This window comes from Halomonas kalidii, from assembly GCF_030010475.1.
In the GTDB taxonomy this organism is placed as follows: Bacteria; Pseudomonadota; Gammaproteobacteria; order Pseudomonadales; family Halomonadaceae; genus Halomonas; species Halomonas heilongjiangensis.
Genome location: NZ_JASCQN010000040.1, coordinates 167239 through 222633 on the forward strand (window position 1 = coordinate 167239; position 55395 = coordinate 222633).

Consider the following 55395-nt stretch of genomic DNA (forward strand, 5'->3'; position numbering starts at 1 on the left):
CATCGCCCTGCCCTGGAACGCTTTCGAGCCGGTCTTTCGTGGCCGCCTGCTGGAGGATGCCCCACCACTGGCGCCGGGCGATATCCAGCAGATCGGTCTGCTGATTGCCGACCGACGCGATGGCCCCTTCCGTCTGGCGCTGTCCCGACTCGAGACGCTCGGCAAGGAATCGGCTACCGGCGCGAGCCAGGCAACAGCCTCTTCCCCTCGACTGCGCCTGGTTTACGACGGCGAATGCCCGATATGCCGACGCTACGTGCGCTGGCAGCGCATCCGCAAGGAGGTCGGTGAACTCGAGTTGATCGACGCCAGGCAGGACAGCGAAGCGCGCCAGGAACTCACTGCACTGGGCATCGACCTCGACCAGGGCTTCGCCCTGCAGATCGGCAAGCGCTGGTACCACGGTAGCGAAGCCCTGCATCGCCTCACCCTGCTCGGCACCCGCAGCGGTGTGTTCAACCGGCTAATGTATCGGCTATTTGCCAGCCCCGGTCGTACTGCACTGAGCTATCCGCTGCTCAGGGCGTGTCGAAATGGACTGTTGAGGGTGTTGGGGAAGCCACGCATCGGCAATACGAGGCATTGATAAAGGTAACGCCCTTTTGAATCAGTCCCCAGATGCTGAACGATTTTCCCGGCCGGCAGTTCGAGACGATGGCGGACATTCAGAAAGCGGTTGGAGAGGTGCGCTGATGGCACAGTTCGTTTGTGAAATCTGTTGCGCCACGTTCGAGCAGAAGAGCCGCTATGAGCAGCATATGCTCACGTCCCACCCGAAACAGGCCGCCTCTGTCGCCGATATCGAGAAGGCGCTGCTCTTGCGGGTGGAAACGAACCTACTGCTCGAGCGAGGGCTGGCGGTACTGGTTGGGCGTGGCGGCTACCAGGCGCTTGAAGGTGCGCTGGAAGTGCGGCTGGTCGGCAAAGCCGGCGTTCAGGGCCGCCTCGGCGATGGGTGTACCGCCCTTCAGCTCGCGTTGGCCCAGTTGGATGCGGCGGTTGATCAGGTAGGCATGGGGCGTGAAACCGAAGTGCTGCTTGAAGGCACGGATGAGGTGGCCGGGGCTGTAGCCGGTGCGCTGGCACAGGGCGTCCAGGGACAGGTCCTGCGCCGCGTGCTCGTCCAGGTAGGCGGCCAGCTCCTGCAGGGTGACCGGCGCCATCGGCAGTGGCTGCGTCGGCTGGTCGGCCAGCTCGTGCATCAAGGCGGAAAGGTATTCGACCACTAGCGTCTGCTTGTCCAGCAGGTCACGCCGGGGGTCCAGCAAGCAGGCCGCCATGTGGCAGTACCCCTCGTACCATTCGGGATCCGGGATCACCGCGGTGGCGATGTCCTGCCAACGTGGCGCCTCCAGTAGCCCGGCCTGGTAGCGAAGCTCGGTCAGCCAGTCGGCATCGACGTACAGCATCAGGTAGGCCCAGGGCCGGTTGTCGATGGGGTTGCAGGCGTGCGCCCAGTCGGGGTTCATCATGACCAGGGTGCCGGCGCTCACGTGGTAGCGGTCGTCCCGGTAGCGGAACGTGCTCTCCCCCGCGGTAATCGCCCCCAGCGACCATTGCGTATGGCTATGCAGGGCATAGCAGACCTTGCGGCCGTCCCCGACCTTGCGCAGCTCCACATGGGGCATCCGCGGGTCACGCCAGAACAGTGGGTGTCGTGGATCCGTCATGATCTGCCTGCTCCTACGCACCTACGGTCAGCAACACACTATCTCCCGCCCGTCACATCAAGCAGGGTGCCGGTCGAGTAGGAAGCGTCGTCCGATAACAGCCAGAGTACCGCCCGAGCGACCTCCTCGGCTTCTCCGCCGCGCTGCATGGGCACCGAAGCCTTGACGCGTTCGACTCGATCGGGCTCTCCGCCGCTGGCATGAATCTCGGTATAGATCACTCCCGGGCGCACGGCATTGACTCGAATGCCCTCCGCAGCGACTTCCTTGGCCAGGCCTATGGTGAAGGAATCGATGGCGCCCTTGGCCGCAGCATAATCGACGTACTCGTTGGGCGCGCCAAGCCGTGAGGCAATGGAGGAGACGTTGACGATCGCTCCCCCTTGCCCGCCGTGGTGCGTCGACATGCGCCGAATGGCCTCGCGTGCGCAAAGGAAGCTGCCGATCACGTTGGTGGCAAGCACCCGGCTCAAGCGCGCGGCATCCATTTGCTCGACGCGCATCTGCCCTTCCAGGATGCCGGCGTTATTGACCAGCGCCGTGACCGGCCCGAGTGTCCGATCGACCTGCTCGAAGAGCCTCAACACATCGGCCTCGGAACCGACATCGCCAGCCACGGCTATCGCCTCGCCGCCGGCATGGTTGATCTGCTCGACCACGGCAAGCGCGGCGGCTTCATTCTGCCGATAGTTGACACACACGGCGTAGCCGTCAGCGGCACCCAGGCACGCGGTGGCCGCGCCGATTCCTCGGCTCCCTCCGGTAACCACCAGGATCTTCTTCAACGTGATGCCTCCTGCTGCCGTCCGGGTCGGTGCGATAACACGCCCTATAGAGCCATATCGCCGCCGTCGATGGAATTCACGATCAACGCCCCTTCAGGCATAGGCTGACAACGCTCTCGGCTCAAGGCTCCGTCTCGGCACGAAGCCAGCCCTGTAGCCAATTCAGTACCACTCAACAAGCTGATGGCTCCGATACCACAGTATTAGGTCAAGTTAATGCTAGCCATCCCTGCCAGTGCTAGTCTACTGGAAAGATCGTTTCAAGCCGCTCATAACCCTAACGAATCGACGTCGTCTTGCCTGCCGTAGGCAGGCAAGACGATCCAAGCGGGCATGCTGAATATCAAAACTCTTTCAACTCGGGCACGGTTCCCTCTCAAGGCCCCCCACCGTCTCGCCCTGGCGACGCTGGCTCCACGCACCTTCGCCTTTTGCCATACTTTCGGGCTCACGGTATGGATCGCCTTGGCGGAAGGCAACGGCTGGTCGCTGATCCTGCCGGGGCTACTCCTGCTGTTATGGCCGGCGTTAGCGTACTTCCACGCCGCCATGGCCCAGGACTCGAAACACGCCGAGTTCAAGAACCTGCTGTGCGACAGCCTGCTATTCGGCGTCTGGTGCAGCGTGCTGGATTTCTACGTTCTGGCCACCCTATGCATCGGCCTTGCCTGCTTCATGAACAACATGGTGGTCGGTGGCCCACGCCGAATGGCCGCTTCAATGGCACTGTTCGCTGGCGGCGCCCTGGGCTGGGGCGCTTTGACGGAGTTCGATTTCCGGCCGTACGTCAGCACCGGGGTGGATATCTACCAGGGCGCTGGCGCGGTGGTCTATTTTCTGGCGATCGCCCAAGTGATGTACGGACAGAATCGCAAGATCGGTCGCAGCATGGGCGAGATCAAGTACCAGAACCGGGTCTTTCACGCCCTGCTCGACCTCGGTGTCGTCGCCAATCGCGCATCGAACATCCATACCCTGCTGGATGACGCCTTGAAGCATCTGCATGCCGATTTTCCCGAGTACGGGTTTGCCGTGTTCCTGCAGGAACGCAGCCGCCCCGAGGTGACTCGCTACGCAGCCGTCGCCGGCCTTCGGCTGTACCCTGAGGATGAGCGCCGCCTGGGCAGCCTGCTGGCGACACTGCACGAACCACATGCAGACGCAGGCACCCTCGAACTGGGCGAAACAGCCGTCGGCGAGCAGCTGTATGCCACTCCCATGGCCGGGCGCCTCAGCAGCTACGAAGGCTGGCTGATCGTGCGCGCGCCCAAGCTGGACGGCGCGCTGGAGCGAATGCTGACCCTGTGCGTCGATCAGCTGGCGGCAGCCACCGAGAACAAGTTGCTCCACCTGGCGCTGAAGGAGACGGCCGAGCGCGACGGCCTGACCGGGCTCTACAACCGGGGCTTCTTTGAATCGGTACTTCAATTGAGCATTCAGGGCAAGACCCAGCCACCGGGGCTGAATTTTGCCGTGCTGATGATGGATGTCGACGGGCTCAAGAAGGTGAACGACCACTATGGCCACGTGGCAGGCGACCAGTTCATCACCACCGTCGCCGAACGCCTGAAGATGCAGTGCCGGGAAACCGATATCCTCGCGCGCTATGGTGGTGACGAATTCGTCATCCTGTTTCCCTCCGCGGACCTGGCAGCACCCAATCGTGTCGCCGATCTGATCAGGACACACCTGGAAGGCCAGCGGTGCGTCATCACCTCCCAACACGGCAAGCCTGTGAAGGTGGAGCTTCGCTTGAGCCTGGGAAGTGCCAGCTCCACCGAAGTACCCGCCCAGGAGGTGCTTGCCCTGGCGGACCATCGGATGTACGAAGACAAGACCCAGCGCCGCAGGCAAAGAGCCCTCGGCTGAGCGAGGTCAGCATCAGAACGGCGCGGTGGTCGGCCTTCCGGATCTAGCCTCCGTCCGCGGCGCGCTCCAGGTCGGCGATGACGAGCCTGTGCATCTGCAGCATCGCCGCCATGGCCCGCTGAGCACGCGTCGGGTCGGGGTCGGCCAGCAGTTCGTGCAGGCGGCTGGGCACCACCTGCCAGGAGAGCCCCCAGCGGTCCTTGAGCCAGCCGCACTGCCCCTCGCTGCCACCCTCCGACAGCGACGCCCAGTAGCGGTCGACCTCCTCCTGGTCGGCGCAGTCGATGTGGAACGACACCGCCTCGGTGAAGGGGAACTGCGGGCCGCCATTCAGGCCGACGAAGCGTGAGCCGGAGAGAGTGAACTCTACGGTCAGCACCGAGCCGGCCGGCCCGCTGGGGGTGTCGCCCGGCGAGCGCATCACCCGGTCGATCCAAGAGTCGGGAAACAGGGAAACGTAGAACCGGGCCGCCTCCTCGGCCTGCCCGTCGAACCACAGGAAGGGGGTGATCTTCTGCATCTCGCTATCCTCCGTCTCGCCCGCCCAGGGGTGTCGCTTCATCCCTCCACGATGACCTCGAAGCCGCCGTAGATCAGCCGCTTGCCATCGAAGGGCATGGGATTCACGTCGGGCTGCAGGCGGGGGTCCTCCATGACCTTGGCCATGCCCTGGTCGCGCACCTCGCGGGAGGGCCAGATCAGCCAGGCGAAGACCACGGTCTCGTCCGGCTGGCACTTCACCGCCATGGGGAAGGAGGTGACCTGGCCCTCGGGCACGTCGTCTCCCCAGCACTCCACCATCTTGAGAGCGCCGTGCTCCTTGAAGACGACCGCGGCATCGCGGGCGTGCTGGATGTACTTGTCCCGGTTGGCCGTGGGAACGGCGGCAACGAATCCATCAACATAGGTCATGTCTGTACTCCTTCGTCTTTAGGGGGCAGTTCCCGCACCTGGCGCACCTCGATGGTGCCGAAGCGGGCGGGCGGAATCCGGCCGGCCAGCTGCAGGGCCTCGTCCAGGTCCCGGGCGTCGAGCAGGTAGAAGCCGGCCAGCTGCTCCTTGGTCTCGGCGAAGGGGCCGTCGGCGATCAGCACCTCGCCGTCGCGTACCCGCACGCTGGTGGCGGTGTCCACCGGCTGCAGGGCCTGGCCTGCCAGGTAGTGGCCCAGGCGGGTCAGACGCTCCACACCGGACACGCACTCCTGGTTGAGGTCGTGCCATTCCTGTTCGGTCATGGCGTTGATGATGCTCTCCTGGTAGTAGACCAGTGCGACGTACTTCATCCGGTTCTCTCCTCCTTGTGGATCGGGATGTCGGGGTGTCCTCTGCTGGGTCGAACGGCGGGCGGGGGAATCGACACCGGGCTCGGGACTTTTTCGCTCGGCCCGTTACTGCAGGCTCAAGCGCATGGCGCGGAAGCGCCGCCGGTACTGGCTCGGCGTCAGCCCCACCCGGCGGCCGAACAGGCGGCGGAAGAAACTCGGGTCGGCGTAGCCCACCTGCTCGGCCACCTCGTCGATGGGCGCGTCGCCGCTTTCCAGGATCTGCTTGGCCTCCTCCAGGCGCAGGGTGTGCACGTACTCCATGGGTGTCATGCCCGTGGCCGCCTTGAAGCGGCGCTTGAAGGAGCGCTCGGTGAGGCCGCTCTCGCGCACCATGCCGGCCACCGGCGAGGGGGTGTCGTAGTGCTGGGCGACCCATACCTGGCAGCGGGCGATGCAGGCGTCCGCCACCTGGCGCGAGCGGGTCAGGGCGGCATAGGGCTGCTGGCCGTCCTGATGCCAGTCGATCAGGTTGATCCGTGCCAGGTGCATGGCCTCGTCGACGCCCACCAGCCGGGCGACGAGGAAAAGTGCCAGATCGACCCAGGAAGTACCACCGCCGGCCATGATCAACCGCTGCCCTTCCCCGGCGACCACCAGGCTGCGGTGGGCGTGCACCCGTACCCGTGGGAAGCGACGCGCCAGGGCGTCGCAGTAGGCCCAATGGGTGGTGGCGTCCTCGCCGTCGAGCAGGCCCGCCTCGGCAAGCAACAGGGCGCCGGTGCATGCCGCGGCGAGCAGGGCCCCGTCCCGACGGCACGTCCGCAGCCAGGCGATCTCCTCCGCATACCCCTCCAGCCTGGCCTCGGGCGCGACGAACAGATCGGGAATACACACGACCGTTGGCGCCGGGCACTCACCCAGGGTGGCATCCGGCTCAATCCAGGCACCATTGGCGGCTCGGAAGCCGCAACCATCCCGGGAAACGATCACCGGCTTCAGCCGTGGCTCACCCATCCGGCCGTTCGTCAGCAGCTCCCAGTCTCGACCGGCCGAGCCCAACAGGTCATACATGCCATAGAGCGTAGAGGCGGTCGCATCCGATCCGGCCAGAAGCGCAATGGTAATCGCCGTGCTGGAAGGTCCGACAAGCTGAGTCATGGCAGAAAACCCCCGATTGCGTCGCAATCCGCCTGCGTGACGCCGCCACGCCAGGCGTATCGTGCTCCCGTGACCCATCGCCATCCACAACCACAGGAGGAGCATGATCATGTGCGATATCGCCGTCACGACGACATCCCAACAGGCCGAGGCCAGCGACTTCGAATCCCGGCTGGTCCGGGCACTCAACGAGAGCGGCCTGCTGCTGCTGACCTCCATCGGCCACCGCACCGGACTGCTCGAGGCCCTGGCTGGCCAGGCGCCGCTCACCAGCCCGGCCCTGGCCGAGCGTTCAGGCCTCCAGGAGCGCTACGTGCGCGAGTGGCTCGGTGGCATGGTGGCCGCCGAGGTGGTCGAGACCGACCCGGAGAGCGCCAGCTACTGGCTGCCGGACGAGCGCGCCGAGCTGCTCACCGACAGGGGGCCGGTAAACCTGGCCGTGTACGCCCAGTTTATCCCCTTGCTGGGCAGCGTGGAGGATGACGTCGTGCGCTGCTTCCACGAAGGCGGCGGCGTGCCCTACTCCCGCTATCCGCGCTTCCAGGAGGTGATGGCCAGCGACAGCGGCCAGACGGTGCTGCCGGCGCTGTTCGACGCCATCTTGCCGCTGGCCCCGGGGCTGATCGAACGCCTGGAGAGCGGCATCCGGGTACTCGACTGCGCCTGCGGTCGCGGCCGGGCCCTGCTCGCCATGGCCGAGCGCTTCCCGAGCAGCCGCTTCGTCGGCTACGACCTCTCCGAGGAGGCCATCGGCTGGGCCCGGGAGCGGGCCGAACGCACCGGGCTGACCAACCTGAGCTTCGAGGTGCGCGATCTGAGCGACTTCGATGTCACCGCCACGCCCGGCGCCTTCGAGCTGGTCACCACCTTCGACGGCATCCACGACCAGGCCCAGCCACGCCGGCTGCTCGCAGGCATCCACCGCACCCTGGTCGCGGACGGCGTCTACCTGGTGCAGGACATCCACGCCTCCAGCCATCATCACCTGGACCGCCAGCACCCGCTGGGGGCGATGCTCTACGCGGTATCGCTGAGTCACTGCATGACGGTGTCGCTGGCCCAGGGCGGAGAGGGGCTGGGCACCATGTGGGGCCGCGAGCGCGCCCTGGCCTACCTGGAGGAAGCCGGCTTCCACGACATCCGGGTCCACCAGCTCGAGCACGACATCCAGAACGACTACTTCGTCTGCCGGCCCTGAGCGTTACACTGGAGGGAGAGATCGGGCCGTCCGGCACCTGCCGGGCGGCCCTCCCACATGCCGGCGGAGGAGGCAGGATGATCGATCTGGCACGGCTTCAACAGGCACAGGCGCGCATCGCCGACACCCTCTCCCCCACGCCCCTGGTGCTCGACCACCCCCTCACCGAGCGGCTGGGGCGGCGGGTCTGGCTCAAGGGCGAGCTCTTCCAGCGCACCGGTTCCTTCAAGGCGCGCGGCGCCCTGAACTGGCTGCGCACCGCCGGCAGCGAGGAGCTCGCGGGCGGGCTCGGCGCCGTCTCCGCCGGCAACCACGCCCTGGGCCTGGCCTGGGCGGCGCGCCAGGCCGGGGTGCCGGTGACCATCGTGATGCCCGAGAACGCCAGCCCCTTCAAGGTGGAAGGCAGCCGTGAGCTCGGCGCCGAGGTGATCCTGCACGGCGACATCAACGACGCCTGGAACCTGATGCATCGGTTGGTCGAGGAGCGCGGCCTCACCCTGGTGCACCCCTACGACGACGAGCGCATCGTGGCCGGCCAGGGCACCGTGGGCCTGGAGATCCTCGAGCAGTGCCCGGAGGCCACCACCATCCTCTGCCCCGTCGGCGGAGGTGGGTTGATCGGCGGTATCGGCGTGGCCACCGCCAGCTTGCGGCCATCGCTTTCACTGATCGGTGTGGAGCCCGCCGGAGCGGCCAGCATGGCCCACGCCTGGGCCCGGGGAGGCCCGGCGAAACTCGAGCGAATCAGCACCTGTGCCAAGAGCCTGGCCGCCGCCATCGTCGGCGAGCACACCTACCCGCTGAGCCGGCGGAACGTCCGCGAGCTCGTCGCCGTTGACGAGGCCGCCATCCATCGCGCCATGCGCCACCTGCTCTACCGGGCCAAGCTCGCCGCCGAGCCGGGTGCCGCCGTGGGCGTCGCCGCCCTGCTGGAAGCAGCCGTGGCGCTGCCGCCGGAAGGCGATGTCGTGGTGGTGATCACCGGCGGCAACCTGGGCGGCGAGGAGCTCGAGGAGTTCCTGTAGCACCGCTAGAACTCGCCCCACTCCTCCACGGCCACCTTGTCATGCGGCCGGCCGTCGCCAGGAGTCAGGGCCGCAGGTGCCCGATGGGAGAGCCGCGCGGGCACCGGATCCGCCTCTGGTGCCTCGCCACCGACCCGGAAGGTGGCGATCAGGTCGGCCAGGCGCTTGGCCTGTTCCTCCAGCGAGGCGGCGGCGGCACTGGTCTGCTGGACCAGGGAGGCGTTCTGCTGGGTCACCGAGTCCATTTCGGTCAGCGCGGTATTGATCTGTTCGATGCCACTGTTCTGCTCTCGCGTGGCGGTGGAGATCTCCCCCATCAGCGAGCTGACCCGGCGAATCGAATCGACGGTTTCGCGGATCGTCCCACCACTGCGCTCGGCCTGCTCGGCACCACTGGCGATCTGGCTTGTGGTCGCCTCGATCAGGGTGCGGATCTCCTTGGCCGACTCCGCGCTGCGGCTGGCCAGGGAGCGCACCTCGCTGGCCACCACGGCGAAGCCGCGGCCCTGCTCCCCCGCCCGGGCGGCCTCGACCGAGGCATTCAGCGCCAGGATGTTGGTCTGGAAGGCGATGGAGTCGATGACACCGATGATGTCGTCGATGCGGCGTGCGCTGTCGGCGATCTCGCGCATCAGCGTGACGGTCCGCTCGACCTCCTGCCCGCCGGCCTCGGCGGTCTGCGACGCCGACGCGGAAAGCCGGTCGGCCTCGACGGCCGTGTCGGTGTTCCGGCTGACGGTAGCGGCCATCTCCTCCATGCTGGAGGCGGTTTCCTGCAGGGCGGATGCCTGCTGTTCGGTACGCGACGAGAGATCCTGGCTGCCCGCGGCGATCTCACCGGCGCCGATGAACACACCGTCGCTACTGCTGCGCAGCGAGACCACCAGCGTCTTGAGCTTCTCCTGCATGCGTCCGAGCGCACGGTAGAGCTGGCCGATCTCGTTGCCGCCACGATCCTCGATACGCGCCGTGAGGTCGCCATCGGCGATGCGCTCGAAGTGCTCGATCGCCTCCCGCAGCGGAGAGACCACCACCCGCATCATCGCCAGGCGAATCGCGAACGCGGCCGCCAGGGCTACCACCAGCAGGCCAATGGCGATCGCCGCCACGCTGCGGTCCAGGGCGGTCACCCGCTCGATGGCGGCGTCCCCCCTGTGTTCGCTGTAGGTGATGAACGCCTCCATGGCGACGTCGAGTTCCGCCCCCAGTTCGGCCAGGTGGTCCTGGCTACGCTGCACCTGGAACGGCGCGGCATCGAGCAGCGGCACCAGGCCCTCCGTGACGAACGCCGCGTACGCCTCGCGTATGGCCTCGACATAGGGTGCCCGGGCATCCCCCGGGTCGATGGGCACCTGCTGGAACTCGGTGAAGCGCTGCTGCGCGGCTGCCACGGCCGCGACCGCCATCTGCTGGTTCTCACGCCCCTTGTCGGCGTTGCCCTGGGTGCTGTGGCTGGCGAAGCGATCCAGGAACGTCTGTGCCCGCAGCGCGTTCACCTGGGTACGATTGGCCAGGTTTGACAGCTTGACGTTGGTTTCGGCGATCTCGTGCAGGGCCGCTTCGCCGGCGGCACTGGAGTAGAACCCCAGCCCACTGATCAGGCCGATCATCACGACCAGCGTCGCCAGAGCCGCCGTCAGGCTCCACTTGATGGATAGATGTCTCATTGAACCGCCCCCATGGCTACTTTCCTGTACCCATCGGCACGTCGCCCAAGAAGTTGAGCGCAAGGCTCGGCATCGGGACCACCTGGGCACTCGATTCGTCGAGACACCTCGAACGACTATAGTGACGGGGAACCCTTCCAGACCAAGGGAGCCATATGCCGCAATACCGCAACGACCCGACGCTGCCCGAGCCGCTGTTTCCCGGCAGCCACATGGTGATCGATGACGACTATGTCTTCCTCTCCGGCCTGACCGCAGAGGACATCCAGGGCGGCGAGACGGTGCTCGGCGACATTCGCGAGGAGACGCGGCTGGTGATGCGGCGGATCCAGAGCATGCTCGAATCGGCCGGCTGCAGCCTGGCCGACGCGGTACGGGTCGACGTGCATATCACCGACCTCGACGAGATCCGCATGATGGATGCCGTCTATGCCGAGTTCTTCGAGGACCGCCGCTACCCGGCCCGCACCTGCACCCAGTCGCCGCGGCTCTTCGGTGGGGCCCATGTCGAGATCACCCTGATGGCCAGGCGACCCGGCGAGTCCGATGGCACCTCGTCCTGAGGCCCCTGCGCGCGGGCCCCTTCAGCCGAGGATGAAGATCACACAGGCGGCGGTGAGGGCGCCCATCACGCCGTTGAAGATCCGCCAGGCGCGCGGGCCGTCGAGCCAACGACCGATGGCGGTACCGAAGCCCGCCCACAAGGCGATACACGGCAGCCCCACCAGTTCGGCGAAGCCGGCCAGCAGCAGCGCATTCACCACGGAGTCGCCGCCCTCGGGCAGGAAGCCTGCCATCAACGCCAGCCCCATCACCCAGGCCTTGGGGTTGGCGAACTGGAAGGCCGCCGCCTGCCAGAAGCCGAGCGGTCGCCCCTCGCCCCGCTGCCGCAGGTCGGGTGGCGGCGCCGTAGCGATACGCCAGGCCAGGTAGAGCAGGTAGGCGCTGCCGACCAGGCGCAGCCCCGTCTGCACCAGCGGATAGCGCTCGAAGACCAGCCCCAGGCCCAGGGCGATGCCGGCGAAGAGCAGGAAGCAGCCCCCCAGGATGCCGAAGATATGCGGCAGGGTACGCAGGAACCCGTAGTTGGCGCCCGAGGCGGTGAGCATCACGTTGTTGGGGCCGGGGGTGATGGTCATCGAGATCATGTAGAGGGCCGCCGGCCCGAGGAATGGCAAGGCTTCCATGTCATTGCACCCATACAATATTGATTGAATCGATTGGAATTGCGGACTTTTCTCAGCATAATGGGTGCAATTTCGGCGTCAAAGGTTTTATTGTCACCATGACAATCTGGACACCCCACCTGACCGCTCGGGGGCCCCGCTACCGTGGCATCGCCGAGGCCATCGCGGCCGCCGTACTCGCCGGCGACCTCGCCCCCGGCGAGCGCCTGCCGCCCCAGCGGCGCCTCGCCGATGAGCTGGGAGTGACCGTCGGCACCGTGACCCGCGGCTACGCCGAGGCCGAGCGCCAGGGCTGGGTCGAGGCCCGGGTCGGCAGCGGCACCTATGTGCGGGATGACACGGCGCCCGGCAGGATCGCCTTCATGGCCGACCGTCGGGTCGAGGACGGCATGATCGACCTCAGCCTGAGCCTGCCGCCGCCCCACCCACTGCGGGCCGACGCCCTGGGCCGGGCGCTGCGCGGCATCGCCGCCGATGCCGAGCTGTTGCAGCGTGCGGTTGCGTACCAGTCCGAGCGCGGCGTGCCGGCCCATCGCGAGCAGCTGGCCGCCTGGTTGGCTCGCCTGGGCATGGCGGCGGATCCACGGGACCTGCTGGTGACCCAGGGCGGCCAGCATGGCATCAGCCTGGCGCTCCAGGCGCTGACCCGCCCAGGCGAGCGCATCGCCGCCGATGCCCTCACCTACCCCGGGCTCATCGGCGCGGCCCGCCAGGCGCACCTCAAGGTGCTGGGCGTGCCGCTCACCGAATCGGGGATGGATCTCGACGCCCTGGCCAGGCTTTGTGCCCAGCAGCCTCCACGCCTGGTCTACGTCACTCCCGACCAGAACAACCCCACCGGCACGGTGCTCGGCGAGGAGAAACGCGAACGCCTGGCGGCGCTGGCCCGACGGCACGACTTCTGGATCCTCGAGGACGGCGTCCAGTACCTGCCCGAGGCCGAACGGGGCACGCCACTCTATCGGCTGGCGCCGGAGCGCACCCTGTTCATCTTCAGCACCTCCAAGGTCCTCGCCGGCGGCCTGCGCATCGGTACCCTCACGGTGCCGGCCCCGCTGCAGGACCGGCTCTGCACCGCCCTGCGCGCCCAGAGCTGGATGGTGCCGCCGCTGATGGTGGAGGCGGTCTGTCGCTGGACGGCCAGCGACGAGGGCGAGCGGCTGCTGGCCTGGCAGACCGAGGAGCTCGGTGCGCGTCAGCGGCTCGCCCACCAGCGACTCGCGGCCTTCTCGCCCCGCGGGCGCGACCACGGCGCCAACCTCTGGCTGCCGTTGACCGGCGAGCTGCGCAGCGCCGCGCTGCTGGAGGTGCTCGAGCAGCGCGGGGTACGCCTGAACAGCGCCGAGCCCTTCTGCGTGGGCAGCGAACCGGCACCCCAGGCGCTGCGCCTCTGCCTCAGTGCCGCCGCCTCCCGCGAGGCCCTGGACAGGGCGCTGGGGATCGTCGCCGAGGCCCTGCACGAGCCGCCGCCGCGACCCTGGCGCACCCTGTGACCCCGAGGGATCCCCAGCAACACCCCGTCAGGGTGATGCCGCGACACCGGTGCGGTGCCGGTGCGGCCCCCACAGGCAGGCCAGCAGCAGGATCAGCCCCGCCAGGGTGGCGATGGTGCCGGCGGCGCTCACCGAGACATCGAAGCCCAGCCAGCCGAGGCCTTGCCCCGCCAGCAGGTAGCCAAGCACCGCCGAGACCACGGCGAAGAGCTGGCTCCAGGCGATCTGGGCGCGGAGCCGGTTGGTCATCAGGCGCGCCGCGGCGGCCGGGCAGATGAACATGGCGATGACGATGATCGAGCCCACCGCCTCGAAGGCGGCGATGGCCGCCACCGCCACCATGGTCACCAGCAGCAGGTCGACCAGGGCGGGCTGCGCCCGGACGCTGGCGGCGAAGTCCGGGTCGAAGCTGCCGAGTATCAAGTGACGGCGGAACACCGCCACGAAGACCACCACCACCAGCCCCACCCAGGCGACCCGGGCCAGCTGCGGCGGCAGGTCCGCCAGGGCCGCGGGATCGAACAGCGCGGCCGGCCCGGTGCCGTCGAACCAGATCAGGCTCTCCAGATTGCCGTAGAGGGCATGCTCCACGTCCAGGTGCACCCCACTGGCCTGGTGCCACTCCAGCAGCAGCACGCCCACGGCGAACAGACTGGTGAAGGTCACGCCCATGGCCGCGCTGATCTCCACCCGGCCGAGTCGCCGGATCAGCTCGATCATCGCCACCGTGACCAGTGCCGAGGCACCGGCCCCCAGCATCATCGCCGTGGAGGCGAGGGTGCCGGTGAGCAGGAAGCTGACCACGATGCCGGGCAACGCCACGTGGCTGATGGCATCACCGATCAGGCTCTGGCGGCGCAGCACCAGGAAATTGCCCAGCAGCGCACAGGTCATGCAGATGATCACCGCCACCGTCAGCGGCACCAGGCTGAACACCATGAAATCGCTCATCGCCCCCCCTCCGGCCGTAATGGAAGCTGGGCCTCCAGCGCCATGATCGCATCCGGCGAGAGCACCTGCGCGATGGGGGTGAGCCCGGAGTGCTCCTGCTGCAGGGCATCATCCGGATGGCGCTCGCGGTAGAGCGCCCAGAGACGCTCCTCGTGCTCGGCATCGCGGGCGGCGGCGCGCCCCGGGAGGGTCGCCACGCCGTCGCGGCGGATATACCCCTGGCGCCGCAGCAGCTTCAGGGTCAGGTTGTCGAAGATCGATTCCTCCCGGGCCAGCGCGAGCAGGCCCTGGCGCAGGTGGACCCGGCGACGGAAGCGCTGATAGGCCAGCAACGCGGCGAGCACCCCGCGCCACGGCGAGAACAGGAAGGAGACCATGAACAGCGCGAAGGCGGCCAGCACGATCAAGGGCCCGGTCGGCAAGCCTTCCTGGACGCTGGAGAGCGTCACGCCGAGATACCCGGCCGCCGCCCCCAGCAACGCGGCCAGCGCCACCATGCGCAGCGGACGGTCGGTCCAGAAGCGTGCGGTGACCGGCGGGATGATGGCCAGCGCCACGATCAGGATCAGCCCGGTGACCTTGAGCCCGATCACCACCACCGCCATCAGCAGCAGCAGCATCAGCAGGTCGACCCGCCCGGTGCTCACCCCCTGGGTACGGGCGAACTCCGCGTCGAAGCAGACCAGCAGGAAACTGCGGCGCATCACGAAGATCGCCAGCAGCAGGCCGAGGGCACAGAGCGCGATCAACTGCGCCTCCGCGGCGAGCATGCCGGCGGTAGCACCGACCAGGTAGCCGGTCAGGCCCGCCTGGCCGGTCACCTGCATCGACTGGATGACGGTGATCAGCACCACCCCGAAGGCGAAGAACGACGAGAGGATCGCGCCGATGGCGGCATCCTCGCCGAGCCGGGTCCGCGCGCTGATCGTCTGTACCGCCCAGAGCCCCACGGCGGCACTCAGGGCGGCACCGAGCAGCAGGCCCGGCAGCCAGCGGCCGTCGCCCTGCCACAGGCCGGCGAGGATGAAGGCCAGGGCGAGCCCCGGCAGGGTCGCGTGGCTGATCGCATCGCTGACCAGCGAGCGCTTGCGCAGCAGCACGAAGCTGCCGATCATGCCCCCGGCGGCACCGAGCAGCATGCTGCCGACGGTCACCAGGCTGGTGTTGTAGCCCAGGGTGAAGGTCAGGGCGCGCCACCAGATCTCCATCACTCGCTCCCCAGGGTCACGGGGACCTGATCGCCGACCAGCCGCGCCAGCTGGACGGCACTCAGGCGACCGCCGTAGGTCGCCTGGAGGTGGCGCTCGGTGAACACCTCCTCGACGGGCCCCGCGGCGATGCGGCGCACGTTGAGCAGCAACACATGGTCGAAGTAGTCGCGCACCGTGGCGAGGTCGTGGTGCACGCAGAGCAGGGTCCGGCCCTCCTCGCGCAGCCGCTTGAGCACCTCGACGATGGCCTTCTCGGTGGCCGCATCCACGCCGGCGAAAGGCTCGTCGAGGATGGTCAGCTCGGCCTGCTGGGTCAGCGCCCGGGCCAGGAACACACGCTGCTGCTGGCCGCCGGAGAGCTGACCGATCTGCCGCTCGGCGAAGGCCTCCATGCCGACCCGGGCCAGGCTCTCCATGGCCTGCTCGCGGTGATGCCGGCGGGTGAACTGCCACCAGCGCAGGTTGCGGAACAGCCCCATGGCGACCACGTCGATCACCGTGGCGGGGAAGTCCCAGTCGATGCTGTTGCGCTGCGGCACGTAGGCGACGTGCCGCGTCATCTCCTCGATGGGCCGGCCAAAGACGCGCACGTCGCCGGTCAGTCGGCGGGTGATGCCCAACGCCGCCTTGAGCAGGGTCGACTTGCCGGCGCCGTTGGGCCCGACGATGGCCGTCATGCTGCCCGGCGGCGTGACGAAATCCACCGAATAGACCACCGGGCGGTGGTCATAGCTGACGGTCAGGCCCTGGACCGCCAGGGGGCTCGCCGCGACCTCCTCGCTGACCCTGGTGGCACGGTTCATGGTGTCTCCCCGGTCCAGGCGAGACGGCTCACGCGGCCTCCCTCGGGCACCTCGCCCCCCAGCGCCTGAGCAATCAGGGTGACATTGTGGTCGATCATGCCGAGCCAGGTGCCCTCGTAGGTTCCCCTGGCGCCCATGGCGTCGGAGAAGAGCTCACCGCCGATGCGTACCTCGTGCCCCTTGGCGGCCGCCCCCTCGATCAGCGCCCGGATGTTGCGGTCCGACACCGATGACTCGATGAAGATGGCACCGATCCCCCGCTCCACCAGCACGTTCACCATCGACTCGATCCGCGCCAGGCCGGCCTCGCTCTCGGTGGAGAAGCCCTGGATCCCCAGCACCTCGAACCCGTAGGCCTCGCCGAAGTAGCCGAAGGCGTCGTGGGCCGTCACCAGCACGCGGGCTTCCTCCGGCACGCTGGCGAGCACCTCGCGGGCATAGGCGTCCTGCGCCTCGAGCTCCTCCAGGTAGGCGTCGGCCTGCCGCGCGAAGGCCTCGGCGTGCTCGGGGGCGAGCTCGCTCAGGGCGTCGCGGATGGCCAGCACCGCATACCGCCAACGGCCGGGGTCCATCCACACGTGGGGATCGGACTGGTCGGAGTACACCTCATCGGCCCGGCGTGCCTCCTCCGGCACCGCCTCGCCCACGGCGAACACCGGCTTGCGCTGGCCCAGGCGGTCGAGAAACTCCTCCAGCTGCGCCTCCAGGTAGAGCCCGTTCCAGAACACCGCATCGGCCCGTGTCATGGCGGTGACGTCGCGGCGCGTCTGGCGATAGAGGTGCGGATCGACGCCTTCGCCCATCAGGCCTTGCACCTCGACCTGCTCGCCGCCGACCTGGCGCAGGGCATCGGCGATCATGCCGGTCGTCGCCACCAGTTGCAGGCGGTCGGACTCCGCCGCCGCTGGCACGGAGAGCAACGCCGTCAGGACGAGCAGCGACATGAGGCGACGAGCAAACGACATATGGGTACTCCTTGTATGGGACGGGCAGCCCGACCGACCCATCTGGGAAGGGTCGCCACGGCGTATCCCCTATAGCCTACCGTGTTGGGCGCCACTTGCTAATGGCGACAGGCTAGCGGACTCATAGCCGGAACGCATAGCGACGGGAGACTAGATTGTATCGCCGATCTCGATGCGATACCCCAGGTCGATGACACGCTCCTCCGCTGCCCCACCGCGGATGCGGGCGAGCAGCTCGCGGGCGGCGCGCTCGCCGATCGCCTCGCGCGGGGTGACCACGCTGGCCAGCCGTTGCGACATCACCTGCCCCACGTCGTGGCCGTGGAAGCCGGCGATGGCCAGCCGGCCGGGCACCGAGACGCCCCGCCGCAGGCACTCGAAGTAGGCGCCCACGGCCACGTCATCGTTGGTGCAGAAGATGCCGTCGGTCTCGGGGTGCTCGGCGAGGATCTCCGCCATCAGCGCGGCCCCCACGCTGTAGGAGGAGCGCTGGGTCCGCCGCAGGGTAAGGGGCGTCAGGCCATGGGCCTCCATGGCCTGTCGATAGCCGAGTTCACGCTGGCGGGTGCGTTCGTCGAGGCGCACCGCCAGGTAGAGGATATGGCGGCGGCCGCGGCGGATCATCTCGGCGACCATGTCGCGGGCGGCGGCCACGTTGTCGAAGCCGACCGCCTGGTGGATCGGCGGCAGGTGGGTATCCATGATCTCCACGCAAGGAATGCCCGCCGTCTCCAGCATGCGGCAGCTGCGCGGCGTGTGGCGGCTGTCGGAAAGGATCATCCCATCGACGTTGTAGGAGAGCAGCGAGGCCAGGCTGCGCTCCTCCAGCTCCTCGCTGTAGCCATAGTGGGTGAGCATCAGGTGGTAGCCGGCCGGCTCGGTCACCGTCTCGATCCCGACGATGACGTCGGCGAACACCTGGTTGGTCAGGGACGGCACCAGCACGCCGATCGAGCGGCTGGTGGCCTTGGACAACAGGTCCGGCGCCCGGTTGGGGATGTAGCCGACCTGCTCGGCCACGGCGAAGATGCGCTCCCGCAGCCCCTCTGACACCGACTCGGGGTTGCGCAGGCAGCGGCTGACGGTCATCTTCGTCGCCCCCACCCGGTCGGCGATATCCTGGAGGGTCGGTCGTCTCTTCTTCACGGCATCCGGTGCCCCGCTCGATGGAGAGGTGTCTGGAAAGCCGACTACCATAGCCAACTTTCCGCGACGATTCATGTGCCGCCGTCAGCGCTCCTCCAGGTCCCCCAGGAAGGCGTCGACGATCTGCTCCGGCGGCTGGCCGATATCCACGATGACGGCCTCATCCCGGCCGGGAGGCTCGAGGTCGCCGAGCTGGCTGTCGAGCATGGCGTCGCCCCTGAAGAAGTGCTCTTTCCTGCTCCCGAGCCGCTGGCGAAGCCGTTCACGATCGCCCTCGAGAAACAGGATGGCGAGTCCGTCGTCGCCACCGCGCAGGGTGTCCCGGTAGCGACGCTTCAGGGCCGAGCAGGCGATCACCACCGACGCCTCGCGGCGCCGGTAGTCGGCGAAGAAGCCCGCCAGGGTCTCGAGCCACTCGCTGCGATCCGCGTCGTCCAGGGGGATGCCGTTGGCCATCTTGTCGACGCTGGCCGGTGAGTGGTGGTCGTCGCCATCGATGAAATCGATGCCCAGCCGCCCAGCCAGCAGGCGGCCGACGTGGGACTTGCCCGAGCCCGATACGCCCATCACCAGAATACGATAGGTGGCAGCCTTCACATGACCTCCAGTCGTCAGTTGCCGCACTCAGTTGCCACCGACTGCGGTGAGGTCGGGCAGCCAGGTGACGATGGCCGGGAAGGCGATCAACACCACCAGCACCACCAGCAGCGCCGCGTAGTAGGGGAGCATCGCCTTGACCAGCGACTCCATCGAGACCTTGCCCACTCCGCAGCCGACGTAGAGGCAGGTGCCTACCGGCGGCGTCAGCAGGCCGATCCCGAGGATGAAGGCCATCAGCACGCCGAAGTAGGCCGGATCGACGCCCACCGAGGTGACGATCGGGGTCAGCATCGGGGCCATGATCACCATCGCCGGGGTCAGGTCCATCACGAAGCCCACCAGCAACAGCAGGCCGGCGACGATCATCAGCAGCCAGAACGGCTCCTGGGTGATCGCCTGGACCTGGCGCACCAGGGTCTGGGGCACCATGTTGATGGTCAGGAACCAGGCGATCACGGTGGCGAAGGCCAGCAGCAGCAGGACCATGCCGGTCAGGCGTGCGGTGCGGATCAGCATGCCCCAGAGCTCGCGCAGCGCGAACTCGCGGTAGACCAGCAGCGAGATGACCAGCGAGTAGAGCAGCGCCGCCACCGCCGCCTCGGTGGCGGTGAAGACCCCGCCGATGATGCCGCCGATCACGATCACCGGCAGCACCAGGGCCAGCCAGGCGGCCTTGAAGGCCTGCCACAGCAGGTCGAGGCGGAACTTCCGCGTCTGCCCGGCGTGCTCGATGCTGGCCATGATGAAGGTCGTGACCATCAGGCCGAAACCGATCAGCAGCCCCGGCACGATGCCGGCGATGAACAGCCGGCTGATCGAGGTCTCGGTGACGATACCGAACAGGATCAGGGGGATGGACGGCGGGATGATGATGCCGATCACCGAGGAGACCGTGTTGATGGCGGTGGCATGGGGGCCGGAATAGCCCTGCTGCTTCATCGAGGGAATCATCATCGCCCCGGTGGCCGCGGTGTCGGCCACCGCCGAGCCGCTGATGCCGCCGAAGAACATCGAGCCGGTGATCGCCACCTGGCCCAGGCCGCCACGCACGAAACCGACCAGCGCCCCGGCGAGGTCCATCAACCGCCGGGCGATGCCGCCGGCGCTCATCACCTCACCGACCAGGATGAAGAACGGAATCGCCAGCAGCGGGAAGTTGTTGACCCCGCGGATCGACTGTTCGATCAGGATCGACAGCGGGATATCGGACATGACCGCCATGACCACCGCCGCGACGCCGAGGCCGAAGGCGATCGGCAGGCCGATGGTGATGGAGGCAAACAGGATGGCGAGGAAGATCCACAACATGGCTCAGTGCCCTCCGCGGGGTGCTGGAGATGACGGGTCGCGGATCAACCGCACGCACTGCCAGGCACGCCACAGCGCCACGGCCGCAATGAAGCCGGCGCACAGCACCAGCGAGACATTGATCAGGTTCCAGGGCACGCCGAGGATGGCGGTGCGCCCGGTGGAACGGGACATCACCAGGTAGCCGCCCCAGACGATGATGCCCATCAGCACGGTGATGATCAGGTTCTGGAGCATGTAGAGCAGATGGGCCCCGCGCGGCTGGAGCTTGCGCACCAGGAAGTCCACGGCGATGTGCTCGAAGCGGGCGAAGGCCGCCGCGGCGCCGAGGAAGATCAGCCAGATGAACAGCATGCGCGCCAGCTCGTCGGCCCACGGCAGCGAGCGGTTGAGCAGCGAACGGCCGATGACGTTGGCCGATACCGAGACGATCAGCGCGACCAGGATGGCGGCGATCAGCTGCTCCATGATCACCGTCAGCCAGCGGAAGATCGCCGGCCCCTTGCGCGCCTCGATGTCGAGTTCGAGGGGCTCGCGATTGGGGTCGTCGAGAAACACGCCGGGATCGACGGGCGGGGGAGTGGACGTTGACATGCGACGCTCCTGCGACAGGGCAAGGGGCCGATGCCCCCTGCCGCTGCCCCGTCAGTAGAAGGAAGGGATCAGTCGTTGGTGGTCTCTTCGACGATGGCCTGGATCTCGGCGATCAGGTCTTCGCCGATGCGCGGCGCCCACTCGTCGTAGACCGGCTGCACGGCCTCCTGGAAGGCGGCGATCTGCTCGTCGTCGAGGCGGGTGATCTGCATGCCGCGCTCCTCGAGCTGCTCGCGCGACCAGTCGTCGTATTCGGTGGCCAGCTGGATCTCGTACTCGGCCGACTGGCGGGCGGCTTCCTGCACCAGTTCCTGGTATTCCGGCGCGAGGCCGTCCCAGGTGCGCTCGGACATCATCAGGATGAAGGGCGTGTAGACGTGACGGGTCTCGGAGCCGTAGTCCTGCACCTCATGGAAGTTGGAGGTGAGGATGGTGCTCCAGGGGTTCTCCTGGCCATCGACCACGCCCTGCTCCATGGCCGAGAACAGCTCGCCGAAGGCCATCGGCGTGGGGTTCGCTCCCAGGGTCTCCCAGATCGAGAGGTGCACCGGGTTCTCCATGGTGCGCACGGTCAGACCGCGCACGTCGAGGCCGGCGACGTCTTCCGGCGACTCGACCGGGCGGGCACTGTTGGAGAGCTGGCGATAGCCGTTCTCGGAGAAGGCCAGTGCCTTGATGCCGGTGTCGTCGAAGCCGTCGAGCATCGACTGGGCGACGTCGCTCTGCATCACCGCCACTGCCGCCTCGCGGGTCGGCAGCAGGAACGGCAGGTCGAAGACCGCCAGTTCCTCGACGTAGGTGGTGGCCGGCGACGTGGAGGGGTAGGTCATGTCCAGGGTGCCGGTCTGGAGCATCTCCATCATCTGCACGTCGTCGCCCAACTGGCTGTTGGGGAAGATGTTGACGATGATGCGACCGTCGGTGCGCTGGTCGAGGATATCGGCGAAGTACTGGCTGGAGAGGTACTGCGGCGAGGTCTCGGCCAGGCCGATGCCCATGCGGATGGTGTGGCTGCCGTGGTCGGCCACGACATCGCCCTCGATGGCGGGCGGATCGGAGAGGTCGGGCGTCTGGGCCTGGGCGATGCCCAGGGTCAGGGTGGCCGCGCCGGCCAGGGTGAGCGTGCTGCGCCAGATGGCTGTCATGGCGTGTGTCTCCAAGGCTGTTTGTAGGTTGTTGGATCGTGCGCTGTTGCGAGCGTCTCGCTCAGCATCGAGCGTCGGACCGGCAGGATGACGCATGTTACCGGTAACACCCATGAAGGAGACTAGGCGCGGGGTCGGCGACTGTCAACGACAATGCCGCCTCAACGACTCATACCTTAGGCTAAAGGATGGCAGGCAGCGGACGTCAGGGAGGCAGCGGCCCGATCTCGCGAATCGCCCGACCGATCGCGGCCAGGACCCGCTCGGAGCGCTCGAGATCCTTCTCGCCCCGGGCACAGGCGACGATCGCCACCCGGCGACTCCCGGCGCCGTCTGCCAGGGTCGCGATGCCGGCATCGCAACTGCGCCGGTGCTGAGTGCCGGTCTTGTGGGCGAAGCGCACGCCCGGGCCGAGGCCCGCCTTGAGACGCCGCGCGCCGCTGGTGGTCCGCTCCATCACCGACAGCAAGCGGGCGGTGGACGCCGGTCCCAGCGCCCTGCCCTCGCCCAGCGCGGCGAGCAGCTCGGCGAAGGCATCGAGCCGGCCGCTGTTGAGATCGGTGGCGTAGTAGGCCGCGAAGGCGTCATCCAGCGACGTCAGCAGCAGCGCCTCGCGCGGGACCTCGAGGCGCCTGGCCAGCCAGTCGAGCCGGGCGGCGTCGCTGGCGCGCTTTCGCAGCTCGATGAAGTCGAGCCCGGAGAGCGAGACGGCCCGCGGGTGCAGCCCGGCGTAGACGTGTCGGCGTACGTCCACCAGGGGGGTGATCGGTCCCAGGGACTCCCCGCCCGCCGGCGCCAACGCCTGGGCACGCCGGTTGACAGCCTCGAGGCCGAGACGGCGGATCAGCATGTCGGTGGCGGTGTTGTCGCTGACGGTGAGCATCGCCACGAGCAGTTGGTGCAGCGTCAGCTCGGCGCCGGGGGGCGCCCAGTTGGTGGGCCCGGCACCGTCGACATAATCGCTCTCGTGCAGCACCAACCGCTCGTCCAGTGCCACCTCACCCGCGTCGACCCGCGCCATCAGTTCGATGGCCACCGGCACCTTGATCAGCGACGCCAGGTACCAGGACTCGTCGGCCCGCCAGCCGAAGCGCTCGTCGCTGCCGAGCGGCCGCACGACGACCCCCAGTTCGCCGTCGAACCCGGCCTCGAGGGTGGCCAGCCTCGCCTCCAGCCGCGCCGCCCAGGCGGGCTCGGCCATCGCCGGGAGCGGCAGCACCAGCAGGGCAAGCCCCAGGACCAGTGCACGCATCAGCGTCGCTCCCGGATCCAGTCAATCAGGACGATCCAGCCCGCGGTGGCCAGGATCAGCGCCAGGCCGATGCCCAGCACCTGCGGATAGGCGTAGACCTGCCAGGCCTCGAACAGGAAGCGAAAGACCAGGAAGATCACCACGATATGGAAGATGAAGGCCATGAGCGCATCGGAGCCGATGGCGGTGATCGGCCGCAGGGCGGTGGCGCCGCGCTCGCCAGCGAGCAGGCAGAGCGCCAGGATCACCAGGGCGCCGCCGAGGCTGAACAGCATGAAGGCGAGCTCTGGCGGGTGCTTGCCGACGTTCCAGGCCACCGCCACCAGCGCCTCGTCGAGCCCGGGCAGCGACACCGCCACGAAGCCCAGCAGCATTGCCGCCCCGACACCCGCCAGCCCCAGCACCAGCCGGCGGCGCGCCGCTGGTTGCCAGTAGCAGCGCAGCACCGCCTCACCGATCAGCAGGCCGACCATCACCAGCGGCAGCCGCGAGAGCTGCCCCCAGGCGTAGTGGTCCGCGTCCTCGACGAGGATCGCCTTGAGCGGTTCGATGCCCCAGAAGTCGAAGTGGCGCTCCAGCCAGCCCGACAGCAAGGCGATCGCCAGCGGGCCCACCAAGCGCGCCCAGAGCGGCAATCGCCGCCACAGCGGCAGGACCCAGGGCAGCCACAGCAGCGCGATGGCATAGAAGCCGAGGATCTCGACCCAGATCGGGAAACGCTGGTAGAGCAGGGTGTCGAGGATATCCGGTGCCGAGTAGTGCGGCAGCATCTCGACGACGGTGAGCGCCTTGTACCAGAACAGCACCTCGAGGCCGCGCAGCATCAGCCTGAGGCGCCGGCGCGGCCAGTCCGGGGCATCGGTCTTCGGCAGGAAGGCCACCGCCAGGGCGATGCCGAACACCGTGATGAACAGCGACGAGGAGAACTTGGTGAGCAGATGGATCGGTACCATCCCCCAGTCGGGCACCTGGCGGATGCCCAACAGCCCGCTGACCGCATGGCTCAGGATCATCAGCGCGATGGCCACCCCGCGGGCCAGGTCGATCGCCCCGATACGCCCCTGCCCCGCCGGCAGCAGCGGCGTCGTCCCCAGCCGAACCATGACCGCTCTTCCCTGCATGCGCCGCCTCCCTGGCTGTCCGATCACTCGCCGCTGTCCAACGGCTCGACGCTCTCCAGCGTCAGCCGCCGCCCCTCGCTGGTCGAGAAGCGGAAGCGCCCCGTCACGCGCACCGCGTCGCCCAGATGGGGTGCGATCTCCTCGTGGGGAAAGACCTCGACCCGATGCAGGTCCTCGTCCTCGATCCAGTAATGCAGCGGATCCTCGAAGTGGCGAACGACGCCCTCGGTCACCACCCGGCGACCATCGTGGGCCTCGGGGTTCGTCGCCAGCACCGGCAGCGGCACCTCGACGAGCCGGTCGTTGTCGCCACAGGCCGCGAGCGCCAGGCTGGCGGCGGCGAGCCACCACCGGGGCCAGGCGAATGGTCGCCGTCTCACTGACTGCATGGCAATCTCCCCCCCTCTTTACCGGCCGATGATAGCGCCTTCCAGCCGACCCGAGTATGGCCGGCTCGCCCCGATGCCACTGCGGTCCAACGGGACTATGCTTGGGATGTGGAGTTCGATGCGAAAGGAGGCATCTTCAATTCCGTCGTTTTCGGCCCTCGCGGCCGAAGGAGGAAATGTCATGGCCATGCCGATGACGATACGCGAGTACCTCCGGGCCTGTGATATCGACTTCGAGGAGGTCACTCACCCGCGGGAAGTGACGACCAGCCGCATCGCCCAGCAGGCCCATGTCGCCGGTAGCCAGCTGGCCAAGGCGGTGATGCTGCACGGCGATTCCGGCTACCATGTCGCGGTGGTGCCGAGCGACTGCGAGGCGGATCTCGACAAGCTCTCGCAATTGTTCAACGAGAGGGTCGACCTCGCCTCGGAAGACGAGGTCATGAGCCGCTTCAACGATTGCGACCCGGGGGCCACCACCCCGGTAGGCCAGGCCTACGGCCTGCAGGTCTATCTCGACGACATGCTGCGCCATCAGCCGGACATCTATTTCGAGGCCGGTGACCACGAGACCCTGGTCCACATGAGCGGCAGCGAGTTCGACCGCCTGATGGCCGAGATCCCGCATGGACAGATAAGCCGACAGCGCTGAACCACGGCTCGCGCGTGCCCGGGATGGTAACCGCCTTCCCTGTCATGGCCGCGATCGTCGCGATCGCGGCCTTCTTGTGCCTGGGGTAAGCTCGAACGACCCGTCACCCGCCGCCACAGGAGGTGCCATGCCGCGACTTTCCCGAGCCCGACGCCTCGCCCTGGGCGGTGCGATCGCCCTGGCCTGGCTCGCGCCGCCGGCGACCGCCGACGAGTGTCCGGCGACCGGCCAGTGGTACCTGGACGGCGGCGCCCCCGTTTCCCCGGATACCCTGATGACCGAGCTGGCCGACCGTGAGGTGGTGCTGCTCGGCGAACAGCACGACCGCCTGGCGCACCATCGCTGGCAGCTGCACACCCTGGCCGGCCTGCACTCCCATCGTCCCCGCCTGGTGATCGGGCTGGAGATGTTGCCCCGCGAGGCCCAGCCGGCCCTGGACGCCTGGGTGGCCGGCGAGCTCGACGAGGCCGGCTTCCTCGAGGCCAGCCGGTGGCACGAGGCCTGGGGCTTCGACCCGACGCTCTACTTCCCGATCCTGCATTTCGCCCGCATGCAGCGGATCCCGCTGCTGGCCCTCAACGTCGGCCCCGCGCTACGCCGGCGGCTGGTGGACGAGGGCTGGAGCGGCGTGCCCGAGAATCAGCGCTTCGGCATCACGCCACCGGCGGCGGTGCCCAAGGCCTACCGGGAATCCCTCGCCGAGGAGTACGGCCGCCATCCCGGCGGCGACGGCGACCACGGCCTGGCCCGCTTCGTCGACGCCCAGCAGGTCTGGGATCGGGCCATGGCCACCGCCCTGGCCGAGGCCGCGGAAAACGGCACCCTGGTGGTGGGCCTGATCGGCCAGGGCCACCTCACCCATGGCCACGGCGTGCCGCACCAGCTCGACGACCTGGGCGTGGACGACCATCGCACCCTGCTGCCGGTGACGCCGGATGACGGCTGCCGCCCCCCCGAGCCGGGCCTGGCCGACGCCTACTACCTGCTGGGCGACGAATCGCCCCATGAGCCGCCCGAGGCGCTGCGTCTGGGCGTGTCGATCGGCGCTCACGCCGAGGGTGTGGCGATCCACGGCGTCGGGCCGGACTCCGTGGCCGCCGAGGCCGGCCTGCGGGAGGGTGACGTCATCGTGCGCGCCGCCGGGCGCCCCATGGCCGCGCCGGGGGACCTCACCGGGCTGATGCAGCGCATGGTACCGGGCACCCTGCTGCCGCTGGAGATCCGGCGTGACGGCCGGGAGCGGGAGCTCCTCGCCCGCTTCCCGGCCCCCTCGCCTTGACCCCGGCCACGTCAACGATGCAGCCAGCAGGCCGAGAGGTGGCGCCGCCGTGGCGCGAAGTCGGGGGGCTCGTCGTGGTCGCACAGACCGGCCATGGCATGGGGGCAGCGCGGATGGAAGCGGCAGCCCGCGGGGGGATGGATGAGGCTCGGTGGCTCGCCGCCGGGCACCTCGCGCTGGCGGGTGGCGTTGGCCGCGTCGGGATCGGCGATCGCCGCGAGCAGCGCCTGGGTATAGGGATGCTGCGGATGGTCGAGCAGGTCTTCCACGGCGGCGCTCTCCACTACCCGGCCTGCGTACATCACGAAGATGCGCTCGGCGAAATGACGCACGGTGGAGAGGTCGTGGGTGATGAAGGCCAGGGTCAGCCCGCGGCTGGCCTGGATGCCGCGCAGCAGGTCGAGGATCTCGATGCGCACCGAGGCGTCGAGCATCGAGACCGGCTCGTCGGCGATGAGCAGCGCCGGCGCCAGGATAAGCGCCCGGGCGATGACCACCCGCTGCTGCTGGCCACCGCTGAGCATATGCGGGAACTTGCCCAGGTATTCGTCCGCAGGCGACAGCCGCACCTCCTCCAGCACCGCGCGGATGCGCCGCTCGCGCTCGGCGCGCGCCTTGACCCCATGGATGATCAGCGGCTCGGCGAGAATCCGCCCCACGTCGAGGAACGGCGGCAGTGCACCGTAGGGGTCCTGCTGGACATAGCCCACGCGGGCGCGATAGGCCTTGAGTCCACGGGCGTCGAGGTCGCCCAGCGAGCACCCGTCGAAGCACACCTCGCCGCGAGTGGGCCGATGCAACCCGAGCAGGGTGCGGGCCAGCGAGCTCTTGCCGCAGCCGCTCTCGCCGACGAAGGCCACTGCCTCGCCGCGGGCCAGCGAGAAGCTCACACCATCCACCGCATGCACGGCGCCGACGCGCAAGAAGCCCCACTGGCGCAGCTCGAACCAGGTGTGCAGGTCGCTGACCGCGAGCAACGGCGCCTCGGCGGACTCCCGGTGGAAGACGGCCCGGGATACTGCCATCACCCCTCCCCCTGTCGAGTGGATTCGTCATGTAGCCAGCAGCGCACCCGGTGCCGCCCGCCGAGGCGGATCACCTCGGGGTCGTAGGCGCAGCGGGCGAAGCGATGCGGGCAGCGCGCGGCGAAGCGGCAGCCGCTCGGCGGGTCGAACAGGCTGGGCGGCTGGCCGGGGATCGCCTCGGGCCGGCTGCGCTGGCGCAGCCGCGGGACGCTGGCCATCAGCATCCGCGAATAGGGGTGCGCCGGCTCGGCGAAGAAGGCGTCGGCGTCGGCCACCTCGACGAACTGGCCGGCGTACATCAGCGCCACCCGGTCGGCGAGCTCACTGGAGGTCGCCACGTCGTGGGTGATCAGGATGAAGCTGGTACCGAGTTCACGTTTGATCGCTTTCAAGGCATTCATGATGCTCGCCTGGGTCAGCACGTCCAGCGCCGAGGTGGGCTCGTCGAGGATCACCAACTCCGGCTCGGCGACCAGCGCCATGGCCAGCACCGCGCGCTGGCGCATGCCGCCGGAGAGTTCGAAGGGGTAGCGCGACAGGAAGTCGGTGGACACCCCGACCAGGCCGAAGACCTCCGCCGCCCGCTCCAGCGCCCGCCGCCGCGACCAGCCACGCAGCACCCGCAGCGGCTCGGCGACCTGCTCGCCCACCCGCACCACCGGGTTCAAGGCATTCATCGAGGCCTGCATCACCAGCGCCATGCGCGACCACTGCACCTCGCGCCGGAAGCGCTCGTCGGGCAGCGCCGTCACCTCGGTCTCGCCCAGCATGACCCGCCCGCCGGCATGCTGGACGTTGCGCGGCAGCACCCGCATCAGGGCCTTGGCCAGCGAGCTCTTGCCGCAGCCGGACTCGCCGAGCACCACCAGCGCCTCGTTGCGCTTGAGATCGAAACCGACGCCGTCCACGGCGCGCACCACGCCGCGCCGGGTTCGATAGTGCAGGTGCAGGTCCTCCACCTCGAGTAGCGGACGAACGCTCATCACAGGCTCCTCAGTCGCGGGTTGAAGACCCGGTCCAGGGCGAAGCCGAGCATCGCGAAGCCCAGCCCGGTGACCATCAGCAGCACCGCCGGCGCCACCACCCAGTAGTAGTAGCCGTTGTAGAGCGCACTCTGCGACTGGGCGTCGTTGAGCACCTTGCCCCAGGTCGGCAGCACCGGATCGCCCAGCCCCAGCACCGCCAGCGACGCCTCCAGGAACACGAAGGTGGGAATCAGGGTGACGAAGGTGGGGATCAGCACCGGCAGGATGCGCGGGATCATGTAGCGCATCACGATGCGCAGGTTGCCCGCGCCGTAGGCCTGGGCCGCCTCGATATAGGGCGCCTCGCGGATCGGCAGCAGCATCGCCCGGTACATCTTGATGCTGGCGCTGAAGATGCCGAGCACCACCACCACCCCGAGCATCAGCCAGATGCTGGTGGAATAGAGGGTGCCGACCATCACCAGGATCGGCAGCACCGGCAGGATCATGTTCACCTCGGTGAGGCGCTGGATGACGGCGTCGACCCAGCCGCGGTACCAGACCCCCACCGCGGCGATGATCAGCGTGATGAGGGTGGTGCCCACCGCCGCCAGCAGGCCGAACGCCAGCGCCACCGGCGTGCCCCACAGCAGCGCCAGGCTGAGGTCGCGCCGCTGGTGGTCGGTGCCGGCGATGCCGTGCACCCGGCCATAGAGCACCAGCTCGGCGTCGATGCCGGCCCGGTCGTCGAACACCACCGCATCCAGCAGCAGCCGGTAGCGGCCCGGCTGGACCCGTGGTACCGCCTCGCCGTCGGGCTCGGCCAGCAGCCCGATATGCGGCACCCTCCCACCCAGCCGACGCTCCAGGGCCCGGTCCTGGGAGATCGAGACGCGGTCCTCACGGCCGATGCGATGCCCGCCCAGCGAGAGCTCCCGGCCGTCGGGGGTCTGCCACAGCAACCGTGCGAAGGGCCGCTGCGCATGCCCCTCGGCACGCAGGAAGAGGTTGATCTCGCTGGGGAAGCCGGCGTAGTCGTAGTCGAAGGCCAGGGGAATGCGCAGGCGGCGACCGCCCTCGAAGGGCATCACCTCGACCTCGGCGGCGTCACCGGTGACGATCAGGGTGCGCGGCTGGCGGCCACCGGTCAGGCGATCGAGCCATACCGGGCCGGCGTTGACCGGGTGCAGCCGCCAGGGCTCGCCGCCCCGCCACTTGTCCAGCGCCTCGGAGTAGGGAATGGCGATCACGGTGTAGAGCGACAGCCCCACCAGCACGGCGATGATCGCCATGCCCACCAGCGCCGAGGGGTAGCGGCGCAGCTCCCCCCAGCCATCGCGCCACCGCCCGCCCGTCATCGCCGCTCTCCCTCGAGGCGCACGCGCGGGTCCAGCAGCGCATAGAGGATATCGAGCAGGAACACCGTCACCGCCAGCAGGTAGGCAAAGATCACCACGGCGCCGATGATCACCGGGGTATCCCGGTGGCCGATGGCCTGGAACAGCAGCGACCCCAGCCCCGGCCAGTTGAACACCTGCTCGAGGATGATGGCGCCACTCCACAGGCCGATCAGCATCAGCAGGAAGCTGGTGATGATCGGCGACAGGGTCGGGCGCAGGATGTAGCGACGCTCGATCAGGTGCGACGGCAGCCCCTTGGCGCGCGCCATCTCCACGTAGTCCTCGCTGGAGTGGATCAGGAAGAAGGTGCGCCAGGAGTAGATCGAGACGAAGATCGACGACAGGAACATCGCCGTCAGTGGCAGCAGCATATGCCGCACCAGGCTCGCCGCATAGGCCCAGGGGCTCTCCGGGGGCGGCGCGGTGACCATGCCGCCGGCGGGCAGCAGCGGCATCAGGAAGGCGAACACCAGGATCAGGAAGATGCCGTAGAACCACCCCGGAGCCGCCGAGGTGGGCGCCAGGGCGATCACGCTGCGGTCCAGCGCACTGCCGTAGCGTCGCGACAGCGACAGCGCGATGAACACCGAGGTGAAGAACACCAGCAGGTTGGCGCTGCCGAACAGCAGCAGGGTCGCCGGCAGCCGCTCGACGATGATGTCGTAGACCGCCCGCGAGCCGAGGTCGCTGTGCATCTGCTCGGCCCGCCCCAGGTCCAGGCGCATGGCGCGCTGCAGGTAGTCGATGCTGCGCACCACGAACGGCTGGTCGAGGCGCAGCCGTTCCACCTCCAGCGACACCCGGCGCTCGATCAGCGCGTTGCGCTCCTCGGGGGGCATGTCCTGGAGGGCCGGATCGGCGCGCACCGCCTCGGCGGCCTGGCTGCGGATCTGTACCAGGCGCAGCTCGTCCACCTGGCCGCCCATGTTGGCGATGAGGATGGTCAGGTAGACACCCACCAGCACGGTCAACAGCAGCGCCAGCAACCGCTTGACGGCGTAGGCCAGCAGGTGGCGCAGGTCGCGCCACAGGCCGCGGCGCCGCGTCGCGAGGGGAGCCTTGCTCATGGCGAGCCCTCCCTGCCGCCGGGCGATACCGTGGCGAAGACGTGGGAGGCGAAGGCCGGCAGCGCCACCCGGCGGCTGGTCACCGCCAGCTCCAGGCTGTTGGCCCCGATCCCCAGGGCCGCCACCGCTTCCGGCGACAGCTCGACTCCCCACAGGCCGTCATCGAGCGCCTCGGCCTCGCCCCGCCGGGCCAGTTCGCCGCGACCATCGAAGAGCAGGAACTGCACCTTGTCGATGCCCTCGGCGGCATAGGGCTCGCCGTCGAAGGTCACGGCGAGACGGAAGTCGGCGTCCTCCCCGATCGCCACGACCAGGGGCCCGTCGAGGTCGAGTTCGGGGATCTCCGGGCGGGAAAAGTGCAACCACTTGTCGGACGGGTCGGGGAAGTCCGCGAAGCGACGCAGCACCAGGCTGCCCTCCACCGGATGGACCGAATGCAGCTGGAAGGGGCCGTTGCCGACCCAGAAGTGGCCACGTGCGGTATACCAGTCGGTCAGTGCCCGGTAGCGCGCGGCGACTTCTTGCGTGTCGAGCGACACACCCAGGGCGTCAGGATAGAGCCGGGTATTGCGCTCGCGCGCCCGGCGCAGCTGGCGTTCCAGGACCGACAGGCTGGGTCCTGCCACCAGGCTCATCCAGTCCACCCCCAGCCGGTCGGCCTTGTTCGACGAGAACGCCAGCTCCCCGCTGTGCTCGGCGAGGATGCCCAGCGTCAGGGTGTGCCAGGGGATCGGCACCGGTGCCCGCTGCGCCACGATGGTCTCCGCATCGGGATAGATCTGGTCGCTGTAGATATCGATGACCAGCGGGTCACGGGAGACGATGCGCCAGCCGCGGAAATGGCGCTTGAAGGCCTCGAAGGTGGGCAGATGGGCGATATCGAACAGCCGGCTCTGCTCGTCGGCCCGCTCGAAGGTCAGGATCCACGGCAGGAGGAAGTCGGCCAGCGACAGCGTCGAGCCGTCGTGCCAGCGCTGCTCGAACAGCGTCTCCTCGTACGTCACCCGCACCCGGGTGCGCGCGGAGATGCCTTCGGGGTGCCGCTCGCCGGCGGTGACGAAACGGCCGGCCCCGGCGTCCCAGTCGAGCCAGGCCTCGTCGGGCACCGGGATCTCCTTCGCGGTCTCCACGCTCAGCCAGTCGAGGCTACGACCGACCGGCACCCCCTCCTCCACGGTCACCTCGGCGCTCTCGATGCGCTGGGGCAGGTGCAGGCCGGTGAAGGGGTCGGGCATCAGCACCGGGTCCTGGGTCGCACGCATGATCATCTGGTCGGAGGCCCAGTTGCTGCCCGCCACCGGGTTCCACGGTTCGACCAGCAGGCTCGGGGTGCCGAACACCATCTGCCCGCCCACCCGGTCGGTGTAGCGCAGGGTGTAGGGCCACAGCGCCGATCCCGACAGTCCGCCGGCCAGGTCCACGGCGACCTCGACGTTGGCCGCCCGCGCCGAGGCATTGAGCTGATCGACCAGCCAGATCCGTGCCGAATTCTCCATGGCGAGTTCGAGGGCGCGGGCCATCATCGCCTGGCGCTCCTCCCGGCTGCGATAGTCGCGCCGCGCCAGGCGGTCGCTCAGTTCGTCGAATTCCGGCGCCGGCCGGTAGGCCTGCCACAGCGGTTCGGGGCGACCCCGCGGGGTGTAGTAGTAGCTGAAGACGTCGGCCTGATCCCGCAGGATCATCACAAAGATCCAGCCGCCGGTGTAGATGTGCCAGTGCCCGGCACGCGGGTCGCTGGCGATCCACAGCCGCGAGGCCTCTTCCGCCGTGCGATAGCGCCGCTCGACGGCGAAGCCGAGGTCCTCCATCAGGTTGGCGATGTAGTCGCCGATCCGGCGTCGCTCGTCCTCGGTGCGGATCAGCACGTTCAGGCGCACCGGGGCGTCGCGGTACCACCAGCGGCCATCCGTGAAACGCGCGCCGAGTCCCTCCATCTCGCGATGGATCGCCTCGCGGGCGGCCTCGGGGTCATGGGCATAGCGCAGCTCCAGTTCGCGGGCCACGTCGGCCAGGCGGGCATAGTCGGGAAAGGCGGTGCTGATCGGCAGGTAGCGGGGAACGGCGAGGCCACCGAAGATCTCCTCGGCGATATGCCGGCGGTCCACCAGGCGATTGAGCGCCTCGCGAATCGCCGGCGCGTGGAAGGGATTGAGTTGGCCGCCCGCCAGCTCGGGGCCGGCCGGATTGAGGGTCAGTTCGCTGGAGGTGCCGTAGGAGAGGTCATAGGCGGTGTGCAGGGAGTCACGCAGGCGATGGAACACCGTGGTGCTGGAGATGCCCTGGGTGAAGAGCTGGTGGGAGCCGGCCTCGATCAGCCCGGTGACCCGGCCCAGGTCAGCCTCCCGGGTGAACACGACCTGGTCCACCAGGGCACCACGCCGCCCCGCCAGTGCCGTCGGGTCGAGCTCGCCGCCGGCGACGGGCGGGCCGCGCGACGGCCCGCTGGTCGCCGGCCACAGGGCGACGGCGACCATCGCCACGAACAGCAGAGCGCAAAACGCCAGTACGACTCCCTTCATCACGCTGTCGCCTCACTGCTGACGCCTGCCCTGGCCTGCACCATGTCCGATGATGTCACAGTAGGCGAGATGGCAAGGCCGCGGGTGAAACGCATTCAACGCTTGCCGCCCCCTTCAACGCCTCGCCAGGGTCTCCACGGCCCTGGCCAGCGCGGTGGTCAGTCGCGCCATGGTCTCGTAGTCCAGCCGGTCGTGGGTGTCGCGGGGGCCGTGGTAGTCGGAATTGCGGAAGTTGGCGGTGTCGGTGAGCATGATCGCCGGGTAACCCATTTCCCAGAAGGCCCAGTGATCCGAGCGACGTATGTCACCGATCAGCTCCGGTGCGGCCAGCCCCTCCGAAGGCATCTCGGCGTGCTCGCGGAAGGCACCAACGGCATCACGCACCAGCCCTCGTGAGCCGAGGTTGCCGACGAAGGCCACGAAGTCGCCCCGGTCGGGATAGAAATGGCCCAGCAGCGGTGGATGGCGCTGACTGCCCGGCGCGTCGATGTAGTAGCCCAGCATCTCCAGCGAGATCATGCCGACGATGTCGTCGCCCCGCGCCCGGGCGGCGCGGGCGTAGGCCAGGCTGCCCATGGCATCGCTGCCGAAGAAGGGGGCCTCCTCGTTGACGAAGGCGACCAGATGCAGCGAGCGGTCGAGCTCGGCCTCGCGCAGCAGGCGGGCCAGCTCGAGCAGCACGGCCACACCCGAGGCGTTGTCGTCGGCACCGGGGGTTCCGCGCACGGTGTCGTAGTGGGCGCCGATCACCAGGTACTCGTCCGTCACGCTGCTGCCCGGCAGGCGCACCTCGATATTGTGGAATACCCGAGCCCGAATCGGAACGGCATGCCGGAGCGGCTCGTGACCCGCCTCGCGGAAGGCCCGATCGATGGCATCGGCCGCCGCGTGAAGGCGTTCGGGCCGCCAATAGTGTCGCTCGCCGATCTCGTCGGCCAGCACCCGGACGTGCTCCCGAAGGCGCTCACGCAGGGCCTGTCCTTCGTCGTCCAGCGGAGGGGGCGTCCCCTGGTAGGAAACCCCCGGCATCTGGAACATCATCCAGTAGCCTCCCCCCAGCGCCATCAGGACCAGCAACAGCAGTCCCGCCACGAGACCGACCACCACCGTCATGCCTGCTTGACGCGTCATTGACACCTCCCGATGGCCGCACTCATCGCCCCCTACCCGCTCGGTACCGCAACCGCACCCACTGGGACAGGTAGACCAGGGCGTAGAGGCTGACGCCCAGGATGTCGGTGAGCCAGTTGGGCTGGATCAGCATGAAGGCGACGCCCAGCAGCACCAGCCGCTCGGGAATGAGGGTGGGGATGCGCACGAACCCCTGCACGCCCGCCGCGAAGGCCAGCATGCCCACCAGGGCGCTGGCGAAGATATGCACGATGTTGAACCAGCCCTCCACGTCGATCTGCAGCAGTTGGGTATTGAAGATGAACATGAACGGCAGAATGGCGGTACGCATATCGTAGACGAAGCCCTGCACCCCGGTACGGATCGGGTTGCTGCGGGCGATCCCCGCCGCGGCATAGGCGGCCAGCCCCACCGGCGGGGTGTCGTCGGCCAGGATGCCGAAGAAGAACACGAACAAGTGCGCCGCCAGCAACGGGATGGCGAAGCCGAACTGGTTGCCCAGGTTGTAGATCACCGGGGCCGTGAGGGTGGCCATCACCACGTAGTTGGCGGTGGTCGGCAGCCCCAGCCCCAGGATCAGGCTGGCCACCGCGGTGATCAGCAGCACGATGACGAACTGCGTGGTGGTGTCGAAGCCCCCCACGTCGCCGCCGAGGAACTCCACCACCGGCAGGGTGATCAGGCCGATGCCGCCGGCCATGGCCGCGCTGATGATCTGGATGATCTCGGTGAGGCGCAGCCCCACCCCGGTCTGACTGACCGAGCCGACGATGATGCCGGCGGCCGCCACCGCCACGGCGATACCCACCATGTTGCGCGCCCCGGCGATCAGGCCGTGGAACAGCGTGACCACGCCGTGCCATAGCGCCGGCAGCAGCGGTCGCCCCTGCAGGAAGGCCTTGACCGGCTCCTGCACCAGCATCAGCACCGCCAGCGCCAGGATCGCCACCATCACCGCATAGCCGGGGGTGCGCCGCACGATTACCAGGTAGTAGACCAGCACCGCCACCGGAATCAGGAAGTGAATGCCGCCGATGAAGGTCTTGAGCCGAGGCGGCAGCTCGTCCCGCGGGATGCCGTGCAGGCCCAGTTTCAGCGCTTCCAGGTGCATGATGTAGAAGAGCGCGAAATAGGCCACGAAGGCCGGAATCACCGCCGCCCGGACCACCTCGATATATGGCACGCCGACGAACTCGGCAATGATGAAGGCCGCCGCCCCCATCACCGGCGGCATCAGCTGGCCGTTGGTCGACACCGCCACCTCGCAGGCCGCGGCCTTGTAGGCGGGGTAGCCGGTACGTTTCATCAGCGGAATGGTGAAGGTGCCGGTGGTCACCACATTGGCCAGCGACGACCCCGACACCATCCCGGTCATCCCCGAGGCCACCACCGCGGCCTTGGCCGGCCCCCCGCGCAGGTGGCCGAGGAAGGAGTTGGCGACGTCGATGAAGTACTTGCCGGCGCCGGCCTTGTCGAGCATCGAGCCGAACAGCACGAACAGGAACACGAAGGCGGTGGATACCCCCACCGGCACGCCGAAGATACCCTCGGTGGTCACGTACTGCTGGCTGATGGCGCGCTGCAGGCTGGCACCGCGATGGGCCAGCAGATCGGGCACCCAGTCGGCCAGCCAGGGAACGGCCCCGCGCGGACCGACCAGTTGATAGAGGAAGAAGATCCCCGCGATCACCGCCAGCGCCGGTCCCAGGCTGCGTCGCGTCGCCTCCAGCAGCAGCAGCATGAACAGCAGGCCGATCCAGATCTCGCGAGGGATCGCCAGGCCCTGCCGCATCTGCAGGCCGTGGTAGTCGAATACCAGGTAGAGCGCGCCCAGCCCCGCCAGCAGGGCAAACAGCAGGTCGAACCAGGGCACCCGATGGACCTGGTCGTGGCGCAGGGTCGCCAGCACCGCCGCGCAGAGCAGGCCCCCGACCCCGATCGCCAACCAGCCCGGTAATGCCAGGGGAGTGACCTCGGCCACCAGCATCACCGTGGTCGCCCCCACTCCCAGACTGATGACGCCGAGCACGATGCGCTGGAACGGAGAGGGTCCCTTGCGGCCGCGAACGGCGGGAAAGACCAGGAAGGCCAGGGTGATGCCGAAGCACACATGGATCGCCCGCTGGATGACCACGTCGACCGCCAGCACGCTGGCCACCCCCAGCTGGAACAGCGACCAGGCCAGCGCCAGACCGACGATCGCCCACAGCAGGAGACCGCTGGGTACCCTGGCGCCGGTCTCGAACTCCTCGACCAGCTGCCGTGCCCGGCGCGCCGCCTCGGCATCGAACTGCCGCGCGTCCCCGGATGACGAGGCAGCCTCCTGGCGCGGATCGTGTTCGGCCATGATGGCGCCTCCCGGCAGGAACCGTCAGAAGGGGCCAGGAAGCCGCCTGCGCGGCCCCTGGCCCAGGCCGCGCGTCAGAGCAGCCCGGCCTCCTGATAGGCGCGCTCGGCGCCGGGATGCAGCGGGGCCCCGAGCCCGCTCAGGAAGTCTTCCTCGGTCAGGAGGTTGAGCGCCGGATGGATCCGGGTGAAGTCCTCCAGGTTGTCGAGGATCGTGCTGGTGATGTTGTAGACCACCTCCTCGTCGAGATCGGTGGTAGTCACGAACAGCGCCTTCACCCCGAACAGGGTGACGGCCTCGTCCTGGCCCCGATAGGTGCCGGCCGGCACCTCGGTGAAGGCGAAGTAGGGAAACTCGTCCACCAGGCTCTCGAACTCGGGCTCATCCATGGGCACGAAGACCACGTCCTGGGACGTGCTGATATCCAGCAGCGCCGCCCCGCCGATGCCGATGGTGTAGAAGAAGCAATCGACCCGGCCGTCACGCAGGAAATCGACCCCCTCGGGGGCGGTCAGGCTCTGGGCCTCGAAATCGTCCAGGCCGATGTCCAGCGCCTCCAGGGCCTGCTCCACGGTGAAGCGGATGCCGGACCCGGGATTGCCGATGTTGACGCGCTTGCCGACGATATCGCGCACACTGCTCACTCCCGCGTCACGGGCGCAGACCAGATGCAACGGCTCGGCATGCAGCCCCATCACCGTGCGCAGCCGATCCACGGCCTCGCCCTCGAAACCGGCCTGGCCTTCATAGGCCTGGAACACCACATCGGACTGGGCCAGGGCCAGGTCCAGCTCACCGGCCGCCAGGGCGCGGACATTGAAGGCCGAGCCTCCGGTGGCCTCGACCGTGGCCCGCAGGCCGATATCGGCCTGGTTGATGATCTGGGATGTCGCCCCGCCGACGGGGTAATAGATGCCCACCACGCTGGCGGTACCGATGGTCAGGAACTGGCGTTGGGCGAACGCGGGATGTGCCACGAAGGCGAGCGCCACGGCCAGGAGCACTAGGATGAGTCGTTTCATGACAGCCCCTCCCCATGCGATGGATAGGAAATCAGGCTCCCTGCGGCCCCTGCTGCCTCCCACCTCCCTCACCGCCGACACGGCCGGTGAACCCTCGCTGTCGGCGACAGGGCCGGTTCGCCGACGAGGGGGAACGAGAGGTACGATCAACTCTCAGTCTATACGCTATCGGCGCCTTGCACTGGTCAGGTGGCACAGCCGACAAGGGTTGCCCGGTGCCGGGACAAGCGCCAGAGTGCATTCGACCGGTATCGAGGAGGGAGCCAGCACATGGAACACCGAAGGAACTCGGCGGCGCCGAGCGTGCTCGTCACCGGCTGCTCCAGTGGGATCGGCCACGCCGCCGCCCACGCCCTGGGGCAGCGGGGCTGGCGGGTCTTCGCCACCGCCCGCGGCCAGGACGACGTACACAGGCTGGGCGAAGAAGGGCTGGAGGCGCTGCCGCTGGACCTGGCCTGCAGCGCGTCGATCGCCGCCTGCGTCGAGGAGGTGCTCGGCCGCACCGGCGGGCGCCTCGAGGCGCTGTTCAACAATGGCGCCTACGGCCAGCCGGGCGCCGTGGAGGACCTCTCGCGCGCGGTGCTGCGCGCCCAGCTGGAAACCAACCTGCTCGGCACCCATGAGCTCACCACCCGCGTCATTCCGGCGATGCGCGAACAGGGCGGCGGGCGCATCGTGCAGAACAGCTCGGTGCTGGGCTTTGCCGCCCTGCCCTACCGCGGCGCCTATGTCTGCTCCAAATACGCCCTGGAGGGCCTGACCGACACCCTGCGCCAGGAGCTGTACGGCACCGGCATCCACGTCAGCCTGATCGAGCCAGGCCCGATCACCAGCCGCTTCCGGGAGAACGCCTACCGCGCCTTCCTCGACAACATCGATGCCGCCGGCAGCTACCACGCCGCGACCTATCGCGCCGTGGAGGCCCGCCTGGCGGGCGGGGGCCCCCCGACGCCCTTCACCCTCGGCGCCGACGCCGTGGTAGACAAGCTGCTGCATGCCCTGGAGAGCCCGCGCCCCAGGGCGCGCTACCGCGTGACCGTGCCGACCCACCTGTTCGCGGTACTGAAGCGGCTACTCTCCACGCGGGGCATGGACCGGGTATTGATGGGGGCGACCCGGGGAGAACGGGAAACCTGAATCCGGCCGGCCACCGCCATCACGCCGTGGCCGCCCCCTCGTCCGGTAGCCCCTCGACGCTCGCCAGCAGCCGGTTGGCCAGCGCCAGCGCCACCCGCTCCTCGACGAACGGCAGGCTCAACCGACCACTGGCCAGGTAGAGCCGCAGGGTCACCACCCCGCGACGGCGCTGCAGCCAGCTCTGCTGTACCTGCAGCGACACCAGGTGCGCGGCGGGAAAGAGGCTGGTGCGCTGCCCCCAGAGACCGCGACGTACCCGCAGCCAGTCGCCCCGACACGACCAGCCCAGCGAACGCCAGCGCAGATGCGCCAGCCCGGCCGCCAGGGCGACCAGGCCCACCAGCACCGGCCCCGGGCTCCAGGCCGGCAGCCCGGCCAGCCCGTCACCCGCCACCCCGGCGAGCAGCCCCACCCCCGCGACCATGGCCAGCAGCAGGCGCAGGAACAGCACCCGGCGATAGAGCCCGGCCACCCGCTGTAGCGGCGCCGTCAGCGAGGGCGCCGCGCCCCGGCCGGGCCACAGCGATGGCACCAGCGTATTGGCCCGAGCCACGGTCAGGCCGGGGACCAGGAATCGCCGGGCCTCGGCGACCTCGCCGCCCGCCATCGCCCCGAACTGGTGACAGACCAGGTAGCCCCGCCCCAGGGCCCGACCGGGCCCGGTCTGCACCCACTCCACCACCTGCAGCCGGCGCAGGGTCAGGGTCTGTGAGCGGCGGTGCAGCAGGCCGCTCACCTGGACCTGGCGCTCGCCGTCGTCACGCAGCACATAGCCATGGAAACGCCACCAGGCCGCCAGCACCGCGAGCAGCATCAGCGCCGCCAGCGCGGCGACGAGCCCCAGTCCCACCGCCAGCGGCGGCGACGCCGGCAGCCAAGCCCAGGGGTCGAGCTGCGGCAGGCGGTCGTGCAGCCAGCGCTCCAGCGGCCGCACCAGGGGCGAGAGCAGTGCGGCGATCACCACCAGCGAGCGGCTGGTCAACCCGTGCAGCACCAGGGCCCCGGGGGTGATGGCGAAACGTTCCACCGGCGAAGGCGTCTCGTCCGCTGCCGGCGTCGGGCCGTTGCGTGACGCGGCCCCGACCAGGCGGGCCTCCAGCGCCTCGGCCAGCTCGCGCCGGATGCCGGGCAGGGCGATGGACGCCGCCTCGCCGGCCGGGGTCTCGACCTCCCACTGCACCACGCCCAGGGGGCGCATCCAGGCCGGCTGCTGCACGCTGGTCTGCTGCACATGCCGGGCCGCGACCTTGAACTCCCGGTGGACGAACAGCCCCTTCTGGATCACCAGCACGTCGGCGTCGAAGCGGAAGCGGAAACGCCGGTAGTAGAACAGGCTCAGCAGCAGCGCCACCACCAGCAGCAGGCCGCCGCCCAGCAGCGCCTCGCGCAACCCGACACGGTCGCTGACCGCGAGGCCCGCCCCGGCCGCCAGCAGCAGCGGCAGGTGCTCGCGGACCAGTGACACGCCGGTGGTCGCCAGTGTCAGCCCGATGGCCCAGGGCGAGAGGCGCTGCCACTCGGCCAGCCCGTCGTCCCCCGCGGCGTCGCGGGTCATGGCGCCTGCTCCTCCGGCGGCGCGGCCGGCCCCGCCTCCAGGCGCGCCAGCAGGTGCTGCTTGACCGCCTCGGCACGCGCGGCGGGCAGGCCCTCGAGGACCAGGTCGGCGCCACGCCCACCGGCGGTGAAGCAGGTCAGGCGCACCAGGCCGAAGGCCCGTTCCAGGGGGGTGCTCAGCGTCTCCACGTGCTGCAGGCGCACCAGCGGCAGCACCTGGGTGCGCCGGACCCAGAGCCCGCGCCGGTAGCAGAGGTCATGCTCGCGCAGCCCGTAGGCGCGACGCCGTGCCTCGAACCAGGCGAGCACGGCCATCGCCAGCCCCAGGACGGCGATGCCGACGGCCAGCCGCCCCTGCCAGTCGGCCAACGGCGGCTCCGAGAGGGGGACCAGGCTCGCCAGCACGGCCAGCAGCCACCAGCGCCAGAGCTGCTGCAGGGCCTGGCAGGGGGCCAGCCGTGGCGACACGGGCGTCAGCGGTGCCTCTTCCAGCCGGGGCAGGCGTTCGGGGTCGAGCGGGGCATTGGTGTGCGTCATGGTTCCAGAGAGTAGCAGCCGGACCGCACGTACAGATACGCGAGGGCAGGCAAGGCCCGTGACCGCCGGCGGGCCGATGCTTGCCCTGCGCGCCCTTCGCGCCTACACCTTGAGGATGGACACGTCTCCGGCACTCATCGGCCCCGGCCGTGGCCCCCTGGCGGTCGTCCGTTTCCTCGGCCTGGTATTCCTGGGGGCCATCATCGGCGCCATCGCCGCCCTGTTCGCCGTGGGTTTCGTCACCGCGGTGCTGGAACTCAACGAGCTGCTGCTGATCTCGCCGCGCAGCCGCATGATGTTCGATCACGCCGGGGCGTTGATCGCCGTCACCGTCGCGGTGCCGGCGCTCGGCGGCCTGGTCGTCGGCCTGCTCCACCTCGCCATCCCCGAACGGCGCCCCCACGCGCCCGCCGACGTGATCGCCGCCGTCCAGACCCGGCGTGGCCGGCTGCCCGCCAGGGCCGGCGGCCTGTCGGCCCTGAGCGCGCTGATCTCGCTGGGTGCCGGTGCCTCGGTGGGTCAGTACGGTCCCCTGGTGCATCTGGGGGCTACCCTGGGCTCGCTGGGGGCGCGGCTGCTGCGCCTGGGACGTTCCGACGACAACATCGCCATCGCCTGCGGGGTGGCCGCGGCCATCGCCACCGCCTTCAACGCGCCCCTGGCGGGCATCGTCTTCGCCCACGAGGTGGTGCTGCGCCACTACGCCCTGCGTGCCTTCGCCCCGGTGGCCGCGGCCGCCCTGGTCGGCTACGTGATCGCCACCAACGTGCTGGAGCGCGGGGCGCTCTTCCATGTCGCCGACACCGCCGTGCCCATGCCCTGGGAGTTCGTGGCCTTCCTCGCCATCGGCGGCCTCGGCGCCCTGGTCGCCGGGGCCTACATGCACGCCATCCTCGGCGTGACGCGCCTGGCCGGCACCCTGCCGCTCGCCCCGCCGCTGCGCCCGGCCCTGGCCGGGGCGCTGCTGGGGCTCACCGCCCTCTGGGTGCCCGACATCCTCGGCATGGGCCAGGAGACCCTGCGCTTCGCCACCATCGCCGGCGCCTTCGGCAGCGCCGAACTACTGCTGGTGCTGGGGCTCAAGATCGCCGCCACGGCGCTCTGCCTGGGCATGGGCTTCAGCGGCGGGGTGTTCAGCCCCGCCCTGGTGATCGGCACCCTGTTCGGGGCCCTGTGCGGCAGCCTGGTCGGCCAGCTCAGCGGCGCGCCCCAGGAGACCTTCGTGTTCTACGCCGTCTGCGGCATGGTGGCGGTGACGGCACCGGTGATCGGCGCGCCGCTGACGACACTGCTGATCGTCTTCGAACTCACCGGCAGCTATGCGCTGACCACCGCCGCCCTGGCCAGCGTGACCCTGGCCAGCCCCATCGCCGCCCAGCTCTTCGGCCGCTCGCTGTTCGACATCCAGCTCGAGACGCGTGGCCTGGACCTCTCGGCTGGACGCGGGCGCGCCGTGCTGCTCAGCACCCCGGTGGCCGAGCACCTGACCCGGGAGTGCGTGACCCTGCGCCCCGAGACACCGGTGTCCGAGGCGGTGACAGCCCTCGGCCAGGCCAGGCACGGCGAGGCCTATCTGGTCGACGCCGGGGGGCGGTATCGGGGCTGCGTGACCCTCGCCGACCTGGAAGCCGCCCGCGAGGCACGCGGGGGCCCGCAAGCGGTGGCCGAGGTCACCGCCGCGCAGCGACCGCTGTTGCGGCCGGACACCTCGCTGTGGGACGCCATGGCGAGGTTGCAGGACGTCACCGGCGAGGCCCTGCCGGTGGTCGACGCCGCCGCACAGGACGCCTTCCTCGGGGTGGTCTTCGAGGCGAGCATCGCCCGCGCCTACCTGCGCCACAGCGACGAGATGCGACGGGAGGAACATGGCACGGGTTGAACGATACCGACGGCCGGCCGGCGTGCCGGGGTCGACGCTGCTGTGGCTGGTGTTGCTGTGGCCGGTGTTGTTCGCGGCGCCGGCCGAGGCCGCGAGCGACGAGGTCCTGACCGTGCTGAGCTGGGGCGGCGCCTACGAGCGCGCCCAGCGCGCCGCGCTCTTCGAGCCCTACACGGCCAGCACCGGCCGGCGGGTCGAGGTGGTGCAGTACGACGGCGGGCTCGACGGCCTGCGCCGCGCCGTCGAGGCCGGCGAGGTGCCCTGGGACGTCATCGACATGACCCGCAGCGAGGCCATGGCCGCCTGCGAGGAGGGGCTGCTGCGCCCGCTCTCGCCCGCGCTGCTGGCCCCGGCCCCGGATGGCACCCCAGCGGAGCAGGACTTCCTGCCCGGCTCCTTCGGGCGCTGCGCCATCACCCACACCATCTTCGCCACGGTGGTCGCCTACCGGCGTGACGCCTTCCCCGGCAAGCGCCCCACCACCATCGCCGATCTCTTCGACCAGCAGCAGTTTCCCGGGCCCCGGGCCCTGCAGCGCACCCCGGCGGTCAACCTGGAGTGGGCCCTGCTCTCCTATCGCGTGCCCCGGGAGGAACTCTACGGCCTGCTCAGCACCCGGCGCGGCCTGAACCTGGCGCTGGAGCGACTCGGCGAGCTCGACGAGATCCACTGGTGGGAGGCCGGCGATACCCCGCCGCGGCTGCTGGCCGAAGGCCGGGTGGTCATGGCGTCGGGGTACAACGGCCGCTTCTTCGACGCCATGGTCAACCGGCGAGTGCCGATCGAGATCCTCTGGGACGGTCAGGTCCAGGAGCACGAGACCTGGACGATCCCCCGCGGCAGCCCCCACCCCGAGGCCGCCCGGGACTTCATCCGCTTCGCCACCACCACCGAGCGCCTCGCCGAGTTGGCACGGCACATCCCCTACGGCCCGGCCCGTCACTCAGCGGCCGTCCAGGTCACCACCCACCCCGACAGCGGCGTCGACATGCGCCTGCACATCCCCACCCATCCGCTGAACGCCGAACGGGCGCTGGCCAAGGACGAGGCGTGGTACGCCCGCACCCTGGGCCGTATCAACGATTATTTCGGCGACTGGCTGGCGACACGCGAGGGCGAGTAGAGCGGCGGTGCACCGAGCCCACGAGAGGAGCCGACGATGCGGGAGAACACACCATGCCTATGCCATTCCTGACCGCCTTCTCGACGAGTCGCTCGACCACCGGAGCCGTTGCCGGTGTCGTCCTGGTCGCGACGACCGGCTGTGCGTTCCCGCCGGCCCAGGCGGGCGACGCCGCTCCCCGCCACGTCGAGGGGGGCGACTACGGCCGGGTAGTGACCACCGAGTCGGCCCGTGCCCAGGCGTACTTCGACCAGGGGCTCCGCCTGGCCTACGGTTTCGCCCGCGCACGGGCCGCTCGCTCGTTCCGGGCCGCCCAGGCGCATGATCCGGATTGCGCCCTGTGCTACTGGGGCGAGGCCTGGGCCCTGGGGCCCTACCTGAACAATCCCGGCGGCGTTGGCGACCACGAAGACGCCGCCCAGGCCGCGCGGCAGGCACTGGAGCGGGCCGATGGCGTCACCTCCTGGGAACGGGCGCTGATCGAGGCCATGGCCGCGCGCTACCCGGCCCCCCCAGACGGCGACGTGGCGGCCGAGGGTTACGCCGAGGCCATGGCCGCCGCCGCGGCGACGCACGGCAACGACCCCGAGGTGCGCACCCTCCATGCCGAATCGCTGATGCTGCTGCGTCCCTGGGACTTGATCGACGAGGATGGCCAGCCGTATCCCGTCGCGCACAGGGCGATCGCGGAGCTGGAGGCCGTTCTGGCGGCAGACCTCGAGCATCCCGGCGCCTGCCACCTGTACATCCACGCGGTGGAGGCCTGGGAGCCGCGGCGCGCCGAGGCCTGCGCGGACTTGCTGGCCGACGCCATTCCCGGCGTGAGCCATATCCAGCACATGCCCTCGCATGTCTACCTGAACATCGGCCGCTACGGCGATGCCGTGCGCGGCAACCAGAAGGCGCGGATGGTGGACCAGGCCGCCCGGCACGGCGAGGCGGTCAGCGTCTATGCGGCCCACAACACGGCGATGCTGGTCTTCGCGGCCTGGATGGACGGGCAGAGCGGCGTGGCCCTGTCGGCCGCTCGGGACCTGGCCCGCGAACACCCCGCCATGGCGTTCCGCCACGAGCTGCAACTCGCCCGCTTCGGCCGCTGGAACGAGTTGCTCGAACGGACGACCGCGCCGGAGGAGCCCTTCCAGGCTGCCATGGGGCAGTTCGCGCGAGGGCTCGCCCACCTGCGCACCAACGATTCCCAAGCGGCCGAGGAGGCGCTGGAAGCCATTCGCGGCATCCGCGGGGAGACGCCCGAAGACGCCGCTTACCGCGTCGCCCTGCTCGGCATCGCCATGCACACCCTGGCCGGCGAGATCGCCGCGGCCGACGGGCGCTTCGAGGCCGCCGAGGCGTCGTTGCGCGAAGCGATCGCCATCGAGGACGGCCTCCCGTACCGTGAACCCGAACCCTGGCCGATCCCGGCCCGCCATGTGCTCGGCGCGGTACTGCTCGAGGCGAACCGGCCCGAGGCGGCCGAAGCGGTCTACCGCGAAGCCCTGGAGATCCACCCGAACAACGGCTGGTCGCTGAAGGGCCTGGCGCAGAGCCTCGCCGCCCGGGGGGAAGAGGAAGCCGCCGCCAGCGTCGAGGAGCGGTTCGAGCGGGCCTGGGCACGAGCCGACGTCTGGCTGCCGGCGTCGCGCTTTTGAACTACTCATCCAGCGTCTGCCCCGAACCGCCCATCGCGGCCGGCATGTCCTTCAGCTTGGTCAGGCCGTCGGGCAACCGCAGCACCGACTCCTGATAGTGGACATGAAGCCCCGGCGTGAACGGAAAGTCCGGAATGACCGCGGCATAGACATCGATCAGCCCCATGCCGGGATGCTCGGTCATGACATGACCGCCACAGGTCCGGCACCACTTGCGGATACTTGCCGGCGTCTTCTGGTAACTGCCCAGGTTGTCGCCCCCCTGGGTCACCTCGACCGCCTCCGGCTTCCAGAGCGTGAACGCATTCACCGGGCCGGCCGACCAGCGACGGCAGGAATCGCAATGGCAGTACCCCATCGCTGCCGGTTCGCCCTTCACCAGCAATTGCACCGCACCACAGAAACAGCTGCCCCGATACTGCTGCCCCTCGCTCATGGCTTACCTCCCGAGCCCGGTCCGGCTCACGACACCGATGCCATCTCAGTGTAGTTGCCCGGCCCGCGACCAGCAGCCGGCAGAGGGTCCGTCAGAGCCGCGACATCTCGCCGCCCGCAGCAGCAGGTTGCGCGGGGTCAGGTCGCGCTCGCAGAAGGTGCCGGCTTCCACCGTGAAGCCGGCCTCCTCCAGCAGGTGCAGTCGGTCGAGGGCCAGCCACACCTCCAGCGGACGACGAAACAGGTGGCGGACGAGTTCCAGCCGTCGCACCTCGGCCTGGCGCCGCCACCCCGCCTGCTCGGCTGTCGCCCAGTCGACGGCGGCCGGCAGCGTCAGCCCCTTCCGCTCCGCCGCCCAGCGGCAGAAGCCGGCGAAGGTCTCGGGTAGGCGGCCATAGGCGAGGCTCGGCACCGGCAGGTAGTCGTCGCGGCCGCGCAGCTGCCGCTGCAGCAGGTCGAAGCCCAGCCGCCAGGCACCGGCCCGCTCGCGGCTTCGCCGCACGTGGCGCGGAGCGGTCACGGTCTCTTGCACGGCCAGGGCCAGATCGTCACGGGACAGCTCGAGGCCCTGGCGGCCGGCCAGGTCGCGGCCGAGCCGCGAGAGCGGCCGGTAATGCTCGGCCGCGGTGCGCTGGTAGCAGCACGGCGCCAGGGTGAGCGCACAACCGCGCTCCGCGGCGAGCTCCAGCAACCGGACGTGCAGATCGCCGCAGGCATGCAGCGCAACAACGTGGGTGTCGGGCGTCAGCCACCGGGCCGCGTCCGGCGCCAGGACATCCTGTGGCTGCAGGTACACCGCCGCGCCCAGGCGGTCGGCGAGCGCCTGCCCTTCGTTACACAGTACCGGCTGCCACTCCAGCGCCGCGACATCGGTCCCGTGCCAGCGGGCCAGGGTCCGTGCCAGGTGCCCCTTGCCGGCACACCACTCCACCAGCGACTGGCCCGGCGACCACGCTACCCGGGAGACGAAGGCCTCGATCTGTCGCCACTTGCGCCCGCCCACATGCTGGCTCCAGGGACCCGGCAGGCCGGTATCCCCAGCCGGCAGCTCGGGTAGCGCCACCAGCTCGCCCAGCTCCGCGACCGGCAGCCATGACGAGAGCGGCGATGCCACGAAGGGGTCGGCCTGGAGCCTGTCGCAGGCCTCATCGGAGAGCGCCAGCAGCGTCTGCCCGAGCCCGGGAAGGTGCCCGGCCCAGGGTGGCTGGCGGTGCCGGAACGGCAACGGCCGCCAGACACCCTGCCACTCGGCGAGCAGCGCTGTGAGCCGCGTGAGGCGCTCGGCATGGGAAATCGGCAAGAGGGGGCCTCAAATGGCGTTGCGCGGCGCCATTGTCGCACAGGACAGGGGCAACGGCCTTGCCGTGGCTGCAACCTACGTCACCAGGCCCCGCCGCTCGTGCCACTCGGCGATGCTCTCCTCGGGGTAGCCGTCGAAGCACCGATCGAGGTCACGCACCTCGGGCTCCACCCAGCCGGCCTTGCTCTCCAGCAGGAGATGCACCCGCTCGGGCGGTACCGGCAGTTCGGTGTCGACCACCGAGGCGAAGGGGTGCACCAGCTCCGGCCAGCGGGGGTCAAAGACCCAGAGCGCACTGGCACAGTGCGCACAGAAATGCCGCTCGCCGGGGCTCTCCTCGCCGTCGATCACGGCATGGTAGACCTTCTTGTGCACGGCGCCCTCGATCCTGAGGGTGTCGGCACGGCCGCTGAGGTTGATGGCATAGCCGCCGCCGCCCGCGGTCTTGCGGCAGATCGAACAGTAGCAGCGCTGGTAGGGATAGGGATGCGGTGACTCGACGCTGAAGCGTACTGCACCGCAGTGACAGGAACCTTCAAGCAACATGAATTCACCTCCAACGATCACGAGAGTCGGCACGAGCGCTCCGCTCCGGGGGCGCCCTCATGCCGGATAATGGACGGCCAGCCACAGGGTGGCCCGCTCCGGTGCCGTCCACTTGACCCGGTGTTTCCGGTGAGCCGCTATCTCCAGGTGGTCGCCGGGCCCGAGCGTCACCTCTTCGCCGTCCTCGAACGCCAGGATGGCCCCGCCCTCGAGCACCAGCACCCATTCGTGCCATGACTGGTCATGCCACCCCTCGGCGGGGGAGCTGTGCCCGCGTGACACGATGCGCTCCACACGGACAGTCTCGCCACGCACAATCTCCTCGAACAGCTCGTCGTCGAGGTCGTCGGGAATCGATGCGAACAGGTTCTTCATCGGGCACTCACCTCCGCGATCTCGGCTCGGCATGTCGCCGGCGACGCCTCAGCCGTTCGACGACTGCGTCACCAGCGGCTCGGTGGGAATCTCGCCCTCCTCGCCGAGCAGTACCCGGGACAGGAAGATCGCCACCCGCTTCCCGGCCTCCTCCGGGAAGTCATTATGGCCGGCGCCCGGCACGGTGATGAAGTAGCTGGACACGCCGGCATCGGTCAAGGCGACGTCCAGGCGAACGGCCTGATCGTAGGGCACCACGGTGTCCTTGTCGCCATGCAGGGTGAGCACCGGCGGATCACCGTCGCTCACATAGGTCACCGGCGACGCCCCGACGGCCTGCTCTTCGGTCTCCGGCAGCGCACTACCCAACAGCAGCGCTTCAGGCGCCTCGGGGCTCGACCGGTCGAAGTCGCTGGGCTGATCGATCAGCGCCAGCATGTCCGTCACGCCGAAGAAGTTCACCACCGCGGCGACCTCGCTGGTCACCTCGTCGTAGGGGCCGAGATCGCCCTCCAGTTTCGGCTCGTCGCCGGTCATGCCGAGCATCAGGGCGAGATGGCCGCCGGAACTCCGGCCCCATACGGCCAACCGGTCAGGATCCAGGCCATGGGCATCGGCATTCGCCTTGATCCAGCGAATCGCCGCCTTGCCATCGTGCAGCTGAGCGGGCCAGGTGGCCTCTTCCGACAGGCGATGGCCCACCGACACCGCGGCATACTCGCCACTGCGCACGAAGGGCATCACGTGGGCGGCGCCATCGGCCTTGTCGCCCCGGGACCAGCCACCGCCGTGGAAGAACACGATCACCGGCAGTGGTTCGTCGGCCGGGTCTTCCGGCAAGTAGAGGTCGAGACGCTGGCGGGGATTGTCGGTCTCCGCATAGGGGACGTCGAGCTCGAAGGTAATCGGCTCCTGCGCGAGCGCTTCCAGCGTCATCGCGCCGGTCGTGCCCGGGTCCCGCGTGTCGGTATCGGGTTGGGCGCATGCCGCGTTGACGCCCAGGGCGAGTACCAGGGCACTCAGAGCGAATCGGATCATCGAATGTCTCCTGGATGGCTACCCTATCGAGACAGCCAATCCGAGCGAAGGTTGTCGGGCCAATGACTCTCGAGGTGCCCGCCTGCCTCGGCCCGTGCCGGCTAGGCCAGCAGCTGAGGCTCCAGCCAGCGTCGCAACTGCGCCCCCTGCAACAGGCCCGGCTGGCGAGCCACCTCGTGGCCCTCGCGGAATACGATCAGCGTAGGGATACTGCGGATGCCGAAGCGCCCGGCCAGTGCCGACTCGGCCTCGGTATCCAGCTTGGCGAAACGGATCCGCGGCTCCAGCTCGCGCGCCGCTGCGGCGAAGATCGGCGCCATCGTCTGGCACGGCCCACACCAGCTGGCCCAGAAATCCACCACTACCGGCAGTCCACTGCGCTCGACCAGGGCACGGAAATTGCCAGCGGTCAGCTCGACCGGCTCACCGGTGAAGAGTGCTCGCTTGCATTTGCCACACAGCGGGGCGTCATGCAGCCGTGCCTGACCGACACGGTTGACGGCGCCACAGTGCGGGCAGCCGAGGGTCAATGATTCGGGCATGGCACGGCTCCTGTGGGAAAGTGAGGTCGACTCCAAGATGGTGATGCTGGCACCACACATCAAGGCTACCTCATGCCCGGGCCAGGCACTCCAGGTATCGCTCCGGCATTCGGGGCCACCGCAGACGCTTCAGGCCCGCCCAGAGGCTCACCTGGTTGGCGGTCAGCACCACCCGCCTGGCTTGCCGGTTCATCGTTGCCAGCCACCGCAGGGTGTTGACCGCGGTATCGGGAACCAGCAGCGGCACACCGGACTCCCCATGGTCCCGGCCGAAGGTGCGCACCGCTTCGGTGATGTCGAGCCGATGCGAATCCGCCGCATAGGGGCAGTCGAGTACCTCGAGATGCCCGACCTCCACGCCACCTTCCCCCAGGAACCGTACCAGGCGACGGGTCACGTCCTCCGGGTAAGGGCTCAGCAGATCCACGCGGCGCTGGCCCAGAGCCGACAGCGCCTCATGAAAGGCGAGCGCCGTACTGGTCACCGGTACGCCCAGCGCCCTCCCCAGCGCGTCTGCCTGAGCCCTGGCCCACGCGAGCCCGCCGATGAAGCTGCCGCTGGTGCAGGCCCACACGACGGCCTGCGCCCCGGAGCGGCGGACCAGTGCCTCACCCACCGGCGACAGTCGATCCACCGCCCCCAGCGCCGTCAAGGCCGCCGGTTCATGGTGCCCGTCGCTCGGAATCTTTCCCACCTCGATCCGGGGCAGGTCCGCGGCGGCGGAAGCCCCTGGCGTGCCCAACCCATACCACTCGTAATCGGTCGGCCCGTCCTCGGGAAGCAGGATTCCCAGGCACTGATCAGGCGACATCGTCGTTCTCCCCGTCGGTCGATGCTGTAGCCGCGCCGGACCAGCATAGCGTGTTGTCCCGGACTCGGCAGGAGGGGCCGGCGGTTAGGCCCCGGCCCGCCGAGGTGATATCGTCCCTTCCGTTCACCCATCAGGAGGCGTCATGTCACAGAAGATCTACTGCACCGCCGGTTTCAAGCCCAGGCCCGGCAGGGAAGAAGCCGTGTTCAGGGCGCTGCAGGCGCTGGAGCCCAACGCCCACCGCGAGGACGCCTGCCTGCTCTATACCGTGACGCGCCATATCGACAACCCCTTCGCCCGGGGCCAGAGCTACCCCATCGTCTTCCACGAGATCTGGGCCAACCGAGACGCCTTCGAGGCCCACTGCCAGCGCCGCGAGATCCGCGCGTTCTTCGAGGCGCACCTCGAGTCCCCCGACGGCGACATCGAAGACGCCAACGTCTGCGTCTACACCGACGAGCCGGTCGACTACGACGCCCCGCAGGTGTAACCACCATGCCCCATGTCGACGTCACGGTCATCTCCGACGCCATCTGTCCCTGGTGTTTCATCGGCAAGCGCCACCTGGCGCTGGCCCTGGCCGACCTGCCCGACGATATCGCCGTCAGCGTGGCGTGGCAGCCCTTCGAGCTCAACCCGGCGATGCCACCGGGCGGCATGTCGCGCCGCGACTACCGCACCGCCAAGTTCGGCTCCTGGGAACGCTCCCTGGAGCTGGATGCCCAGGTGGAGGCGGCCGCCCGCCGTGCCGGGATCGAGATCCACCACGAGCGCATGACGCGCACCCCCAACACCTTCGCTGCCCACCGGCTGATCTGGCTGGCCGGCAGGCATGGCGTGCAGCAGTCGGTGGTCGACGAGCTGTTCGCGCGCTATTTCGTGAACGGCGAGGATATCGGCGATGCCCGCGTGCTCGCCGACGCCGCTGATGCCGGAGGCCTGTACGGCGTGGACGTGCCAACGTTTCTCGAGAGCAGAGAGGGGGTGGCCGAGGTGCGTGGCGCGCTGGCCCACGCCCGCCGGCTCGGCATCGGCGGCGTGCCGATGTTCATCATCAATGGCCAGACCGCCCTGTCGGGTGCCCAGCCCCCCGAGGTGCTGCGCGAAGCCATAGTCGGGGCCAGTTGAGCGCCGCCTATCGACATCGCCGCTGCTCCGCGATCCTCGGGGCGCCCACAGGGTGGAGACCGCGAGCACCGCGGCAACCGCAGGCGTTCCCGACTCGAGCGGATGGCGCGCCCCGAATGGGCCAGACTAGGGGGAGGATCAGGGCTATCGCAGATGGCGGTAACGCTTGACGCTGTTCCGGCGACAGGTCTGCGAGGGGGCGCTGTGAACCCCTCCCTGGGCGATTCCATCCATGGAATAGGCCCCCTCTTCGACCTGTCCCCGGCGCCTCTCGCTTTGGGTAACTGCGATTGCCCGGGGGGAGGATGCTCTGCCTTGAACTGACGAGGGGGTATCGGTCATGCCTACGCGCACCCTGCTGGCCCTGATGGTCGCCGGCCTGTGCCTGCTTCCCGGAGCCGCACAGGCAGCGACCATGGAGGTGGAAATCACCGAATGGGAAGTGCCCTGGGAGAACACGCGGCCACGCGACCCTTGGGTGTCGGGCCCCGACCGGGTCTGGTTCGTCGGCCAGCGTGGCGACTACCTCGGCCGCTTCGACCCGCAGAGCGGCGAGTTCCAGCGCTACGAGCTGGACGATGGCGTCGGCCCGCATACGGTGATCGCCGATGAACGCGGCGCCTGGTACGCCGGCAACCGGGCCCGGCACATCGGCCTGCTCGACCCCGACAGCGGCGATATCGAGCGCCTGATGCTGCCGGGCGACGGCACCCGCGACGTCCACACCATGGACTTCGCGAGCGACGGCGATATCTGGTTCAGCGTATCGCGTGGCAACCAGCTCGGGCATCTCGAGGCTCGGAGCCTGACGATGACCTTGCACGAGGTGCCGACCCCGGGGGCACGCCCCTACGGCCTGGTAGTGGACGCCGATGACCGCCCCTGGGCGACCCTGTTCGGTTCCCACAAGCTGGCGACGGTGACCGATGGCGAGGTCGAGGAGATCGAGCTGCCCCGCGATACGGCGCGCCCGCGCCGGCTGGCCGTGACCGACGACGGCAGCATATGGTACGTCGACTATCTCGGCGGCTACCTGGGCCGCCTTGATCCGGCCAGCGGCGAGGTCGACGAATGGCCGACCCCGGCCGGCAGGGCGTCGCGCCCCTACGCCATGGCCGCGGATGATCGGGGGCGCCTGTGGTTCGTCGAGACCGGCGTGCAGCCCAATCGCTTCGTCGGCTTCGACCCGTCCAGCGAGACCTTCACCGAGCCGGTGGAGATCGCCAGCGGCGGCGGTACCGTGCGTCACATGGTCTTCGATGCCGAGAGCCGCGCCATCTGGTTCGGCACCGATGCCAACACCATCGGCCGCGCCCGGCTGCCATAGGGCGGGGGCGGCCACCGATCGGGCCGCCTCGCCGGCCCCTGTGATTCCTCGATACATCCCTTCTCTTCCCGGAGGCCCGGACCATGAACACACCCGCCATCGCCGTCACCCGAACGCCTCTGGTGGCCGTCTATGGCACGCTGAAGCGTGGGCTGCGCAACCACCACTGGCTCCATGGCGCCGACTTCCTGGGCAAGGACTTCCTCACCACGGCCACGCTCTATGACCTCGGGCCCTTCCCGGGCGCCAAGCCGGAGCCCTCCCGGGGCATCGAGGTCGAAGTCTTTCGCGTCACGGCCCAGCAACTGGCCGGGCTCGACCGGCTGGAAGACTACCGCGTCAGATATCCGAAGCACGGCGATTTCGACCGCGCCATTCACACGACCGCATTCGGGCCCGCCTGGCTCTATCTCTACAACCACGAGGTGGCGGGATGCAGCGTGATCCGCGAGGGTCCCTGGTTCCCGCGCTGCCCCGGAGGCCGCCGCACTGTGGTATAACGAGCGGCTCCGCAAGGACACGCCGATACACCACAAGGAGCATACCGTGGGACGACTCTTCTCTCTCATCATCATCGCCGGCCTGGCCTATGGCGGGCTCTACGTTTACTACGGCGTGGCCGTCAAGCAGGAGGTCAAGCAGGCGATGGCCGACCGCGGCCTCACCGCCCTCGAGGTGGAGCGTATCGACTATGCCCCGCTGGCCCCGCTGAGCACCCGGGCGACGGTCTCGGCCGACGTCACCTACCGGGGTGCCGAGGCCACGGTGGAACTCCGCCTCACCGGCCACCCGCTGTTCTCCGACGAGCTGCGCATGGAGCTGGACGGGTTGCAGACGCTGCGGCTACGGATAGGGAGCGGTGACTAGACACGGGCGGGCATGTCGACCCGGAACAGGGACGTCATGCTATCCTTCCCGGACCTTCAACCGGCATCCATGCCGACCTTTCAGGAGAGCAACATGGCCAGGGCAACCGCACGTCATATTCTGGTGGACAGCGAGGCGAAGTGTCAGGAACTCAAGGCCGAGATCGAGGGCGGCCGCGACTTCGCCGAGGTCGCACGCGAGCACTCCACCTGCCCTTCCGGTCGCCAGGGGGGTGATCTGGGCAGCTTCGGCCCGGGCCAGATGGTCCGCGAGTTCGATGAAGTGGTGTTCTCGGGCGAGCTGAACAAGGTGCACGGCCCGGTGAAGACCCAGTTCGGCTACCACCTGCTGGAGATCACCAGCCGGACGTGAGCCGTTGCTGCCGAGCGAGTTCCGAACGCCGCGCGTGGGTGACCGCCGCGGCGTTCGTCATGGCGGGCGAGGGATCGTGTGTCGCCGACCATCCCGCGCTAGGATGGGAATGCTTCGCCACTCACTCCAACAGGATTTACCGATGAACGACGATACCTTTCACCAGAGCATCCGCAGGCTGTTGAAGAACGTGGGCGTGAACTCCCAGCAGGCGATCGAGCAGGCCGTGCAGCAGGCACTCGCCGAGGGCCGGCTCAAGGGTGACGAGTCGCTGCCGGCGAGCGTGCGGGTGCAGGTCGCCGGCCTGGAGCTCGATCTCGAGTTCGAGGGAGACATCACCCTTGAGTGAGGCACCGATGATTCGCGTCGAGGGTATATCGAAGACCTTCGCCGGGGGCTTCCAGGCGCTGAAGAGCGTCGACCTGGAGATCCGCCGCGGCGAGATCTTCGCCCTGCTCGGCCCCAACGGCGCGGGCAAGACCACCCTGATCAGCGTGATCTGCGGGCTGGTCAACGCCAGCGCCGGTCGGGTGCTGGTGGATGGCCACGACAACGTGCGCGACTAC

57 protein-coding genes (2 of these 57 cut by a window edge) are annotated in these 55395 nt (G+C 69.1%); 20 read left to right on the forward strand and 37 right to left on the reverse strand.

Translation table 11 applies throughout. From position 1 onward, the window contains the following. Positions 1-586, forward strand: partial view of a CIA30 family protein gene (locus tag QLQ85_RS11815; RefSeq protein WP_282739163.1) — the 3' portion only. It extends 329 nt beyond the left edge of the window; the window shows 586 of its 915 coding nt (coding positions 330-915); the start codon falls outside the window, past its left edge; it ends in the stop codon at positions 584-586. Positions 587-836: 250 nt separating this feature from the next. Here the strand turns inward: QLQ85_RS11815 and QLQ85_RS11820 are convergent, their stop codons facing one another. Both QLQ85_RS11820 and QLQ85_RS11825 read right to left on the reverse strand, forming a co-directional pair. Then, on the reverse strand, positions 837-1670 hold the full coding sequence (locus tag QLQ85_RS11820) for an AraC family transcriptional regulator (protein WP_282739164.1): 834 nt from the start codon (positions 1668-1670) through the stop codon (positions 837-839). Between the two features lie 38 nt (positions 1671-1708). Further along, positions 1709-2455: an SDR family oxidoreductase gene (locus tag QLQ85_RS11825; RefSeq protein ID WP_282739165.1), complete on the reverse strand. Its 747-nt coding sequence runs from the start codon at positions 2453-2455 to the stop codon at positions 1709-1711. A 333-nt stretch (positions 2456-2788) separates the two neighbouring features. Between QLQ85_RS11825 and QLQ85_RS11830 the strand changes: the two genes are divergently transcribed. Then, positions 2789-4324, forward strand: coding sequence for a GGDEF domain-containing protein (locus QLQ85_RS11830; protein ID WP_282739166.1), 1536 nt, complete (start codon positions 2789-2791; stop codon positions 4322-4324). Between the two features lie 43 nt (positions 4325-4367). On the opposite strand, the gene QLQ85_RS11835 is transcribed toward QLQ85_RS11830, so the two are convergent. The 4 genes from QLQ85_RS11835 to QLQ85_RS11850 all read right to left on the reverse strand — a co-directional run bounded on the left by QLQ85_RS11835 (position 4368) and on the right by QLQ85_RS11850 (position 6603). Continuing rightward, on the reverse strand, positions 4368-4844 hold the full coding sequence (locus QLQ85_RS11835) for a VOC family protein (protein ID WP_282739167.1): 477 nt from the start codon (positions 4842-4844) through the stop codon (positions 4368-4370). 38 nt (positions 4845-4882) lie between these two features. Then, positions 4883-5236 carry a DUF1428 domain-containing protein gene (locus QLQ85_RS11840; RefSeq protein WP_282739168.1) on the reverse strand — a complete coding sequence of 118 codons (354 nt, stop codon included), beginning with the start codon at positions 5234-5236 and terminating at the stop codon, positions 4883-4885. Next, entirely contained in the window at positions 5233-5607 is a 375-nt protein-coding gene (locus QLQ85_RS11845) for a YciI family protein (protein ID WP_282739169.1), read from the reverse strand. The genes QLQ85_RS11840 and QLQ85_RS11845 overlap by 4 nt, the downstream gene beginning before the upstream one ends. 105 nt (positions 5608-5712) lie before the next feature. Further along, entirely contained in the window at positions 5713-6603 is an 891-nt protein-coding gene (locus QLQ85_RS11850) for a GlxA family transcriptional regulator (RefSeq protein ID WP_282739170.1), read from the reverse strand. Between the two features lie 253 nt (positions 6604-6856). On the opposite strand from QLQ85_RS11850, the gene QLQ85_RS11855 reads away from it, so the two are divergent. Further along, the gene (locus QLQ85_RS11855) at positions 6857-7945 is read left to right on the forward strand and encodes a class I SAM-dependent methyltransferase (RefSeq protein WP_282739171.1); all 1089 of its coding nucleotides are present in this window, start codon (positions 6857-6859) and stop codon (positions 7943-7945) included. Between the two features lie 77 nt (positions 7946-8022). Beyond that, positions 8023-8970 carry a threonine ammonia-lyase gene (locus QLQ85_RS11860; RefSeq protein ID WP_282739172.1) on the forward strand — a complete coding sequence of 316 codons (948 nt, stop codon included), beginning with the start codon at positions 8023-8025 and terminating at the stop codon, positions 8968-8970. A 5-nt stretch (positions 8971-8975) separates the two neighbouring features. Here the strand turns inward: QLQ85_RS11860 and QLQ85_RS11865 are convergent, their stop codons facing one another. After that, the gene (locus tag QLQ85_RS11865; protein WP_282739173.1) at positions 8976-10637 is read right to left on the reverse strand and encodes a methyl-accepting chemotaxis protein; all 1662 of its coding nucleotides are present in this window, start codon (positions 10635-10637) and stop codon (positions 8976-8978) included. Between the two features lie 155 nt (positions 10638-10792). Between QLQ85_RS11865 and QLQ85_RS11870 the strand changes: the two genes are divergently transcribed. Beyond that, on the forward strand, positions 10793-11200 hold the full coding sequence (locus QLQ85_RS11870) for a RidA family protein (protein WP_282739174.1): 408 nt from the start codon (positions 10793-10795) through the stop codon (positions 11198-11200). A 21-nt stretch (positions 11201-11221) separates the two neighbouring features. Here QLQ85_RS11870 and QLQ85_RS11875 read toward each other — a convergent pair whose 3' ends face one another. Next, positions 11222-11824 (reverse strand): LysE family translocator, encoded by a 603-nt coding sequence (locus QLQ85_RS11875; RefSeq protein ID WP_282739175.1) that lies wholly within the window; start codon positions 11822-11824, stop codon positions 11222-11224. A gap of 98 nt (positions 11825-11922) precedes the next feature. On the opposite strand from QLQ85_RS11875, the gene QLQ85_RS11880 reads away from it, so the two are divergent. After that, positions 11923-13317 (forward strand): aminotransferase-like domain-containing protein, encoded by a 1395-nt coding sequence (locus QLQ85_RS11880; RefSeq protein WP_282739176.1) that lies wholly within the window; start codon positions 11923-11925, stop codon positions 13315-13317. Positions 13318-13344: 27 nt separating this feature from the next. Here the strand turns inward: QLQ85_RS11880 and QLQ85_RS11885 are convergent, their stop codons facing one another. From QLQ85_RS11885 to QLQ85_RS11940, 12 genes are all read right to left on the reverse strand, one after another. After that, positions 13345-14268 carry a metal ABC transporter permease gene (locus QLQ85_RS11885; protein WP_282739177.1) on the reverse strand — a complete coding sequence of 308 codons (924 nt, stop codon included), beginning with the start codon at positions 14266-14268 and terminating at the stop codon, positions 13345-13347. Continuing rightward, on the reverse strand, positions 14265-15476 hold the full coding sequence (locus QLQ85_RS11890; RefSeq protein ID WP_282739178.1) for a metal ABC transporter permease: 1212 nt from the start codon (positions 15474-15476) through the stop codon (positions 14265-14267). Before QLQ85_RS11890 ends, QLQ85_RS11885 begins: the two co-directional genes overlap by 4 nt. Further along, positions 15476-16282: a metal ABC transporter ATP-binding protein gene (locus QLQ85_RS11895; protein ID WP_282739179.1), complete on the reverse strand. Its 807-nt coding sequence runs from the start codon at positions 16280-16282 to the stop codon at positions 15476-15478. Before QLQ85_RS11895 ends, QLQ85_RS11890 begins: the two co-directional genes overlap by 1 nt. Further along, positions 16279-17247, reverse strand: coding sequence for a metal ABC transporter solute-binding protein, Zn/Mn family (locus tag QLQ85_RS11900; protein ID WP_282739180.1), 969 nt, complete (start codon positions 17245-17247; stop codon positions 16279-16281). Before QLQ85_RS11900 ends, QLQ85_RS11895 begins: the two co-directional genes overlap by 4 nt. Before the next feature lie 150 nt (positions 17248-17397). Then, positions 17398-18393 (reverse strand): gluconate operon transcriptional repressor GntR, encoded by a 996-nt coding sequence (gene gntR / locus QLQ85_RS11905; protein ID WP_282739181.1) that lies wholly within the window; start codon positions 18391-18393, stop codon positions 17398-17400. Positions 18394-18477: 84 nt separating this feature from the next. Beyond that, entirely contained in the window at positions 18478-18990 is a 513-nt protein-coding gene (locus QLQ85_RS11910) for a gluconokinase (RefSeq protein WP_282739182.1), read from the reverse strand. A 27-nt stretch (positions 18991-19017) separates the two neighbouring features. Further along, complete coding sequence (locus tag QLQ85_RS11915; RefSeq protein WP_282739183.1) at positions 19018-20301, reverse strand: TRAP transporter large permease; 1284 nt, start codon at positions 20299-20301, stop codon at positions 19018-19020. A 3-nt stretch (positions 20302-20304) separates the two neighbouring features. Beyond that, positions 20305-20895 (reverse strand): TRAP transporter small permease, encoded by a 591-nt coding sequence (locus QLQ85_RS11920; protein WP_282739184.1) that lies wholly within the window; start codon positions 20893-20895, stop codon positions 20305-20307. A gap of 68 nt (positions 20896-20963) precedes the next feature. Continuing rightward, a complete protein-coding gene (locus QLQ85_RS11925; RefSeq protein ID WP_282739185.1) occupies positions 20964-22040 on the reverse strand; it encodes a TRAP transporter substrate-binding protein in 1077 nt (358 codons plus the stop codon). 205 nt (positions 22041-22245) lie between these two features. Next, positions 22246-23292, reverse strand: coding sequence for a serine hydrolase (locus tag QLQ85_RS11930; protein ID WP_282739186.1), 1047 nt, complete (start codon positions 23290-23292; stop codon positions 22246-22248). Beyond that, positions 23292-24413 carry an acyltransferase family protein gene (locus QLQ85_RS11935; RefSeq protein WP_282739187.1) on the reverse strand — a complete coding sequence of 374 codons (1122 nt, stop codon included), beginning with the start codon at positions 24411-24413 and terminating at the stop codon, positions 23292-23294. Before QLQ85_RS11935 ends, QLQ85_RS11930 begins: the two co-directional genes overlap by 1 nt. 23 nt (positions 24414-24436) lie before the next feature. Beyond that, positions 24437-24802 carry a hypothetical protein gene (locus tag QLQ85_RS11940; RefSeq protein WP_282739188.1) on the reverse strand — a complete coding sequence of 122 codons (366 nt, stop codon included), beginning with the start codon at positions 24800-24802 and terminating at the stop codon, positions 24437-24439. Positions 24803-24983: 181 nt separating this feature from the next. On the opposite strand from QLQ85_RS11940, the gene QLQ85_RS11945 reads away from it, so the two are divergent. Both QLQ85_RS11945 and QLQ85_RS11950 read left to right on the forward strand, forming a co-directional pair. Beyond that, positions 24984-25454, forward strand: coding sequence for an aminoacyl-tRNA deacylase (locus QLQ85_RS11945; RefSeq protein WP_282739189.1), 471 nt, complete (start codon positions 24984-24986; stop codon positions 25452-25454). Between the two features lie 127 nt (positions 25455-25581). Further along, the gene (locus tag QLQ85_RS11950; protein ID WP_282739190.1) at positions 25582-26733 is read left to right on the forward strand and encodes a ChaN family lipoprotein; all 1152 of its coding nucleotides are present in this window, start codon (positions 25582-25584) and stop codon (positions 26731-26733) included. Positions 26734-26744: 11 nt separating this feature from the next. On the opposite strand, the gene QLQ85_RS11955 is transcribed toward QLQ85_RS11950, so the two are convergent. The 8 genes from QLQ85_RS11955 to QLQ85_RS11990 form a co-directional block, all read right to left on the reverse strand. Continuing rightward, positions 26745-27758 (reverse strand): ABC transporter ATP-binding protein, encoded by a 1014-nt coding sequence (locus tag QLQ85_RS11955; protein ID WP_282739191.1) that lies wholly within the window; start codon positions 27756-27758, stop codon positions 26745-26747. Next, positions 27758-28741 carry an ABC transporter ATP-binding protein gene (locus QLQ85_RS11960; protein ID WP_282739192.1) on the reverse strand — a complete coding sequence of 328 codons (984 nt, stop codon included), beginning with the start codon at positions 28739-28741 and terminating at the stop codon, positions 27758-27760. Before QLQ85_RS11960 ends, QLQ85_RS11955 begins: the two co-directional genes overlap by 1 nt. Continuing rightward, positions 28741-30081, reverse strand: a complete 1341-nt coding sequence (locus QLQ85_RS11965; protein ID WP_282739193.1) for an ABC transporter permease — start codon at positions 30079-30081, stop codon at positions 28741-28743. Before QLQ85_RS11965 ends, QLQ85_RS11960 begins: the two co-directional genes overlap by 1 nt. Continuing rightward, a complete protein-coding gene (locus tag QLQ85_RS11970; RefSeq protein WP_282739194.1) occupies positions 30078-31190 on the reverse strand; it encodes an ABC transporter permease in 1113 nt (370 codons plus the stop codon). Before QLQ85_RS11970 ends, QLQ85_RS11965 begins: the two co-directional genes overlap by 4 nt. Beyond that, positions 31187-33709, reverse strand: coding sequence for an ABC transporter substrate-binding protein (locus QLQ85_RS11975; RefSeq protein ID WP_282739195.1), 2523 nt, complete (start codon positions 33707-33709; stop codon positions 31187-31189). Before QLQ85_RS11975 ends, QLQ85_RS11970 begins: the two co-directional genes overlap by 4 nt. 114 nt (positions 33710-33823) lie before the next feature. Then, positions 33824-34840, reverse strand: coding sequence for a M28 family peptidase (locus tag QLQ85_RS11980; RefSeq protein WP_282739196.1), 1017 nt, complete (start codon positions 34838-34840; stop codon positions 33824-33826). 22 nt (positions 34841-34862) lie between these two features. Continuing rightward, on the reverse strand, positions 34863-37187 hold the full coding sequence (locus QLQ85_RS11985; RefSeq protein WP_282739197.1) for a TRAP transporter permease: 2325 nt from the start codon (positions 37185-37187) through the stop codon (positions 34863-34865). Positions 37188-37261: 74 nt separating this feature from the next. Next, positions 37262-38209 (reverse strand): TAXI family TRAP transporter solute-binding subunit, encoded by a 948-nt coding sequence (locus QLQ85_RS11990; RefSeq protein WP_282739198.1) that lies wholly within the window; start codon positions 38207-38209, stop codon positions 37262-37264. A gap of 270 nt (positions 38210-38479) precedes the next feature. On the opposite strand from QLQ85_RS11990, the gene QLQ85_RS11995 reads away from it, so the two are divergent. After that, a complete protein-coding gene (locus QLQ85_RS11995) occupies positions 38480-39346 on the forward strand; it encodes an SDR family oxidoreductase (RefSeq protein WP_282739199.1) in 867 nt (288 codons plus the stop codon). A 19-nt stretch (positions 39347-39365) separates the two neighbouring features. Here QLQ85_RS11995 and QLQ85_RS12000 read toward each other — a convergent pair whose 3' ends face one another. Together QLQ85_RS12000 and QLQ85_RS12005 are read right to left on the reverse strand one after the other, a co-directional pair. After that, positions 39366-40901: a PH domain-containing protein gene (locus QLQ85_RS12000; protein WP_282739200.1), complete on the reverse strand. Its 1536-nt coding sequence runs from the start codon at positions 40899-40901 to the stop codon at positions 39366-39368. After that, a complete protein-coding gene (locus QLQ85_RS12005; protein WP_282739201.1) occupies positions 40898-41437 on the reverse strand; it encodes a PH domain-containing protein in 540 nt (179 codons plus the stop codon). The genes QLQ85_RS12000 and QLQ85_RS12005 overlap by 4 nt, the downstream gene beginning before the upstream one ends. Positions 41438-41495: 58 nt before the next feature. Here QLQ85_RS12005 and QLQ85_RS12010 point away from each other — a divergent pair, with 58 nt between their 5' ends. Genes QLQ85_RS12010 through QLQ85_RS12020 form a run of 3 tightly spaced genes read left to right on the forward strand, consistent with a single transcriptional unit; the run spans position 41496 to position 46088 of the window. Beyond that, positions 41496-43316 (forward strand): chloride channel protein, encoded by a 1821-nt coding sequence (locus tag QLQ85_RS12010; RefSeq protein ID WP_282739202.1) that lies wholly within the window; start codon positions 41496-41498, stop codon positions 43314-43316. Beyond that, complete coding sequence (locus QLQ85_RS12015) at positions 43303-44439, forward strand: extracellular solute-binding protein (protein ID WP_282739203.1); 1137 nt, start codon at positions 43303-43305, stop codon at positions 44437-44439. The genes QLQ85_RS12010 and QLQ85_RS12015 overlap by 14 nt, the downstream gene beginning before the upstream one ends. Before the next feature lie 53 nt (positions 44440-44492). Further along, positions 44493-46088, forward strand: a complete 1596-nt coding sequence (locus tag QLQ85_RS12020; protein ID WP_282739204.1) for a tetratricopeptide repeat protein — start codon at positions 44493-44495, stop codon at positions 46086-46088. 1 nt (position 46089) lies between these two features. Here QLQ85_RS12020 and QLQ85_RS12025 read toward each other — a convergent pair whose 3' ends face one another. From QLQ85_RS12025 to QLQ85_RS12055, 7 genes are all read right to left on the reverse strand, one after another. Then, entirely contained in the window at positions 46090-46524 is a 435-nt protein-coding gene (locus QLQ85_RS12025) for a GFA family protein (RefSeq protein WP_282739205.1), read from the reverse strand. A gap of 45 nt (positions 46525-46569) precedes the next feature. Continuing rightward, positions 46570-47823 (reverse strand): methyltransferase, encoded by a 1254-nt coding sequence (locus tag QLQ85_RS12030; protein WP_282739206.1) that lies wholly within the window; start codon positions 47821-47823, stop codon positions 46570-46572. Between the two features lie 75 nt (positions 47824-47898). After that, positions 47899-48369, reverse strand: coding sequence for a GFA family protein (locus QLQ85_RS12035; protein WP_282739207.1), 471 nt, complete (start codon positions 48367-48369; stop codon positions 47899-47901). Between the two features lie 57 nt (positions 48370-48426). Next, entirely contained in the window at positions 48427-48744 is a 318-nt protein-coding gene (locus QLQ85_RS12040; protein WP_282739208.1) for a cupin domain-containing protein, read from the reverse strand. A 48-nt stretch (positions 48745-48792) separates the two neighbouring features. After that, on the reverse strand, positions 48793-49782 hold the full coding sequence (locus QLQ85_RS12045; RefSeq protein WP_282739209.1) for an alpha/beta hydrolase: 990 nt from the start codon (positions 49780-49782) through the stop codon (positions 48793-48795). Between the two features lie 101 nt (positions 49783-49883). Next, positions 49884-50324, reverse strand: a complete 441-nt coding sequence (gene trxC, locus QLQ85_RS12050) for a thioredoxin TrxC (protein ID WP_282739210.1) — start codon at positions 50322-50324, stop codon at positions 49884-49886. A gap of 70 nt (positions 50325-50394) precedes the next feature. After that, on the reverse strand, positions 50395-51135 hold the full coding sequence (locus tag QLQ85_RS12055; protein ID WP_282739211.1) for an aspartate racemase/maleate isomerase family protein: 741 nt from the start codon (positions 51133-51135) through the stop codon (positions 50395-50397). Positions 51136-51277: 142 nt separating this feature from the next. Between QLQ85_RS12055 and QLQ85_RS12060 the strand changes: the two genes are divergently transcribed. The 8 genes from QLQ85_RS12060 to QLQ85_RS12095 all read left to right on the forward strand — a co-directional run. Beyond that, on the forward strand, positions 51278-51625 hold the full coding sequence (locus QLQ85_RS12060; RefSeq protein ID WP_282723966.1) for a putative quinol monooxygenase: 348 nt from the start codon (positions 51278-51280) through the stop codon (positions 51623-51625). A gap of 5 nt (positions 51626-51630) precedes the next feature. Beyond that, positions 51631-52263, forward strand: coding sequence for a DsbA family oxidoreductase (locus tag QLQ85_RS12065; RefSeq protein ID WP_282739212.1), 633 nt, complete (start codon positions 51631-51633; stop codon positions 52261-52263). A 340-nt stretch (positions 52264-52603) separates the two neighbouring features. Then, complete coding sequence (locus tag QLQ85_RS12070) at positions 52604-53590, forward strand: Vgb family protein (protein WP_282739213.1); 987 nt, start codon at positions 52604-52606, stop codon at positions 53588-53590. An 83-nt stretch (positions 53591-53673) separates the two neighbouring features. Further along, a complete protein-coding gene (locus tag QLQ85_RS12075; protein WP_282739214.1) occupies positions 53674-54090 on the forward strand; it encodes a gamma-glutamylcyclotransferase family protein in 417 nt (138 codons plus the stop codon). Between the two features lie 46 nt (positions 54091-54136). Further along, positions 54137-54457: a hypothetical protein gene (locus QLQ85_RS12080; protein WP_282739215.1), complete on the forward strand. Its 321-nt coding sequence runs from the start codon at positions 54137-54139 to the stop codon at positions 54455-54457. A gap of 93 nt (positions 54458-54550) precedes the next feature. Then, positions 54551-54829 (forward strand): peptidylprolyl isomerase, encoded by a 279-nt coding sequence (locus tag QLQ85_RS12085; RefSeq protein ID WP_282739216.1) that lies wholly within the window; start codon positions 54551-54553, stop codon positions 54827-54829. Between the two features lie 142 nt (positions 54830-54971). Continuing rightward, entirely contained in the window at positions 54972-55178 is a 207-nt protein-coding gene (locus QLQ85_RS12090; protein ID WP_282739217.1) for a DUF6494 family protein, read from the forward strand. A gap of 7 nt (positions 55179-55185) precedes the next feature. After that, a protein-coding gene (locus QLQ85_RS12095; RefSeq protein ID WP_282739289.1) for an ABC transporter ATP-binding protein crosses the window boundary here: on the forward strand, positions 55186-55395 show its 5' end (the start). The gene runs 714 nt beyond the window's last position; the window shows 210 of its 924 coding nt (coding positions 1-210); its start codon is at positions 55186-55188; its stop codon lies beyond the right edge, outside the window.

Coding starts and splice junctions, on each gene's coding strand:
- QLQ85_RS11945 (WP_282739189.1), top strand. CDS start 24,984: ATGGCCATGCCGATGACGATACGCGAGTACCTCCGGGCCTGTGATATC.
- QLQ85_RS11980 (WP_282739196.1), bottom strand. CDS start 34,840: ATGACGCGTCAAGCAGGCATGACGGTGGTGGTCGGTCTCGTGGCGGGA.
- QLQ85_RS11965 (WP_282739193.1), bottom strand. CDS start 30,081: ATGACGGGCGGGCGGTGGCGCGATGGCTGGGGGGAGCTGCGCCGCTAC.
- QLQ85_RS11840 (WP_282739168.1), bottom strand. CDS start 5,236: ATGACCTATGTTGATGGATTCGTTGCCGCCGTTCCCACGGCCAACCGG.
- QLQ85_RS12045 (WP_282739209.1), bottom strand. CDS start 49,782: ATGATCCGATTCGCTCTGAGTGCCCTGGTACTCGCCCTGGGCGTCAAC.
- QLQ85_RS11935 (WP_282739187.1), bottom strand. CDS start 24,413: ATGCAGGGAAGAGCGGTCATGGTTCGGCTGGGGACGACGCCGCTGCTG.
- QLQ85_RS11885 (WP_282739177.1), bottom strand. CDS start 14,268: ATGAGCGATTTCATGGTGTTCAGCCTGGTGCCGCTGACGGTGGCGGTG.
- QLQ85_RS11985 (WP_282739197.1), bottom strand. CDS start 37,187: ATGGCCGAACACGATCCGCGCCAGGAGGCTGCCTCGTCATCCGGGGAC.
- QLQ85_RS12065 (WP_282739212.1), top strand. CDS start 51,631: ATGCCCCATGTCGACGTCACGGTCATCTCCGACGCCATCTGTCCCTGG.
- QLQ85_RS11895 (WP_282739179.1), bottom strand. CDS start 16,282: ATGAACCGTGCCACCAGGGTCAGCGAGGAGGTCGCGGCGAGCCCCCTG.
- QLQ85_RS12000 (WP_282739200.1), bottom strand. CDS start 40,901: ATGACCCGCGACGCCGCGGGGGACGACGGGCTGGCCGAGTGGCAGCGC.
- QLQ85_RS11880 (WP_282739176.1), top strand. CDS start 11,923: ATGACAATCTGGACACCCCACCTGACCGCTCGGGGGCCCCGCTACCGT.
- QLQ85_RS11925 (WP_282739185.1), bottom strand. CDS start 22,040: ATGACAGCCATCTGGCGCAGCACGCTCACCCTGGCCGGCGCGGCCACC.
- QLQ85_RS11845 (WP_282739169.1), bottom strand. CDS start 5,607: ATGAAGTACGTCGCACTGGTCTACTACCAGGAGAGCATCATCAACGCC.
- QLQ85_RS12020 (WP_282739204.1), top strand. CDS start 44,493: ATGCCTATGCCATTCCTGACCGCCTTCTCGACGAGTCGCTCGACCACC.
- QLQ85_RS11850 (WP_282739170.1), bottom strand. CDS start 6,603: ATGGGTGAGCCACGGCTGAAGCCGGTGATCGTTTCCCGGGATGGTTGC.
- QLQ85_RS12075 (WP_282739214.1), top strand. CDS start 53,674: ATGAACACACCCGCCATCGCCGTCACCCGAACGCCTCTGGTGGCCGTC.
- QLQ85_RS11990 (WP_282739198.1), bottom strand. CDS start 38,209: ATGAAACGACTCATCCTAGTGCTCCTGGCCGTGGCGCTCGCCTTCGTG.
- QLQ85_RS11955 (WP_282739191.1), bottom strand. CDS start 27,758: ATGGCAGTATCCCGGGCCGTCTTCCACCGGGAGTCCGCCGAGGCGCCG.
- QLQ85_RS11870 (WP_282739174.1), top strand. CDS start 10,793: ATGCCGCAATACCGCAACGACCCGACGCTGCCCGAGCCGCTGTTTCCC.
- QLQ85_RS11915 (WP_282739183.1), bottom strand. CDS start 20,301: ATGTTGTGGATCTTCCTCGCCATCCTGTTTGCCTCCATCACCATCGGC.
- QLQ85_RS12005 (WP_282739201.1), bottom strand. CDS start 41,437: ATGACGCACACCAATGCCCCGCTCGACCCCGAACGCCTGCCCCGGCTG.
- QLQ85_RS11995 (WP_282739199.1), top strand. CDS start 38,480: ATGGAACACCGAAGGAACTCGGCGGCGCCGAGCGTGCTCGTCACCGGC.
- QLQ85_RS12070 (WP_282739213.1), top strand. CDS start 52,604: ATGCCTACGCGCACCCTGCTGGCCCTGATGGTCGCCGGCCTGTGCCTG.
- QLQ85_RS12060 (WP_282723966.1), top strand. CDS start 51,278: ATGTCACAGAAGATCTACTGCACCGCCGGTTTCAAGCCCAGGCCCGGC.
- QLQ85_RS11830 (WP_282739166.1), top strand. CDS start 2,789: ATGCTGAATATCAAAACTCTTTCAACTCGGGCACGGTTCCCTCTCAAG.
- QLQ85_RS11960 (WP_282739192.1), bottom strand. CDS start 28,741: ATGAGCGTTCGTCCGCTACTCGAGGTGGAGGACCTGCACCTGCACTAT.
- QLQ85_RS11940 (WP_282739188.1), bottom strand. CDS start 24,802: ATGCAGTCAGTGAGACGGCGACCATTCGCCTGGCCCCGGTGGTGGCTC.
- QLQ85_RS11855 (WP_282739171.1), top strand. CDS start 6,857: ATGTGCGATATCGCCGTCACGACGACATCCCAACAGGCCGAGGCCAGC.
- QLQ85_RS11970 (WP_282739194.1), bottom strand. CDS start 31,190: ATGAGCAAGGCTCCCCTCGCGACGCGGCGCCGCGGCCTGTGGCGCGAC.
- QLQ85_RS12035 (WP_282739207.1), bottom strand. CDS start 48,369: ATGTTGCTTGAAGGTTCCTGTCACTGCGGTGCAGTACGCTTCAGCGTC.
- QLQ85_RS12015 (WP_282739203.1), top strand. CDS start 43,303: ATGGCACGGGTTGAACGATACCGACGGCCGGCCGGCGTGCCGGGGTCG.
- QLQ85_RS11890 (WP_282739178.1), bottom strand. CDS start 15,476: ATGGAGATCTGGTGGCGCGCCCTGACCTTCACCCTGGGCTACAACACC.
- trxC (WP_282739210.1), bottom strand. CDS start 50,324: ATGCCCGAATCATTGACCCTCGGCTGCCCGCACTGTGGCGCCGTCAAC.
- QLQ85_RS11860 (WP_282739172.1), top strand. CDS start 8,023: ATGATCGATCTGGCACGGCTTCAACAGGCACAGGCGCGCATCGCCGAC.
- QLQ85_RS12085 (WP_282739216.1), top strand. CDS start 54,551: ATGGCCAGGGCAACCGCACGTCATATTCTGGTGGACAGCGAGGCGAAG.
- QLQ85_RS11865 (WP_282739173.1), bottom strand. CDS start 10,637: ATGAGACATCTATCCATCAAGTGGAGCCTGACGGCGGCTCTGGCGACG.
- QLQ85_RS11950 (WP_282739190.1), top strand. CDS start 25,582: ATGCCGCGACTTTCCCGAGCCCGACGCCTCGCCCTGGGCGGTGCGATC.
- QLQ85_RS11835 (WP_282739167.1), bottom strand. CDS start 4,844: ATGCAGAAGATCACCCCCTTCCTGTGGTTCGACGGGCAGGCCGAGGAG.
- QLQ85_RS12055 (WP_282739211.1), bottom strand. CDS start 51,135: ATGTCGCCTGATCAGTGCCTGGGAATCCTGCTTCCCGAGGACGGGCCG.
- QLQ85_RS11820 (WP_282739164.1), bottom strand. CDS start 1,670: ATGACGGATCCACGACACCCACTGTTCTGGCGTGACCCGCGGATGCCC.
- QLQ85_RS11875 (WP_282739175.1), bottom strand. CDS start 11,824: ATGGAAGCCTTGCCATTCCTCGGGCCGGCGGCCCTCTACATGATCTCG.
- QLQ85_RS11900 (WP_282739180.1), bottom strand. CDS start 17,247: ATGTCGTTTGCTCGTCGCCTCATGTCGCTGCTCGTCCTGACGGCGTTG.
- QLQ85_RS11930 (WP_282739186.1), bottom strand. CDS start 23,292: ATGCGTGCACTGGTCCTGGGGCTTGCCCTGCTGGTGCTGCCGCTCCCG.
- QLQ85_RS12025 (WP_282739205.1), bottom strand. CDS start 46,524: ATGAGCGAGGGGCAGCAGTATCGGGGCAGCTGTTTCTGTGGTGCGGTG.
- QLQ85_RS12090 (WP_282739217.1), top strand. CDS start 54,972: ATGAACGACGATACCTTTCACCAGAGCATCCGCAGGCTGTTGAAGAAC.
- QLQ85_RS12040 (WP_282739208.1), bottom strand. CDS start 48,744: ATGAAGAACCTGTTCGCATCGATTCCCGACGACCTCGACGACGAGCTG.
- QLQ85_RS11920 (WP_282739184.1), bottom strand. CDS start 20,895: ATGTCAACGTCCACTCCCCCGCCCGTCGATCCCGGCGTGTTTCTCGAC.
- QLQ85_RS11975 (WP_282739195.1), bottom strand. CDS start 33,709: ATGAAGGGAGTCGTACTGGCGTTTTGCGCTCTGCTGTTCGTGGCGATG.